Raw genomic sequence first — 57,671 nt, forward strand, 5'->3', positions numbered from 1 at the left:
CAGGTTCGACTCCTGCCGCGCCCACCACATTTGCTGTAAAGCAGAGATAAACCAATCTTCGGATTGGTTTTTTTTCGTCTGAAATAAAGTGATAGTTTATTTAATTTGCTGGAGATCAAGCATACAAGAGCGGCTACGAAACTAACCACTTCCGGTCGCAGGTTCGACTCCTGCCGCGCCCACCACATTTGCTGTAAAGCAGAATTGATACCAAGTCCACCAAGTTATTGCTCATTTGTACTGGTCAAAATCCACCATTACTGCGTTACTCTCAATCCCAATAGCCAGCTATTACTCAATCGAGTGCCTTGTCCTGATTTATTTTTCCTACGTACAAGCTGATCACAAACTTAATGGAAATGGTATGAACCAACTTTGGAGTTGGTTTTTTTTCGTCTGAAATAAATATCATAAAAAGAGCGGCTACGAAACTAACCACTTCTGGTCACAGGTTCGACTCCTGCCGCGTCTACGACATTTGCTTTATAGCAGAACAGGTTTTTTGGCTATTTTAGACATCTGCTGATGAAGGGGCAGTGCTTAATCAATACGTAAATGATTACGTAATAACATCTGGGTAAAAGATGTCTTTAAATAAAAGCCGCGAGGCAGGGTTCGAAAGGGCTGACCGTGTTTATTAAACGCTTGTGTTTTAGCTTGGCTATTTGCTGCTTTTGGGCGAAGTTGTAGCACTTGGCCATGTTTTCCTGAGATATTTTCTACTTCGCCTAATACAATCATATCGGTAAGCTCTTGCCAGTCTAGGGCAAGTAATTGCTCTTCTTCAGGAGACGGAGACCAAATAAAAGGGGTGCCGACTATACGCTCGCCTATTGGTATATGTCGTTCAGAAATTACCGGTACCCATAAAACACGTGCCATTTTGTTGCGAATATGGCTAGTTTTCCAACTAGCCCCCACCAAGCCAGTCAGAGGCGCAACACATACAAATGTTGTCTCTAAAGGTTTGCCTTGCATGCTAATGGGTAATGATTTTAATTCAATACCTAAATGTGGAAAGTCAGGTTCCGGTTTTGAGCCCGCACTAGCGCCAAGGACCTGCTCAAGTAAAAGACCTATCCAACCTTTTTCCCTCGTTAGATTTTTAGGTACCACTACGCCGGCCTGTTCAGCTATTTCGGCTAAATTAAGCCCAGCAAGTGCTTGCGCTCTTGCTAGTAAATCATCTTCGTTAGCAGGGATATTAATTTTAATGAGTAAACTCTTTAGTCATGACTTTTCTTTGCTCAGTATAAAGATTCATAACTTTTGACGCCATGGTCTAGATAAAATAAAAAATTAATTAATTGCCCGCAAGCCCATATTATGGAAGAATCAGGTTATATTTTATGAAAGTTATTGGGAATTCCTTTGATAGATGCCGAAGGCTATCGAGCTAATGTCGGCATAGTCATAATCAATGATAGAGGACAAGTATTTTGGGCTAGGCGTTATGGTCAACACTCGTGGCAATATCCACAAGGGGGAGTTGATGAGGGAGAAACAGCAGAAGAAACCATGTACCGAGAATTACACGAAGAAGTGGGATTAAAACCGGAACATGTCAGTATTGTTGCTTCGACCAAACACTGGTTAAGATACAAATTACCAAAACGTTTAATTAGGCATGAAAGTAAACCTGTTTGTATTGGGCAAAAACAGAAATGGTTTTTACTTAAGCTAACTTCAGAAGAGTCTGCGGTTGATTTACTTCACTCTGATCATCCAGAGTTTGATGATTGGCGTTGGGTTAGTTACTGGTACCCAGTACGTCAGGTAGTGTCTTTTAAACGTGAAGTTTACCGTAAAGTGATGAAAGAATTTGCTCAGGCGTCTATGCCTTCTTATCGTCATCATAACCGTAAACGTCGTAGTTGATTATTATTATGTAGCAGTGGTTTACGATTAAAAACACAAATGTATAATATACCCGTACCACTTTAAGACGCACCTTTATCTTAAAGTGAACGGGCATTTTTATTTAAGGAGCGGTATGTTAACTACCCTACGGAGAATTGTTCTTGAATTTAGCCAAAATGCTGAACTAGACAGTGCATTACATCGTATGGTGGAACAAATAAAAGAAACGATGAATACCGATTGTTGTTCAATTTATCTTGCTGATCACCTCAAACAACATTTTTTACTGGTCGCTTCTGACGGTTTAGCTCAACGTTCATTAGGTCAAACAACTATTGGTTTTACCGAAGGATTAGTTGGCTTGGTTGGTCAACGAGAAGAACCGCTTAACATTGCCAATGCCCAACATCACCCACAATTTATTCATGCACCTGAAGTCGAAGAAGACGAATTAAATGCTTTCTTAGGCACACCCATTATTCATCGACGAAAAGTGCTGGGCATACTGGCTATTCAACAAAAAGAAGCAAGGCATTTCACCGAAAATGAAGAAGCATTTTTAGTCACCTTATCAGCCCAATTAGCAACGTCATTGGCTAATGCTGAAGCTAATGTATTGATTACCGAGCAAGATGCTAATAGTCATTGGACTAAAGCATTACAGGGTGTTGCTGGCTCATCAGGAGTAATAATTGGCGAAATGTTTGTTGTTTATCCAGCGGTAAGCTTAACTACTGTTTCTTTACAGCGCTCTAAAACTCCAGCGTTAGAATTACAACTCTTTGAAGACGCTGTCGCGAAGACACGGTTAGATTTTGATTTGATGAAGAGTAAGTTACAAGGCATTATTGCGGGGAGTGCTTTAGATATTTTCGATATGTACAAGCAATTATTAGACAATGCGAATATCGCTAAAGAAGTTGCCCAGAAAATAACATCAGGCTGGAGCGCTGATAGTGCTTTAAAACAAATTATTGATGGTTATGTTATTCAATTTGAAGCCTTGGATGACCGCTACTTGCGTGAGAGGGCTAGTGATATACGAGACTTAGGCAATCGTTTATTACTGAACTTAAAAAAATTAAATATTAAAGAGCAACAACTTCCGAAAGAATTTATATTAGTCGCTGAAGAAGTAACGGCCGCTATGCTCGCACAATATCAGCACCAAGGCCTGAAAGGTGTCGTTTCTCTTCAGGGCTCCAATAATTCTCATGCAGCTATTTTAGCTAGAGCGTTAGGTGTGCCAGCGGTAATGGGCATTGAAAAAATTCCGCTTAGCCGATTACATCAAAAAAACTGTATTGTCGATGGTTTCAGTGGTGAGCTTTTTGTTCAGCCCAATGAAGCTTTACAACGTGAATATCAACACTTAATTACCCAAGAGATATTACTCGCCGATAAGGTTAAAAAAGTCGCGCAACTTCCTGCTATTACCAAAGATGGTCAAGCCATTGAACTGCAACTTAATGCGGGACTTTCATCGGGATTTGAATATTCAAAAAACTCAGGTGCCGTGGGGATTGGTTTATATCGTACTGAAATTCCTTTTATGAACCGCAGCTGTTTTCCTTCTGAATCAGAGCAAACTGAACTTTATCGTCAAGTATTAAGTGCTTTTCCTGATCAAGCTGTAACTATGCGTACCTTAGATGTCGGGGGTGACAAGTCGTTACCTTATTTTCCGATAAATGAAGACAACCCATTTCTTGGTTGGCGTGGTATCCGTATCACACTTGATCATCCTGAAATTTTTCTCTTACAAGTACGAGCGATGTTGCGCGCTAATGTCGGTCTAAATAATTTAGAAATTATGTTGCCGATGATTTCAAGTATTTTAGAGGTCGACGAAGCGACCCGCTTAATCAATCAAGCTTATTATGAACTGTCGGGCGAACTTGATTTTATCGGTGAAGAAAAACTCACTCGTCCAAAAATTGGTATAATGATCGAAGTACCAGGTATTATTTATCAATTACCTGAATTAGCCAATAAAGTTGATTTCTTTTCAGTGGGCAGTAATGATTTAACTCAATATTTATTAGCCGTTGACCGAAACAATGCCCGTGTTTCAGCGTTATATAACTCATATCATCCAGCTGTTTTAAGAGCGCTGAACCATATTGCTGAACAATCAGCTCGCTCATTGGTCCCCTTGAGTTTATGTGGCGAGTTAGCGAGTGAACCGGCAGGTGCTTTATTATTATTAGCGATGGGATATGACAAATTGAGTATGAACGCGCATAATATCGCAAAAATTAAATGGGTGATCCGCCATGTTGATTTTCACCAAGTAAAAATGATGTTAGTGCATGTGTTAACCCTTTCAACATCCAAACAAGTACACAGTTATTTAAATGAACAACTTGAACAATTTGGTTTAGGTAGTTTTGTACGTGCCGGCAGGTAGTTTTATCCGGCCACTTTAACTTAAAAAGCAGTAAACAATGTTATTGAGTATTTTTATAATTTGCGTATTACTTGGCTCAGTTGTCGGTTTCTCTGCTGGCCTTTTAGGCATAGGTGGCGGGTTAATTATTGTACCGGCTCTAGTATACTTATTACCACAGCTAGGGATTGAGCCAAATTTAGTTATGCCGATGGCGCTTGCTACGTCGTTAGCCACTATTGTTGTTACTTCACTTTCTGCGGCTTTAGCTCATCACCGCAATAGTAATATACCTTGGCCCCTTGCTAAGCAACTTATGATGGCGATTGCATTAGGCTCGTTACTCGGCGCATTTATTGCTGATATGCTTTCTGTTGTTGCACTAAAGAACACTTTTGCTATTGCTGTTTTTTTACTTTCGTCCTATATGTTTATTACTATAAATCGTGCGAAAAAAAATAAATTAATTAATAATAATGACGATGAAAAACTCCCCCAAAATATAATTGTTAAATGTATTGGCTTTTTTACCGGTATTTTAGCCAGTCTTATGGGGATTGCTGGCGGCGCTATTCTAGTACCTATATTAAGTTACTTTAAAGTCCCGTTACGCCAATGTATTGGTGTTGCAACGGTCAGTGGTATGGTTGTCGCCATATTCGGTGTTAGTGGCTATGTGATTGCTGGTTGGGGAGAAGAAAACTTACCCAAATATAGCTTAGGCTATGTTTATCTACCTGCTTTGCTTGGTATCATTATTACCTCTTCTCTTTTTGCCCCTATAGGTGTAAAAGCGGCGAGTAAGTTACCGGTAAGTACGATCAAGAAAGCATTTGCGATATTTTTGATGCTAGTAGCGGTTAAAATGATACTCAGTTAGTGCAATAGCGTTTGTTTACAATTAAAATTTTTAGAGAAGGAAAGACAGTGAAAGAATATTTAGATCTCATGCGACATGTTCGTGATAACGGCGTACAAAAATCAGACCGTACAGGTACAGGCACCAAAAGTATTTTTGGTTATCAAATGCGTTTTGATTTAGCGAAAGGCTTTCCACTGGTCACTACTAAAAAATGTCATTTGAAATCAATTATTCATGAGTTATTGTGGTTCATCAAAGGTGAGTCTAATATTGCTTATTTGAGTGAAAATGGTGTGAAAATTTGGGATGCCTGGGCAACAGAATCGGGTGAGCTTGGCCCTGTATACGGCGTTCAGTGGCGTAATTGGCCATCAGCCAATGGTGAAACAATTGATCAACTTACGCAATTGATTGATGATTTAAAAACTAATCCAGATTCTCGACGTCATATTATCACTGCTTGGAATCCAGCATTATTACCTGATACATCTATAAGCCCTGCAGAGAATGCCGCACAGGGTAAACAAGCCTTACCCCCTTGCCATACGCTTTTTCAATTTTATGTGTTAAATGGCAAGCTGTCGTGTCAACTTTATCAGCGCAGTGCCGATATCTTTTTAGGTGTGCCGTTTAATATTGCCAGCTATGCATTATTTACCATGATGATCGCCCAAGTTTGTGATTTAGAACTAGGTGATTTTGTTCATACTTTTGGTGATGCTCACTTATATTCAAATCATATGGAACAAGTTGATGAGCAACTTAGTCGCAGCCCGCTAGCGCTGCCAACCATGAAGATTAATCCTGAAATAAAAAGTATTTTTGATTTTACTTTTGAAGATTTTGAATTAGTCAATTATCAATGCCATGCCCATATAAAAGCAGCCATATCTGTCTAGAGACAAGATTAATCGACTGAGCAATTAAACGTTATTGTGCTCAGTCGAACTCAGCGGCCTTAACCATGCATAGCGATAAATTTAGCGAGTAACGTTTGCTCATTTTCATTATGCATAGGATCTTTTTTGATACAATCAATAGGGCAAACGCTGATACAAGTTGGCTTGTCATAATGGCCGACACATTCCGTGCATTTATCAGCGTCAATTTCGTAAATCTCGCTACCCAAGGTTATCGCCTCATTGGGACATTCGAGATCACACATATCGCAGTTGATGCATGAATCTTCAATAATTAACGCCATAACCAGTGATTATGTCACGTGATTTTGTTTAAACGGCTGGCGTGTTGTACCACCTTCATTCAGGTAGCGCATAATAATACCAAAAGTTAAATCGTGTTCGGTTACTAACGCAATTGATACTTTATGACCAGACCCTTTCGCGTCAACAATAACTTCACCTTTAACGTTTTCCATATGAGATAAAATAAAAGATTGATTACCTGACGGTGTCATTAACTCTAAGCGGTCACCCACTAAAAATTTATTTTTCACCTCTATTTCCACTAAAGCTGTTTGTTTGTTACGGCCTAATATTTCACCGACAAATTGCTGGGTGTCACTTTTTGAGTAACCGTAATCATAATTTTGTGTGTCGCTATGACGGTGACGTTTTAAAAAACCTTCGGTATAACCTCGGTGAGCAAGATGTTCTAGATCGGTATTCAGATTTTGATTAAAAGGTTTATTACTTAAAGCGTCGGAAATAGCTTGGCCATAAATTTGTGCAGTACGAGCACAGTAATAAAATGATTTAGTTCGGCCTTCAATTTTTAATGAATGTACGCCCATCTTTACTAAACGGTCGACATGTTCTACGGCACGTAAATCCTTAGAATTCATGATATAAGTACCGTGTTCATCTTCGAACGCAGGCATATATTCACCGGGTCGACCTTGCTCTTGAAGTAAAACAATATCATCAATTGGTTGTTGTTCTGGCATAATGATTTTAGCTGAGTCAGGGATGAATATTTCGGGTTTTACAGTAACGTTTGGCTGCACAGCAATTATATCGCCAGTTTCTGTTTCTTTTGCTTGGTGGCTATCATACTTCCAACGACAAGAATTTGTGCATGTCCCTTGATTTGGATCGCGCTTATTAATATAACCAGATAACAAGCAACGACCAGAATATGCCATGCATAATGCACCATGAACAAAAACTTCTAATTCCATTTCAGGGCATTTAAAACGGATTTCTTCAATTTCATCAAGCGATAATTCACGTGACAAAATAACGCGTTCAACACCTTGCTGATGCCAAAACTTTACGGTTGCCCAGTTAACCGCGTTAGCTTGTACAGAGAGATGAATTGGCATGTCAGGGAATTGCTCTCGTACCATCATGATAAGACCGGGATCAGACATGATAAGGGCGTCGGGCCCCATTGCTATAACGGGCGTAATATCTTTAATAAACGTTGTTAACTTACTGTTGTGTGGTGCAATATTATTGACTAAGTAAAATTTCTTACCTAAGCAATGAGCTTCATTAATACCAATTTTAAGGTTTTCTAAATTGAACTCATTATTTCTTACCCGTAAAGAGTATCGAGGTTGCCCAGCGTACACAGCATCAGCTCCGTAAGCAAAAGCATAGCGCATATTTTTTAAGCTTCCGGCCGGCGATAATAATTCAGGTTTTAACATAATCACAAAGTAAATGGTTTAAATTGTGCGCATTATAAAAACATCGTTTCTCTTAGGCAAACAGCTTTTGAGGCGGTTCTTTGATGAAAATCATATTAAGTGAATAAAAGCTCGAATTGTAAATGTTGAGGTATTTGCTTAAGAAATATACAGCATTGAAAGATTTACTAATATTTGACCTGAAATAATAATATAAGCAAAAAAGTGTGCTACTTTTTAATGTAATACAACTGATAAATTATAATAATTAAGGTGAGACTATGGGAACTGAAAATGCCCTTTATACAATTTTAGTAGAAAAAATTAAACAAGATGCGCTTGTACTTCCAACCTTACCAGAAATAGCATTAAAAGTGCGCCAAGCGGCGGATGACCCAGACATTAATTTAAATCAAATGAGTGATATTATTAGCCATGACCCTGCTTTATCTTTAGGGATGTTGAAAGTGGCTAATAGCGCTATTTTAGGACGCTCAGTTAAAGTTGAAACAGTCAATCAGGCTGTTACCCGTATTGGTTTACGTCAAATTAAAAGTATCGCAACAGCGATGGCATTAGAGCAAGTATTCATTTCTAAAAATGAAATAGTTTCAATGTATTTGAAAAAATCTTGGAATAAAACCGTTGACGTAGCCTCGGTTGCAATTAGTTTGATGACTTTTTACATGAAAGATCATAAACATACATCATTAACTTTAGACACCTTAACATTAGCCGCCTTGGTACATAATATTGGTGTTTTACCCATTTTAACTGAAGCCGAAAATCATCCTGATGTTTTCGCAAACCCGACTTTCTTACAACAAGCTATTGCTAAGCTAGCAGCGGATATTGGTGGCGAAGTTACTAAAGCATGGGGTTTCTCTGACGACTTTGTAAATTTGGTCACCGATTGGAGTGATTTAACGGTCTTACCACCCGAAACTCATTATTTGGACTTTATTCGAGCAGGTGCTATTTATCACGGTATTTTCAAAAATGTATCAACACGTGAAGTCTTATTAAAAAGTTATGTTAATAAAGGTATTTTACCTGAGATGAACTTTATGGATAGCGAAGAGTTTCAACAGATGTTTACTGATGTAAAAGCGATGTTTAGTTAATAACAATAAATTATAGATAATAAAAAACCCTGAGAGATCAGGGTTTTTTTATATCTATAATTTGTTATATCAACAACTAAGACTCAAAAAGCAAGTTTAATAAGTTTACTTAACGTCACTTAACCCTTGATTGATATTGATTAAGTCTTGCTCGCTAATTGTACCTGCTGCACGTTTTAATGACAGAATTGACTGCACGTAGTTATAGCGTGTTGATGACAAGTTACGTTTCGCGTTGTATAAATTACGCGTGCTATCTAATACATCGACAATAGTACGAGTACCAACTTCAAAACCGGCTTCGGTAGCTTTTAATGCACTATCAGCACTAACCACAGATTGCTCTAGCGCTTTTATGGCAGAAACAGCTGCAATAACCGTGTTATAAGCATTACGTGTATTACGAACAACATTACGATAAGTTAGTTCTAAATCTTGACTGGCAGCGACATAATTACTTTGTGCTTGGCGAACAGCACTTGAGGTAGCTCCACCTGAATAAATAGGCACGTTTAACGTGATGCCGATAGACTGACTATCTAAGGCTGGGTTTTTAAAGGTGATATTGTTTACTTCGTTATCTTGATCACTACTACCATAGCTGCCTGATAAACTTAATGTCGGGTAATGACCCGATCTGGCAATATTAATATTTTCTTTTGCAACATCAACGGCTATTTTCTGGCTAATTAAGTCTAAATTTTTAGCTTCTGCTGTCTGTTGCCATTCGTTTGCACTGTCGGGTATAGGACGCGAGGTGCTAAAACGTTCGGTATTTAGAACACTTAAGTTTCTTGGATAAACATTGGTAATTACCCGTAAAGCTTCCTCGGCAGTAAAAACACTATTTTCGGCGCGAATTTCTGAGGTAACAGCATTATCATATTGCGATTGTGCTTCATGCACATCAGTTACCGCTTTTAGACCAACAGAGTAACGTTGTTTTGTTTGCTCTAATTGACGCTCAATAGCAGCTTTTTCTGCTTTAGCAAAATCTAAATCGTCTTTAGCACTCAAAACATCAAAGTAAGCGGAAGTTACTCTTACAATCAATTCTTGTTTTGCTGCTTGATAAGAAACATCACTGCGGTGTGCGGCTTTTTTGGCATTATCTAATCTTAACCAAGTACTATGATTGTACAACGGCATACTTAAACTCAGACCATAGCGTAAAGTATCAGATTTATTGGTCAATAATCGATTTGACGATTGTCCATCATCTGATGTCGGAATAAACTCACCTTCACTTTGTGTGTAGCTAGCTGCAGCACTAATTTCTGGTAACAAAACAGCTCTGGCTTGATCTATGCCTTCTTTTGATGCGTTAAATAAAGCTTTTGATCTCAATACGGTAGGATCATTTTTTTGTGCTTGTTGGTAAACGCTCAATAAATCTTCAGCGTTAACTAACGTAGTATTAGTTACACAAACCAAACCAATGATCAGTGCCGTAATTGTTTTCTTCATGAGTGAGCTATTCCTTTGAGTGTGCCATGTACGCTATATTATTATGTTACTATCGTATCTTGATTTTCGAATTAGCTAAATATAATAAGTGTTTGCGGATGCATTCTAGTGTAACAAAATGTTTTATGCTAGTGGTGCTTTTCCTATAATATTTTCATTTGTTTAAAGTAATTAATATAGGAAATAAAAGCCAGTCAATGGATAAAAAAAATACAAATTCATCACAGTTTTCGCATAAAGATGTCACCATTTATCAACAAGAAACGTGCTACCAAGGTGTTTTTAAAATGGATGAATATCAGCTTAGTCATCGCTTATTTGATGGTGGTGAAAGTAAGATACTAAGACGAGAAGTCTTTGAACGAGGTCATGCAGTTGTCGTCATACCTTATGATGCCGCGAATGACCGCGTAGTGTTAATTGAGCAATTTCGAGTTGGCGCTATTGGTCAAGGAGATACCCCATGGCTATTAGAATTTGTCGCTGGTATGTTCGGCGAGGGCGAATCTCCTATTGAGGTTGCTATACGCGAAGCTAAAGAAGAAGCCGACTTAACGTTAAAGCCAAGTCAGCTAGATAAGGTATTAGAATATTTTTCAAGTCCTGGTGGTATGAGCGAAGTTATACACTTGTATGTCGCTAATGTTGATAGTGAAAATGTTTCAGGTGTGCACGGTTTAGAGAGTGAAAGTGAAGATATTTTGTTACATGTTATGCCAAGAGAGCAAGCCATGTCGCTTTTAGAAAACGGAAAAATCACCAATGCAGCAACGATAATTGGGTTACAATGGCTACAAAATAACTTTCATCAACTACAGCAGAAATGGTCTTCGTAAATGATAAAGCAAAGTAAAAAATATCAGCCAAGGTTATCAACCTTAATGAATCTTTGTGAAGTTAACTATATGTTTTTAATTCGCTTACTCGCCAGTCATAACGATGAAGAGGCTGTTGGTGATGAGCGTTGCTTTTTTATTTCTGACTTTTTATCATACAATATAAAAATACTTGAAATTACCCGCTACACCAGCTTAGTGAGTATCTGTCAAGAACTGCCTAAGACAAAACGAGCAACAGCGGTGGAAGAAAATAGCGTAGACAATAACGATAATAAAACAGTATTTGACCACATTTTACGTCCTAAAATGACTATCCGTTTATATCATGATGCTCGAATGGCGGAAGTGATCAGTAATCAGGATATCAAACAAGTTAAACCTCGTTATGATTACCCCAATAGCAAAATGCATTTACCTGATGAAAAAGAACAAATTAATCAGTTCCTTAAAGAATGGCTGCAACTTTGTTTAAAGTTAGGTCAAGTCAACTTATCACTTTTTGAGTAATTCTTTTGTCTTCTACTTTTAAAATTGCTCAAATAAGCGATTGCCATTTATTTTCTAAAACCGATGGTTTGCATCATGGTGCTAATGTGTACCATAATTTAGTTACTGTTTTACACGAGATTGAAAATCAGCATCTAGTCGATGCTATTGTATTCACTGGTGATATTACTCAAGACCATAGTGAAAAGTCATATCAACTTTTTGTTAGAGCTGTGGTTGATAGTGGCATAACTGTGCCTTTTTATTATTTGGCGGGCAACCATGATGAACATGAGTTACTGGATAAATACTTATCTGTCCCGCCTTTTAATGGTAAAAAAGTCCTTAACGAGCAATTTTGGCAAATTGTTTTACTTAACAGTAAAAGTGCGACACCGAAAGGTCACGTAACCTCAAGCGATTTGTGTGCATTTGAGTCAATCGTTGATGGTAAAAAACATCAATTGCTGATGATGCATCATCATCCATTAGATGTTGGCTACTTTATTGATGAACACGGTTTAGAAAATCAAGCCGAGTTTTGGCAAACGATTAATAAGTTCTCGAGTATTAAAGCCATTACTTGTGGCCATGTGCATCAAGCGTTAACCTTGTATTCAGACCATTCATCAGCCATACCATTATTTACCTGTCCGGCTACTTCGATTCAATTTGACACGAATAAAAGCGCTGGTGCTTCAAATGGCCAAGGAGCAGGATATCGTGTTTTTTCGTTATTTACTGATGGAAAAATAAAGTCGGACAGCTATTTTTTAATAAAGGAATAAAATGTCTAAGCAGATTAATATTTTATATCTACATGGTTTTAATTCATCGCCACAATCGATGAAAGCGCAACTGACAAAGCAATACTTTAATGAACATTTTCCCGAAGTCTCATTTTTTAGCCCTCAGTTAGCTTCGTCACCAACGACTGTTATTGAACAGTTAACGACATTAATTGACTCAAAAAGTGATAAAAAAAATATTTGGTGTTTTATTGGTTCATCGCTAGGTGGATATTTTTCAACGTATTTATCAGAAAAATATCAAGGTAAAGCGGTATTAATTAATCCGGCAGTTAAGCCTTTTGAGTTATTAACCGATTATTTAGGTGAACAAACTAATCCTTATACCAAGGACGTTTATTACATTGAAAAACACTTTATCGAGACATTAAAAAACCTTGAACAACAATTTATTTCAAAAAATAATTACTTGGTCATGGTACAAACAGGCGATGAAGTGTTAGATTATCAAAAAGCTGTCGATAAATATCGCGACTGCCAAATAATTGTCCAGCAAGGCGGGGATCACAGCTTTATTGATTACTCGAAAGTGTTACCTAAAATTGCGATGTTTTTTAATCTATACCCACCGAGTCAATAAAGTAGACCGATAGGTATTAAAACATTTTTTAATCATAATCATTATTAGAATAGTTAAATGAGCGAACAATATAATTCAGACTCCATTGAAGTTCTCAGTGGTTTAGACCCAGTACGACATCGTCCAGGTATGTACACAGATACATCTCGCCCCAATCATTTAGGCCAAGAAGTTATTGATAACTCGGTCGATGAGGCTTTGGCCGGACATGCGCAAAATATCACTGTAGTGCTTGATAAAGACCAATCACTCGAAATTATTGATGATGGTCGAGGCATGCCAACCGATATTCATCCAGAAGAAGGCGTTTCAGGTGTTGAGCTTATTTTTTGTAAACTTCATGCCGGCGGTAAGTTTTCCAATAAAAACTATCAATTTTCTGGTGGTTTGCATGGTGTTGGTATTTCTGTTGTTAACGCACTTTCTACGCGCGTTGATGTTTCGGTACGCCGTGACAGTAAAGTCTATGAAATGGCCTTTGAGCATGGTGAAAAAGTTGAAGAATTGCATGAAACGGGGACGGTTGGTCGAAGAAATACCGGTTCACGGGTAAAATTTTGGCCTGATCCTAAATATTTTGACTCAGCAAATTTTTCAGTGCGTCGCTTAGTACATTTATTAAAAGCGAAAGCTGTTTTATGTCCAGGCTTGACCATTAAGTTTCATGACAAAAATGAAGATAAAAAATATCAATGGTATTACGAAGATGGCTTAGTCGACTACCTTAAAGATTCTCTTAAAACCTGTATTTGTTTACCTGAAGACCCTTTTGTCGGTACTTTTTCTTCTTCGCATGAAACAGCAGATTGGGCGGTAACTTGGCTCTCTGAAGGTGGAGAGGGGATTGGAGAGAGTTATGTTAATTTGATCCCAACCATTCAAGGAGGTACTCATGTTAACGGTTTACGCCAAGGTTTATTGGAGTCAATGCGAGAGTTTTGTGAATTTAGAAACCTCATTCCTCGTGGTGTTAAATTAACACCAGATGATATATGGGACAAATGTTCATATATTTTATCGGTTAAAATGCAAGAACCCCAATTTGCTGGACAAACTAAAGAACGTTTATCTTCTCGCCAATGTGCTGCTTTTGTTACTGGCGTGGTAAAAGATTCCTTTAGTTTATGGCTAAATGAACACACCGAGATAGCAGAAAATCTTGCTGAATTTTGTATTTCAAACGCTCAGCGTCGTTTACGTGCTAGTAAAAAAATTATTCGTAAAAAAGTGACTCAAGGGCCTGCTTTACCTGGGAAATTAACCGATTGTGGCAGCCAAGATATCGCTCGTACAGAACTTTTTTTAGTGGAAGGTGACTCGGCGGGAGGTAGTGCTAAACAAGCGAGAGATCGTGAGTTTCAGGCGATCATGCCGCTTAGAGGTAAAATTTTAAATACTTGGGAAGTAGACTCCGGACAAATACTTGCCTCACAAGAGGTCCATGATATTTCGGTGGCATTAGGCATCGATCCCGATAGCGATGATTTGTCAGAATTGCGCTACGGTAAAATTTGTATTCTTGCTGATGCTGACTCTGATGGTCTACATATCGCGACTTTATTGTGTGCTTTATTCATGCAACACTTTTTACCCTTAGTACAGCGCGGTCATGTTTATGTGGCGATGCCGCCACTTTACCGTATCGATGTCGGTAAAGAAGTTTTCTATGCCTTAGATGAAGCCGAAAAAGACGGTGTTCTAGACCGAATAGAAGCTGAGAAAAAACGTGGTAAAGTCAATGTGCAACGTTTTAAAGGCTTGGGTGAAATGAATCCTTTGCAACTACGCGAAACGACTATGGATCCAAATACGCGTCGTTTAGTGCAATTAACGGTAGATGAACACTCTGAAACGATGGAACTTATGGATATGCTGCTGTCAAAAAAACGTAGCCCAGATAGAAAAACATGGCTGCAAAGTAAAGGCGATATGGTAGAGATCTAGTAAGCTTAGTTTTTGAGAATTAAAGCATGAGTTAACTCATGCTTTTTTTTGCTCATTTTTTCTATAACTTAATTTATTTGAACGCTGCATTTGCATATTCTCTCGTTATGAAATAACATATGTTTTTTCATATATATGTAAAGTCATATGTTATTTGTATATTGTTATTTTATGTATGTTTCAAATAAACGTTCGGATAATTACTGTCACCATTTATGAATAATGCTACAGCGGTTCAATTTTTTAAAAATTTAGCGGATGATACTCGGCTAAAAATTATTTTACTCATACAGATGGAAAAGGAACTGTGTGTCTGTGAATTAACGACCGCATTGTCTCTATCCCAACCTAAAATATCACGTCATATTGCCCAACTTAAATTGCATAAACTTCTCTGCGAACGAAAAGTAGGGCGCTGGGTTTTTTATAGTCTCGTTGATGAAATGCCACTTTGGCAAAAAGAAGTCATCGAGTTATCGTGTCTTAACAATCAAGTATATTTAACCGCATGTATAACTAACCTTATTGAAATGGGCAATCGTCCAAGCAGACAGCAAAAATGTTGCGAATAAGATTAATAAATAGGAATAAATCATGACAATCAAAGTAGGTATTAACGGCTTTGGCCGTATCGGACGTTTAGTTTTACGAGCGGCATGGCAATGGCCAGAAATAGAGTTTATTCAAATTAATGATCCCGCCGGTGACGCTAAAACATTAGCACACTTACTGAATTTTGATTCTGTTCACGGTCGTTGGAAGTTTGATGCTCAAGTCGATAATAATCAAATGATGGTCTGTGATGAAGACGGTGAACATACCATTAACATTAGCCATAATTTAACCATAGCTCAAACAGATTGGTCACAATGTGATGTTGTTGTTGAAGCCTCTGGTGTGATGAAAACAACTAAACTATTAAATGCTTATTTAGCACAAGGTGTTAAACGGGTTATGGTTACTGCACCCGTAAAGGAAGAGGGGACTTTAAATATTGTTATGGGCGTTAATCATCACCTCTATAACAAAACAGAGCATAAAATTGTCACTGCCGCTTCTTGTACCACTAATTGTTTAGCGCCAGTGGTAAAAGTTCTCCAAGACAGTGTTGGTATTAAACACGGTAGCATGACCACTATCCATGATATCACTAATACGCAAACTATCCTTGATGCACCCCATAAAGATTTACGTCGAGCGCGAGCTTGTGGTCAAAGTTTAATACCAACCACGACTGGATCTGCAACCGCTATTACCCATATTTTTCCCGAACTTAAGGGTAAATTAAATGGTCATGCTGTGCGAGTTCCGTTAGCGAATGCCTCAATAACTGACTGTGTCTTTGAGCTAAATAGAGCCGTAACAGTTAAAGAAATTAATCAATTAATGGCTACTGCAGCGCAAGGAGAGCTAAAAGATATACTTGGCTATGAAGAACGTCCGCTAGTATCTGTTGATTATAAAACGGATCCACGTTCATGCATTGTTGATGCGTTATCAACTATGGTTGTTAACGATACCCAATTAAAAATGTACTTGTGGTATGACAACGAATGGGGCTATGCCAATCGAGCTGCAGAGTTAATGTTATTAGTTGGACGTTCTGATATTAATAACTAGTACCTAGAATCTTGATAGACTGAAGCTAACGTTTTTAAACGAATAATAACCTTGGCGTCAGTCTACTATGAATACTCTCGATGATTGATCGGCATACGCCAACATCAATTGCAAAATACCATCACTGGTACCTTTATGCTAAACAAAATAATCGCTCTGCCTAGTGCGGTAAAACAGTATTTATTAATTACCACTAACTATTGGTTTTTTACCTTAACCGATGGCGCTTTGCGTATGCTGGTGTTATTGCATTTTCATCATTTAGGTTATTCCCCGCTTGCCATCGCGATGTTATTTTTATTTTATGAAATTTTTGGTGTGATCACCAACTTAGTTGGTGGATGGTTAGGGGCGCGGATTGGTTTAAATAAAACCATGAATATTGGTTTGTTTAGCCAAGTTTTTGCGTTATTAATGCTGACAGTTCCTGAACAATACTTAACCGTTATCTGGGTTATGTTGGCACAAGCGCTGTCGGGTATTGCCAAAGATCTTAATAAAATGAGCGCTAAAAGTAGTATAAAAACGCTGGTGCCAACGACCAATAACAACCAACATCATGCTGTTCTTTTTCGTTGGGTTGCTTATCTGACGGGATCAAAAAACGCTTTAAAGGGCATAGGTTTTTTTCTAGGTGCATGGTTACTAAGTACCGTGGGATTTTCAGCAGCCATGGTGATTATGGCCAGTATTTTAGCGATTGTTTTTGTACTTAGCCTAGTATTATTACAAGGTGACTTAGGTAAGGCAAAGTACAAAGTTAACTTTAAAGAGATATTTTCAACTCACCCATCATTAAATTATTTGGCGGGTGCACGCTTATTTTTATTTGCCGCCAGGGATATTTGGTTTGTTGTCGCATTACCGATATATTTGGTCAGTAATTTAGGTTGGCAACATACTAATGTTGGCATTTTTATGGCGTTATGGATTATTGCTTACGGCATTGTTCAAGGCTCAACACCTAAATTTTTTATTAAAAATAACCAACATAATATCAACGGTCATTTATTATTTACTTGGGGTATTATTTTATCCAGTGTCACCTTGTTGTTAGCACTGTTGATGTTTTATGCGACCAAGCTCAACATCAGTGCTGAAATCATCATTATTGCTGGTTTATTTATTTTTGGGGCTGTTTTTGCTATTAATTCAGCCTTGCATAGCTATGTGATTGTAGCCATGGCGAAAGAAGATGGCGTTTCTATGGATGTTGGCTTTTATTATATGGCCAATGCCCTGGGAAGGTTATTAGGTACCGTGATGTCAGGTGTTATTTATCAATTGACTAACCTGATCACTTGTTTAATTATTTCCGCTTTATTTGCAGGACTGTCAGCTTTATTGATTAAACGTATTACTGTGGTGAACGGATAAAGCGTAAAATAGTGACAAGGTTAACGATAACAGCATGCTGTTAACGTTAACCCTCAATATAGCAATGAAGTTAGTAACGCACTGCTAAATCATTTAATTGAATGTTACCCAGTAACTGCCCTTCAGTGGTCATTGCCTGTGCACTTTGCTGGGATACTTGCGTTATTTTGACTGTGTAAGGACTTACATTAAAGCCGGCATAGGTTTTTCCTGTGTCAGTAATGATATTATTTAAGTGCAATAGAGAAAACTCATCACCAACTTTTACGCCATGTCTTTTGCCTAAATTAATGGTTAATGAATTACCGGCTATTTGCACTACCTTGCCACGAGTAGGCTGACACATCATATTCTCGTCGATATCAATGATCATATCGCCTAAAACTTTTTCAATGGCCATTCCGTATTGGCTTTGCCAAAAGACTTCGCTATGCACATCAACTTGCTGACGTTTGCCAAATTCCCATGGCGCAGAACTACGGTACTGCTTCGTAAAGACAGATTCCCCATTACTCCCGTTGTAAATATATAAGCTGACACTAAACTGGCGGTTAAATACATCTTCTTGCCAAAATTGCCAGCCGTTGGTCGAGGCTTGTGCAAAGCTGATGTCATTAATTTCAGAATACATCACATATTGAGTATCGCTGATATTAGCTAACGACATCGTTAGCTTTTTTATTGCTTCAACTTGCAAGCTGTTATTTAATCTTGAGAACTGAGACTTCTCTTTTAACAACAATCTGGTGTCTAGATAAATACCTTGGTTGTTAATCTTATATGCAAGCTTAGCCATCAATTTATTATCTAGCGCATAAACTTTACCGATACTCGCTTGCTCTCTATGCATTAAGTTACTACGGGTTATTAATAAAGACTTTCGATAATCAGAAGAGAAGCACTGTTTACTTTGTGGGAAGATGTCAGCACGAATGGTTACGGTGACCAAATTGCCCTCATAAGTTTCATCAACCAGCTCAAAAGAATTAACAGTACCGCTGGCGCGAATATTTATTTCATTTTGTGTCAATAATCCGTTAACCGTTTTTTGCACACTCGATACTGAAGCACCAGCAACTAATAAGGCTTTTTTTAATGCATTCTCTATAGCTAATGTTTTTGCTCGTTCGGCATTGCCCTGCATTATGACTGACTTTCCCTGAGCTTCATACCACTGGGCATCAGCAGAATGAGTAATAAAAAATAAAAGTAGAGCTGATATAAATAAGCGCATATGAAGTCCGTCAGTCAAAAGGGTTTAATATCTCTTGTCGAATATGCAGTTTCTATGCCCACTTATTTTAATGCACAGGTAACTTTATAGATTGGCGCGATTTGTGCTTTATTTATATTAGAAACTATTTGATGTCGTTTATCGATATTACTGCCAAACTGATTATTCGCTTGCAAAGCGATTAAGGGGAGCTCAATGAAAAAGTGGCTTATTCCATTATTTATTCCAACGTTGATGTCGTGTTCATCAATGAATATGATGAGTGATGAAGATAATTTTTATAAATCAAAGCAAGAAGTGCGAGGTGAAATTGACAGTTTCAATTTACCTAGACATGCGATAGCAGATGTTGTTAAAGGGCTTACTTATCAGATGCTTGAAAGTAGCTCTTTTGTAAACCCTAAAACACCTATCGCGGTAGCTTCTTTTGTCGAATTAGAAAACCTTGAGTCAACTAATTGGCTGGGTAATCAAATATCAGAGAACTTTGTTCATGAATTACAGCGTCATGGTTTAGTCGTTATTGATTTTAAAACGACAGGGCATATTCGTGTCACTGCCCAAGGTGATTATGTTTTTAGTCGCGATTGGAAAGAACTACCAGAGCGGCAGATTATTGACTATGTTGTAACCGGTACCATGATGGAACAAGAAAATGGTGTGATGATCAATGCTCGGATGATTGGTATGCAATCACGTGTTGTTGTTGCCACGGCACAATCTTTTATTCCAAGTTGGGTAATAGGTGAACAGATTAATCAAGATGAAAGTGTGCGGATAAAAGATGGATTAATCATTCGAAACAGCGTTATGTTGGCAGAAGACGAACGTTCAATTAAAATTGTTAACTAGTTTTTTTACATTGATGTAGGACTAACTTTTGGTATTTATGATGAAAAAAATTATGCTTAATATATTAACCGCGGGTAGTTTGGTTTTGTTACTTGCCAGCTGTGCTAGTGTTTATGACAAACACGTACAATGGCAAAGTGTTAAACCTGAAACTTTCCCAGTATTGCATGCTATTGGTCAAGCACCGATAAGCTTGCAAAACTCTCAACATGAAACGCAGCGCATGTTGATGGCGATTAATGCCTCAAAGCTTGCCGCCTATGCAGAACTTGCAGAACAAGTTTATGGGCAAAAAATAAATGGTGAAATGACTATGTCACAACTGATAATGGGTAAAAATGAAGTGTCAGCGTCAGTTCAAGGTATTATCCGCGCAGCTAAAGTGATTAAAAGCTATCCCGTTGGCGATAGTTATACCACAGAGTTAAGTCTAGATTTTGAAGATGTTTATAATATTTATTTAGCTTCTTCACCCAAACGTGAAATTAAAGCGGTTACCTATTATTAAGTGTGAACAGCATGCTCTTAAAAATCATACTGCAGACTTGCATAAAAATAAGCGCCGTTAAAACCGAAAGGGGCTGAGCGGCGCGAATATTTAAATACACCTGTGCTATCAACAATGATATTACCCTGTTGATCTTCAATCGTGCCACCTCGAGAATTTCCTATGCTATTTTTATCAGGCATAACATTAAATAAATTATGACTACCTACAGTGATAGCAAGGCTTTTTGACACTTGATGGCTAACGCTAATATCAGTTAATAGTTCTGCGCCATAAGTTTGTTTACCCCCATCTGTTATCGTATATTTACCATAGTGATTTAGTAATATATTGACGGTCCAGTGTTGGTTTTTATAGAGAGTATGCAAACTTATTTTATTACGGGGTTGCCACTCTTCAATAATAGAAATATCTTGCTGTGAAAAAATCTCTGTAACCGCAATGGTATGCAGTGTGCTGTGATCAGGGGTGAATAACTTAGTCACTTTGGTATTAGTAAAATTTGCCGCTAAGGTGAAGTTAATATCTCCAGAAAAAGCTTGGGTCTGCCAAGTAGCGACAATATCAGTACCTTGAGTGGCTGTATCGGCTCCATTTAAGAAAAACTGCCCTTTGGTAACGGACTCTTCAGCAAAAGCTTGATCGAGTAATGGTGATATCCCCATGCCTAATTTACTACTGATGACAATACGGTCGTTGATATCAATCTGATAAAAATCAATATTTATATCTATATTTTGGGTTGGGCTGTATATCAAACCTACGCTGAGGTTATCCGATTCTTCCTCTTTGAGTGTTGGCACACCGAGACGTGTGGTTAAGCTGCTATCATTTCTAAAGGTTTCCACTTCTTCACTCAATAATGAGCCACTTTCGTCAACAATAAACTGGGTGCTAATGTTATTGAAATACATTTGTTGCATTGAAGGCGCACGAAAGCCTGTGCTATAGGCTCCACGTAAAATAACTTGGTCACTTACTTGCCAATGTACCGCAACTTTTGTATTACTGCTGTTACCAAATATATCGTAATCATCATAACGAACGGCAGCACTGAGTTCGATAAAGTCGTTTATTTTCGTTACCGACTCCGCAAAAATTGAAACGACATCCCGGCTTTCATTAACGGCAAGTTCAGGTGCAACCCCCGGAAACCCTTGAATACCACCGGCAGCATCATGCTCAAACAATGCTTGATTGCTCTCGGTATCATAATCCTTAAAACTGTAGGGTTTACCAGGTATTATTTGGTATATTTCTTGGCGAAATTCAGAACCTAATACCAGCGAATAATTTTCATAGTCTTGACTAAATAATAAATTAACTGTTTCCAGTGACAATGATAGCCCATAGGCAAAAGCAGACTTTGGTAGTTGTCCACGAAGTTCATCCATTGTTAAGTCACTGGTATTTAATAGATAATTAGCGTAAGAGGCATTGAGTGAGTCGCTGGTGGTATAGTCTATTTGGTTTTTGCCATAGGTATATGAAATATCAATGGCGGTGTCATTATCAAAAGACACTTTATAGCCAAAATTGTATGACATATCTTCTATATCTGAATCTATTTTGGGTAAATAACCTTGAGCAATAGCGGCTTGACCATCTGCTAATAAGGGATTTTCATTGCTATTAGCACTGTGACGAAAAAAAGCGGCAGATTGATTTTCTCGATGTGAATAGGTCAAAAAGCCGTAAAGTTGACCTTGATTAAGTTCAACTGCGCTGTTTGCGGCAAATGAAAGTTGTTGATAAGAAGGGTCGCCAATACGAAAGGTTGCTCGGTTAGCTGATAACTCTCGAGGATCATCGGTTTGCCAATGACCATTATCCAACTGAGTACATTGAGCAAATTGGCAGGCGCCATGTAAACCTGAACGATTAGTGCTTTGGTGGTCGACTAAGCTTAAGGTGGCGTTGATAAAACCATCATCATCTAGCTCTAAACCTTGTGTATAAGATAATTGATAATCTTGACCATCGCCTTGTTGATAAGCGCCTGCTGATGTGACTAAGGTTGCTTGTTCACTACTGTCATTTAGCACGATATTAATAACGCCAGCAATTGCATCTGAGCCATATTGCGCGGCTGCACCATCACGTAAAACTTCAATACGCTTAATGGCTGTCACTGGAATAGCGTTCATATCTGTTCCTGCTGTACCTCGCCCAACAGAGCTATTAATATGAATTAAACTCGCTTGATGACGACGCTTGCCATTGACTAATATCAGGGTCTGATCGGGTCCTAAGCCCCTTAATGTCGCGGGTTGTAATACGTCACTGCCATCACTTATCGCAGAACGAGAAAAATTAAAAGAAGGTACCAGTGCTTGTAATATTTGGCCAAGATTGATCTGGCCACTATTACGTAAAGTGTCAGCAGAAATAATATCAACAGGAACAGGTAACTCTTTTGCGGTTCTGCCATTAATATGACTGCCAACGATGGCTATTTTTTCAATAGCTTTGACTTTCTTTTTGATATTACTTTTTAGTTTTGACTTTCTCTGCGCAGCAATATTATATTTTTGTTTTATCGACCATTGGCCTTTATCGTTTATTTCAGCATGAAGACCTGTGTTTTTAAGGAGTTTCCTTAAAGCCAAAGAAACCGAGTAATAGCCATCTATGGCATTACTGTTAAAACTTCGGGTTAAATCATAAGAAAATATAATGGTCTGATCGGCTTGCTGGGCAAGTTTAATTAATGCTTGATCAACAGATTGAGCGGTGACAGTAAAGTGAATGATGTTGGGGGCAATAGTTTGTGCTTTAGCTTGGGTATTTAAGCTAAAAAATAATGGAGAAATAATAAAGAGTGAGCAAAAAAATTGTGTCACTTTTTTTATTAAAAGAACACGACGTTGCTGTTTTTTTCTTTCCTTAAATAAATAGTTTAGCAAGGTGCCGACTAATGCCGTGATCGTTATCGTTGAATACAGAAAGCTCACCTTCTATTTATAATTTTCATTCATTGTACTTAATTATAGCATCTTTAAGGCGTTGACCATTAAATTATGGGGTCAGTTGCTTTGGTGATAACTACGGTGTTGTGATTTTTATTGGTATATTTTAGGTCAAAGTTATAACTAATTGAATCTAATAAGGCAGCAACATCATCTGACTTGAAATAACCAGATACTTTTATTTGAGCAAGCGCTTTATCTCTAATGATAAATTTAACATCGGTATAGCGACTAATTTCATCAAGTGCGGTGGCCAGAGGTTCGCCATCAAAAATAATTATGCCCTTTTGCCACGCAAGTTCTTGGGATAATGATTGCGGCGACATTTTGTTCTTAGGTAATTGAATTTGATTGATTATAGTCGATTTTTCACCGGCAACAATGATGTTATTCTTTTCAGGGTAATGAACAGTATTGGCTATTTTTTCAGCCAATACTGGTAACGACTCATTCGAGTCAGCGATTAATACCCGTCCTTCGGTAACAATTAACTCTAGATGATTATTATCACTTTTTTGTACATTAAAAATGGTGCCTAAAGCGGTAAATGATTGTTGGCCAGAGGTAACACTAAAGGGCCGTAATTTATCTTTTGCTACATCAAAAAGTGCTTCACCTTTGATCAAATTTAACTGACGATGACCTTCGCTAAAACTAATGGTTAATAAACTGTTGGTGTTAAGGCGAACATGTGAGCCATCGGGTAAGTTAAAACTTGCTTGTTGACCCGTGTTTGTCGAAAACTGTTGGTAGACAATTGCTGAAGACATTGTTTGAAAAAATGAAAATACGGGTTTATTTAAAAAAAACTCACTGGTAAGTATAGCAAAGAAAATAACACTGGCGGCCAAGGATAATTGCGTCAATAATTTTTTAGATTGAGGTGAGTGTCTTTTTTCTAAAGGAAATAGGCCATTAAATTCGGCAAGTAGTTTAGATGTTTTTATCGATGGTGAATATTTATCTAGTGCTAAGTGATGATTGTTGTCTTGATTAACCCAAGCAACAAAAGCTTGTCGCTCTTGTTGCGACAACCCTTGTTCAATGCGAGATAGCCAATATTTGGCCCGCACTTCTATTTCATTACTCTCTTGTCTTTTAGTCATGATAAATATCTTGTCTTCATTCAATTTACACAAAAATCGATATATTTATTCGACCATGCCGTGCATCCTAGCGTAATAGCAAACGGTTATTTTTATTATTAATTAGCTCTTACTTTGCATACTCATCAAAGTGATGTGTTCAGTAGGGCATTCAAAACTAGAAAACCCTACTTATATTTCTACTTTACCTTTATTTCTTTTTATTTGCACGTTTTGCTTGTTTTTTCGCCTTAGCTTTTTTCTGTGATTTGCTAATTTTGATTTTTGGTTTTTTCAACGCAATTTTAGACTCTTTATATTGTGGCTTTAAGCCTTCAATATTGCGACGTGACAAACGTTCATCCATGTAACGTTCAATCTTGGCAATCACGGGCATATCGTGTGCTTCAACTAAAGAGATAGCGGTACCTTTATTACCGGCTCTGCCTGTTCGACCAATACGATGTAAATAAATATCTGCTTTGCGTGGCATATCAAAGTTAATAACATGAGTTATATCGTCAATATCTAAACCACGAGCAGCAACGTCAGTAGCGACCAATACTTTGACCATACCTGAGCGTAAACGGTTAATCGCATGGTTACGTTTGTCTTGTGGCATTTTACCTTCAAGCCAAGCACAAGGGATTTCTTCTGCGTAGAGTTTTCCGGACAAATGCTGGACTGTTTCACGTTTATTGGCAAAAACAACCGTACGTTCAAAGCCTTCTTGTTTTAACAAGTTAATTAATAATTTAAACTTATGCTCTTTGTCATCCGCTAAGTGGAGCCATTGGTGAATTTTGGCTTTTTCTTTACGTGAAGGGTGCGCCTCAAGGAATACTGGCTCGTTAAGCACTTCTTTTGAAAAACGTAAAACACCAGCACCTTCAAGGGTAGCTGAGAAAAGCATAGTTTGTTTACGCCAGCGAGCTTCACCAACAATACGGTTAATGGCATCAGAGAACCCCATATCAAGCATACGGTCTGCTTCATCAAGTACAAGTATTTCAATGTCTCGGGCTTCAAATTGTTCTGACTCAAGATATTCGAGTAACCGACCTGGTGTCGCAACTAAAATGTCGGTGTTCTTTGTTAAAACATCTTTATGGCTGTCGTAACTAACACCACCAGTGATTAACCCTGTCTTAATATCAGTTAATTCAGTTAATTGTGTACATTGCTCGCTGGTTTGAATAGCAAGCTCGCGCGTTGGCGACAAAATAAGTACCCGAGGAAAGCCTGGACTTTTACGCGGGTAATCTAGTAAATGTTGAGCGATAGGTAATATAAAAGCAGCTGTTTTCCCTGTGCCCGTTGGCGCTGAAGCTAAAACATCTTTACCTGTCATGGCGACAGGTAAAACCAACTCTTGAATAGATGTTGGTTTTTTATAACCAGCATTTGTAATGCCGCCTAGTAGTGCTGAATCTAGGTCAAATTGCTCAAACATAAAGTATAATTTCGGTCAGGATAATATTGCCGTGAATTATAAAGCGAAACAGGCTATTTAGCTAAAGCTATTTATTTTTAGTTTTTATTCACTTTCAATAATTTCAGCTATTTCTTCTTGAATTTGCTGGCACCATAGCGCAATTCGCTTATCACTTTGTTCGTATTGATTGTCTTCATCTAATGCCAAACCGACAAATTGACTATTATCTTCGGTGAGCGCTTTAGATGCTTCAAACTCATAACCTTGGTTGGGCCAAAAGCCAATCACAAAACCATCTTGAGCAATGACTTGTTCGTGTAACATGCCCAGCGCATCTTGAAACCATTCGGTATAACCAATTTGGTCGCCCATGCCATAAAGCGCGATAATTTTTCCTGATAAATCTAATGTGGCGATATCATCCCAGTGACCTTCCCAATCTTCTTGGATTTGACCGTAATCCCAAGTAGAAATACCCATAATAACCAGGTCGAAATCGTCAATCTTACTCAGTGGCGTCTCTTTAATATTAAACAATTCAACAATGAGTTTTGTCTTGTTTTTTGATTCGTCTGCAAAATATTGTTGAATTTTTTCTGCCGCCATTTCAGTATAACAAGTGGTAGAACCGTAAAATAAACCAATTTTCATGAGGGAGCCTTTAGCATCTGTTTTTTTGAGCTTAAAAAGTAAAATATTGACCGATTAACATTACAGTCACCATTTTGGCGAGAGTTTAGCAGATAGTTGATATCAAGGCAGTAAAATATCTATATGGGTATAAAACGGCTGTTTACACTTATTAACATAGCGATATGGCTAGGTTTATTGCATTTTATTCCAATTCCCTGTAATTTTAGCGGCAAAGAAACGGTCATGTTATATAGCCCAATTAATCTGGTGTTATCACTTAGATTACGGATTGTTAGTTCTACTCTTAGGAAGTCATTAATGTTTAAGAAAATTTCCCTTGCCCTTGCGGCTGTTTGTATTGGTGTTGCTGGATTAGTGTTCGCTGTAGAGCAACCGACTATTGCTACAAATAGCGTCACAGCCACCACGCCCACCCTTAATAATTCTACCCATTTCGATGCGGCTGAATTAAAAGCAAAACTCAGTTTAATGTTAGGTCTAGAAATTGATGCTGTTAAGCCATCAGCTATGCCTGGTTTAGTTGAACTTATAACTAACCAAGGTTTATTTTATGCCAGTGCCGATGGTCAATTTTTTATTCAAGGTAAACTTTATGGTTTAGGCGGCAAAGTTGTCAATTATTCAGAAGCAAGTTTAGCGCAAGTTCGACTTGATGGTATGGACAAGTTTGCTGATGCGATGATTGTCTATCCAGCAAAAAACGAAAAGCATGTTGTTACCGTTTTTACCGATATCACTTGTGGCTACTGTCGTAAAATGCATGAACAAATGGACGATTATAATGACAAAGGCATCACAGTACGCTATTTAGCTTACCCTCGTTCAGGTGTGAAAGACCGCTCTGGTCAATATTCTCAAGGTTTTAAAGACTTACGTTCAATTTGGTGTCATGAAAATCCAGCAGAGGCATTAACTAAAGCGAAAATGGGATCAAATGTTGCACAACGTACATGTGATAAACCAATTGAAGAGGAGTTTGACTTTGGCCGCCAAGTTGGGGTTAGTGGTACGCCGGCTGTTATTTTAGAAAACGGTATGATGTTACCCGGTTATCAAAAGCCCGACGCTCTTATTACTATCCTCGAACAGATGAAAGCTGCAGGATAAAACAGCCAAACGGTATCGACAATTATTGTTAAATGGCAGGCCTTAGCCTGCCATTTTTTTATGTTACTTTCATTGAATTAATCATCAGAAACTCTCATTATGCAAAAGCAAATAGTACGCCGTGCCAAAGTTGAAGATAACCATCTTCCCAATCACCTTCATCCACTTATTAAGCAAATATACGCCAGTCGCGGCATTGATAGCGCAATTGAACTCGAACTTAATGTCAACCAACTCTGTGCCATTGAAAGTCTGAAAGGGATTGGTCAAGGCTGTCAGGTTTTATATGAAGGCTTAGTCGCAAATAAGAATATTGCAATTATTGGTGATTTTGATGCTGATGGCGCAACCAGTACCGCATTAATGATGGAGGCTTTACGTTTGTTTGGCTGTGATAATTATCAATTTTTAGTGCCTAATCGTTTTATATATGGCTATGGTTTAACACCTGAAATCGTCGAGATTGCCGCTAAGCAAGGCGCCGAGTTATTAATAACGGTTGATAATGGCATCAGCTGTGTTGCCGGTGTCGCTAAAGCCAAGTCATTAGGCCTAGGTGTTATTGTTACCGACCATCACTTACCTGGCATGACATTGCCTGATGCCGATGCGATTATTAATCCAAACCAAGTCGGCTGTGACTTCGCCAGTAAAGCGTTGGCGGGCGTCGGTGTTGCTTTTTATTTTATGATGGCAATGCGTAAATATTTACGTGAAAAAAACTGGTTTGTTGAGAAAGAAGTTGCAGAGCCTAATATCGCTCAACTCCTTGATTTAGTTGCTTTGGGAACCGTAGCGGATGTTGTCTCCCTTGATAATAATAATCGCATTCTGGTCGAACAAGGCTTAAAAAGAATTCGTGCAGGTGTTACGCGACCAGGCATCCAAGCGTTACTGGAAATAGCCGGTAAAGATCAGAAAAAGATAGTGGCTAGTGATTTTGGTTTTGCTTTAGGTCCAAGAATAAATGCTGCTGGGCGTTTAGACGATATGTCGTACGGTATTAATTGTTTACTTGCTAAAGACCTTGCTTCGGCTCGAGTAATGGCCGCTGATCTCGATGATTTAAATAAGTCACGTCGAGAAATAGAGCAGGGCATGCAGCAAGAAGCAGAACAAGTATTGAAAAGCTTAAACTTTTCTGATGATAACTTACCGCACGCTATTTCTTTGTTTCAAAAAGATTGGCATCAAGGGGTTATCGGTATTGTTGCCGGTCGTTTAAAAGAGAAATATCATCGGCCAAGTATTGTTTTTGCTGGCACGAGTGATGATCTTCCTCTTGAGAAAGTAGGCAAAACCAGTGAAATAAAAGGTTCAGCACGCTCTATTCCTGGTTTACATATCAGAGACTTACTCGAACATATTGACACGCAACACCCAAATATTATTATTAAATTTGGTGGCCATGCCATGGCGGCAGGTTTATCAATAGCAGAAGAAAACTTTGAAGAATTTCAGCGCTTATTTAATCAATATGCCGAGCTCTGGTTAAGCAGTGACGACCTCAAAGGGACACTCGCCTCAGATGGTGAATTACCCGCCAATGAGATGACCTTGTCTTTTGCTCAGTTATTACGTGACTCGGGTCCTTGGGGACAAAATTTTATTGAACCCTTATTTGACGATAAATTTAAACTGGTTCAGCAACGTATTGTTGGCCAGAAACATTTGAAACTGGTTGTTGAAAAAGCGGGACAAATTTTTGATGCTATCGCTTTTAATGTTGACTTAAGCCGTTGGCCTGACCATAAAACTCAACAAGTGCATCTCGCCTATCGTCTCGATATTAACGAGTTTCGCGGTAAGCAAAGTGTGCAATTTATTGTTGAGTACCTTGAATAAAAGAGTGACGATTCAGCGCTTTATTTTCAGCCAGTTTAGTCAGTTAAATCGTTTATTTAGCGGTGAAATTACGCTACAATGCGCGATTATTTTATTTTATTCTTTCGGGCGTGCATCTTGACGCCAAATTTGCGACGTAAAATTATAAACTATGATTGAAGCTAACCCGGTATTAAACAAGATTAAAGACATTCGCGAGCGTACAGATATGCTTCGGGGGTATCTTTGACTACGACCAAAGATCAGAGCGTTTGGTTGAAGTGGTGCGTGAATTAGAGTCACCTGAAGTTTGGAATGAACCTGAACGAGCGCAAGCACTTGGTAAAGAACGCTCTTCTCTTGAAGCGATTGTCGAAACCATTGATGAAATGGACCGAGGCTGTGAAGATGTTGAAGGTTTAGTTGAACTTGCTGTTGAAGAAGACGACGAAGAAACCTTTAACGATGCGAGTGATGAAATTCAGGCGCTAGAAAAAAGTTTAGAAAAATTAGAGTTTCGCCGGATGTTTTCTGGTGAGCATGATGAAAATAGCTGTTACTTAGATATTCAATCAGGCTCTGGCGGCACCGAAGCCCAAGACTGGGCTGAAATGCTGATGCGTATGTATTTGCGTTGGGGCGAGGCACACGGTTATAAAACTGAAGCGATTGAAGTGACAGATGGTGATGTTGCAGGTATTAAAGGCTGCACGATTAAATATACCGGTGAATACGCTTATGGCTGGTTACGTACTGAAACAGGCGTTCATCGCTTAGTGAGAAAATCACCTTTTGATTCCAGTGGACGTCGTCATACTTCATTTGCATCGGCATTTATTTATCCTGAAATTGACGATAATATTGAAATCGATATTAACCCTGCTGATTTACGTATCGATACCTTTCGCGCCTCTGGCGCAGGTGGTCAGCATGTTAATAAAACTGACTCAGCTATTCGTATCACCCACGTTCCAACTGGCGCTGTTGTCGCTTGTCAGGCTGACCGTTCTCAACATAAGAACCGTGCAACGGCGATGAAGTTGCTAAAAGCCAAGCTTTTTGAAATGGAAATGCAAAAGAAAAATGAAGGTAAACAAGAATTAGAAGACGGAAAATCTGACATTGGTTGGGGTAGTCAAATACGCTCATACGTTTTAGACGACAGCCGAATTAAAGATTTACGCACCGGCGTTGAAAATCGAAATACCCAAGCAGTTTTAGACGGCGATTTAGACAAATTTTTAGAAGCCAGCCTAAAATCTGGTCTATAAAGTAGAAGAGCCTTGCGTGGCAAGGCTCGACAATCAAAACTTAAAAAGTTAACGAGAAACAAAATGACCGACCAAGCACAAGTAAATCAGCAAGATGAAAATAAATTAATCGCCGAACGTCGCGGTAAATTAGCGAAAATTCGTGAAAACTGTCCGGCTAATGGCCATCCAAACAAGTTTGACCGAAAACACTACGCTGCTGATTTACAAGCTGAGCATGGCGAGAAAGATAAAGAAACTCTCGAAGCTGAGACGGCAACTTATAGCATCGCTGGTCGAGTTATGGCTAAACGTGGACCATTTTTAGTACTACAAGATATGTCTGGTCGCATCCAAGCTTATGCCCACAAAACTGTGCAAAAAGACATTAAAGAACGTTGGGGCACTTTAGATATCGGCGATATTATCGGTGTTACCGGTACTATGCATATGTCGGGTAAAGGCGATTTATATGTCAACATGGACGAGTACCATTTACTGACTAAGTCTTTACGTCCGTTACCTGAAAAGTTTCACGGCTTATCTGATGTTGAAACTAAGTATCGTCAACGCTATGTCGATTTAATCATCAATGAAGAAACGCGTAATACTTTCCTTATTCGTTCAAAAATTGTTGAAGGTATTCGTCAGTTTTTAACGGTTCGTGGTTTTATGGAAGTTGAAACGCCAATGCTACAAACCATTCCTGGTGGCGCAACGGCTAAACCTTTTGAAACGTTTCATAATGCCTTAGACATTCAAATGTATATGCGTATTGCACCTGAGCTTTATTTGAAGCGTTTAGTCGTAGGTGGTTTTGAAAAAGTATTCGAAATTAACCGTAACTTCCGTAACGAAGGCTTATCTTCACGTCATAACCCTGAATTCACTATGATTGAATTTTATCAAGCTTATGCTGACTACATTGATTTAATGAACATTACTGAAGATATGTTACGTACCCTTGCTGAAAACGTTCTGGGTAGCTCGGTTATTCGTAATACGGTTAAGAACAGCTACGGCGAAGTCGTTGAAGAAAAATTCTATGACTTCGGACAATCGTTTACGCGTTTATCTATGGTTGATGCTATTTTATTATACGGTAACGACTTAGACGAAAATATTTTACGTAACCCAGAAGCAAACTTCGACGCACTTAAAGCTATGGCTAAAAAAGTGGGCGTTAAAGAAACTGAAGCATCGAAAGTTTGGGGCCCAGGTAAATACATCTGTGAAATATTTGAAGAAGTTGCTGAGCATATGCTTGACCAACCAACCTTCATTACTGAATACCCTTGGGAAGTTTCACCATTAGCACGTCGTAATGATAACAACCCGTTTATTACCGACCGTTTTGAATTCTTCGTTGGTGGCCGTGAATTAGCCAATGGCTTCTCTGAGCTTAATGACGCAGAAGACCAAGCCGCACGTTTCCGCAATCAAGTTGAAGGTAAAGATGCCGGTGATGATGAAGCGATGCATTATGATGAAGATTATATTCAAGCACTTGAATATGGTTTACCGCCAACCGCGGGTGAAGGCATTGGTATTGACCGTTTAGTGATGTTATTTACTGACTCACCAACGATAAAAGATGTTATTTTGTTTCCTCATATGCGACCTCTAGCTGAGTAACCTTTATAAAGAGCGCTTTTAAAGCGTTCATTTTATTTACAAAAGCCGGATAAGTTAATCACTTATCCGGCTTTTATGTTCAGGATGAACGGTATAGCGTGATGCCATGGATGGCAATGAACGTATATGTTCAGGATGAACGGTATAGCGTGATGCCATGGATGGCAATGAACGTATATGTTCAGGATGAACGGTATAGCGTGATGCCATGGATGGCAATGAACGTATATGTATTATGTTTTATGATGTTAATGACGAGATCCTGAAACCGTCATGCTGAACTTGTTTCAGTATCACGATGACGGAGCAGGTATCAGGATAACAGAGTCGGTTTCAGACGAACAGTGTCTGGTTATCCCTTTGTCGTCATGCTGAATTTATTTCAGTATCGATATCAGGATGACGGAGCACGTATCAGGATAACAGAGTCGGTTTCAGACGAACAGTGTCTGGTTATCCCTTTTGTCGTCATGCTGAATTTATTTCAGTATCTGTTTTTTGCGATGTTAATGACTAGATCCTGAAACAGTCATTTAAATATCTGTTAAGCCCCAAACGAAGGCAATTACCCCTGTGAAGCCAATAAGTATCATATAAGCGGTACCTATCAACGAATATTTAATAAAGGTGAAGAAATAACCTTGTTTATAGACACGCTTTTGCATGATGAATAAATATATAGGGATCCAAGTTAATAAGGCTTTACTGGCAAATTCAATAGCACCAGTAATAACGGGGAGAGCTGTTTCACTATAACCAGCAAATACATCGAGTAACTCTACTAACAAAATGGTAAAGAAAATAAAACTATGGCTGTGCAGAGCAACGGTTAAATGTTCCATATAAAGTCGCTTGGAAAACATAAACATTATTTTTAATAAAACCGCAAAAATCGGCAGTAAAACAAACATCAACTGAGGTAATTTGCCGATAACTTCTTGCACTAATGGCGCGGTATCAGAGTGGAAGGCTTTTTCTGCTTTTTTGATCAGCGACTCTGCAAAAGCATTGAGTTTTTTATTACTATCTTCACTTAAAAAATCAAAAGACAAGCTACCATCGACATTGTTGCCTATGGTGGTAAAAGCTTTATCGACCTTATCGAGTGTCTCGCCATTTTTAAATTTTGTAATGTTTGAGGTTAATAAATCGTAACGTTCTTTTTTATGTCCGCTGAGTGGTTGCTCATCTTTAAATTGTTCTAACTCTAAATCGACTAGTTCTTTGGTCATATCGACTAACGGTCTGTTTATTTCAATACTGTAATCTTTATTAATATCTTTTAAAAATGTCTCAAATTTTGTGATGCTTTTTGTTATTACTAACAAATCAACGGTATTAATTGGTGATGCATCCATGGCTTTAAGTTTGTTTTTTTCAAGTAAAACAAGCTGATCTTTAATTTGCGTTATTGATGTTTGATTGTCGCTTACCGTTAAAATTTTATTACTGTCCGCGAGCACAAAAAATTTTAGGGTAATAAAAAAGACAATACTAACAAATAAGTACAAACGTAATGGTGGTACGTAATGTACGCGTTTACCCGCAATATATTCATTGGTTAAAAAACCAGGACGAGTAACTAATGGAAGTATGGTGCGAACCGCACGTGAATCGAAACTAAAAATATCATCAAGTAGGTGCAATATTACTACCCAAAAATATTTTAATGTTGACTCAGCTTGTTGACCGCACTGAGCACAGAAAGGACCATTAAGTGGCTGATGGCAATTATCACAATGATTATTCGCTGAACTTTTAAAGTTATCAGGCTGTTTAGGTAATGATAATGTGGTGTTCACATCACTATTTTTTTCAACTAACTCGGCATTTTGCATATAAGTTTTAAGGATAATTACAAACAATAGAATAAAATCATAGCATTATGTTTATAAAAGTGTGAATGAAAAGTTATAAATACTTACAAATGAATTGAGTTAATTTCGTGCTGCCTGTATAACTATCTGCTAAGTTTACTCTAACAAGAAAAATAGGGTTGAATGTACTATGTTTATTATTATGCTAATGCGTATATATTAAACAAAGTATAGTAATAGAAAAGCCAAATACAGGAGAATTATAATGGCGTTTGAAGTTAAATTTGAATTAACAGAATCAGACTTAGACCACTTCCGTGATGTAATGCGTAAAGCACAATCAGGAGCTGAAAAGCTTAGCGAAGCACTTATTTTAAGCAATGCTAAAAAAATTAGCCAAGATATCAAAGGAAGTGTTCCAGAATTTGTCAGCGAACGCATTAAAAAGCTAGAAACTTTAGTGGCGATGATAGAAGACTCTGAATGGAAAATTCCAGCAGAAGAGCGCAGTGATGTGCTAAGCGCATTGGCTTATTTTAGTGATCCGGAAGATTTAGTACCCGATCATATCCCTGTATTAGGCTTTTTAGACGACGCAATTATGATTGAATTAGTTGCGGAAGAACTGAAAGACGATATTGAAGCATTTGAGGAATTTTGTGCTTACCGCAGCCGTGAAGAAGGGCGTAGTGGTGATGTAACAGTTACTCGTGAAGAGTGGCTAGATTCAAAACGTCGCGAACTTCATAGCCGTATGAGAAACCGTCGTTCTACTCGTCGTAGTGGTCGCTCATCATTTCGTTCAGTTTTTTAAACCCTACTTTAAAAAGATTGAATTTTAAAAGCTTACTCATTTTTTGAGTAAGCTTTTTTTATGTATTGTGAACACCAGGATTCCTGCAACCGCCATGCTGAACTTGTTTAAGTATCAGGTGACAGATTTGGTATCAAGGTAACTGGCGCCGTCACCCGTGAGTAACGTATATCATTACCACTAAAAATCCAATGAGTACGGTATTTAAAGCAATAATATAAGCAAAACCTTTCACACCTTCTTTTACACTAAAGCCCTTAGCATCTAAATATCGCCACCAAAAAAGGCACATAATAATAGGCAGCAGAAAGAACAATTTGATCATATTAATTCCTCGGTTTTATTTTTTGTGTCGAAAGGGACTTTTTCGCTCCAAGGAGCAACTTTAAATAACATTAGCATTCCTGGGATCGCGAGGAAAGTACAAACAAAGTAGAATGATGTCCAACCTATTTGCTCAACAATAAGCCCCGTAGTGGCATTGGCAAACGTTCGGGGTAAAGCGGTTAGCGCCGTAAAGAGTGCAAATTGCGTTGCAGCAAAAGCGGGGTTGGTTGTTCTGGCTATAAAAGCAGTGAATGCTGCTGTGCCTAAGCCAACGCCCAAGTACTCAAAACCCATTGCAAAGGCTAAAGCATAAGTGTTATGACCTATTTCTGCTAAAGCGGCAAAACCTAAGATACTAATGATCTGTACAAAGCCAAATAACCATAATGCCTTGTTTATACTTAGCTTTATCATTACGATACCGCCAACAGCAAGCCCAATAGTCATGGCAATAAGCGACGCTGTTTTGGCAACAACGCCAATTTCTGTTTTAGTAAAACCTAGGTCTATAAAAAAGGGCGTTTGCAGGGCGGTCGCCATACTGTCGCCTAATTTGTATAAAAATAAAAACATTAGGATTTGTAAGGCACTGCGTAAACCTTTTCGAGAAATAAAATCTCTAAAGGGCAACACAACCGCATCATGTAATGTTTTAGGAGCAAGATGTTCGCTTTTGCTCTCTTTAATGCATAAAGTCAGTAAAATACCTATTAGCATAAACGCTGCAACAATGAGGAAAACTGATTGCCAGCTGATATGATCAGCCAAAATAAAAGCTAATGAGCCTGGCACTAAGCCAGATAAACGATAAGCCTGTACATGGATAGAATTGCCTAAACCCAGTTCGTGTTCGCGCAATAGCTCTCTGCGATAGGCATCGAGCACAATATCTTGACTGGCACTGAAAAAAGCAACAGCAGCGGCGAGGTAAGCGACAGACCAAATATTAATATTAGGGTCTATAAAACCAAAACCAGCAATAGAAAACAGTAATAGAACTTGCGTAGCTAGCATCCAGCTTCGTCGCCGACCTAACATTGGAAATGAATATCTGTCCATTAGTGGCGACCAAATAAACTTCCAAACATAAGGGATGCCAATTAATGAGAATAAACCTATTTCAACTAGACTTACTCCCTCAGATCTTAACCAACCAGGTACTAGTTGGTATAAAATAAATAACGGCAAGCCCGAAGTGAATCCGGTAAAGATACAAATCAACATTCTTTTATTGAGAATAGCTTCTTTGAATGTTTGTCGAGTGGTCATGCATATGCCTACAAAAATCTTAGTAGGCATAGGCTATCAAAATGTCATTGAAAACAGAAGTTTATTCTTGAGTTCTGTGAGTAAGTGTCGGGAATTTTACTAAAGTTTATCTAAGGCAGCGGGCGCCAGCCAATACAGTCAATTGGATAGCTGCCAATACCCGTGAAAAAATCTAAACAAGTCGTTATTTCACTTTTAAAATACAAGTCATGACTCAGTGATTGAGCACCGTGTAAACTCATCTCATGAACTAAGTGCCAGAAAACGCGCTCTTTTGCACTACTGGGGGTCTCATCATTTACCCTAAGTAGTGTCCATTCTTCCATGGTATCCAGGATGAATGTGTCGAGTTCGGTATAATGTAATGACTGGTTAATAACAGCCTTAATATAGTAAGCTATTTGCAGTGTTTTTTCGTTGATAAACGGCTCAATTATCATAGCATCCTCAGTTCACTTTCGTATTTAAATAATGGGAAGTAGGAAAGTAGCTACCGCTTTATTGAAATTGTATGAACAGTTGTTATTGTTTATTTACTACCTTATATATCGTAGATTAAAAACGGTTTGTCAAAGGTGTAGGCAATTTAATTTTGATTTAATTGTAAGAACGTACAAAAAAGTGTGTTTATTATGACATCATTATGGTCAGAGATTTTACCTGCTGACCATAATTTATAGCTAAAATTTTATCGGGAAAATTTATTCTTCTGGCAGTAAGGTCGCTTTAATTAAGGTGATAGGTTCTACGGGCACATCATCCCAGCCCATTGCATCGCTGTACTGTGTTTTCGCTAAATTCATTTCATCAACAACTGCTTGGCCTTCAACAATTGCGCCAAAGACGGTATATCCCCAACGGCGACCAGGATCTAAACTTTTATTGTCTACCGTATTAAAGAAGAATTGACGATTGGCAGTGTGCGGGCGATTTTCTTTTGCCATAGCAATCGTACCACGTTCATTTTTTAAACCATTACCAGATTCATTAACAATATTTCCACTGACTTTTTTAAAATTGAAGTTTTCATCATAGCCGCCGCCTTGTACGATAAAATCTGAAACGATGCGATGAAAAATCGTATTGTTATATTCACCTTTCACCACATACATTAAAAAATTATCAACAGTTAACGGGGCGCGAATACGATCTAATTCAACAATAATCACTCCTTTTGACGTTTCTAATTTCACTTTTGGAAATAAGTTATTCGGATCAATGGCAATATTATTTGCTGATAGAGTGCCAGATAAAAATATAAGTAAAAAAAATAAACCTTTCATTATCATTTCTTCTTTTAAACAGATTGTTAAAAATTACTTTATAAAGCGCTGAATTTCACTGTTAGTAATAACTTGTGATAACAACTGAGTCAGTTGTTGACTAAAATCACGCTCTAATACCGCAATATCTGCACTCAATGGACCTTCACTGGTACCGCGAACTTTAAAGGTGTTGCTCAACGTTTGTGAACCATTATTCACGGTTACACGGATCACGAGTTCATTGTTAACTTGATATTTTATCATTTCTTGTTGCACGCTGCTCAAGCCATTATCAATAATTATTTCAATTACATTTCCTGCTTGAGCGGTAATTTCTAAGCCCTGTTTTTTAAATTCAGCAGTTAACGCCTCCTCAATAATACGGTTTAAAGGTTGCTGGCTTGAATAGACCTCTGCCGCTTCATCTTTTCTTAAAACTTGCACAACATGCTGAGCACTTCGCAAATCAGTGACCGTTAAACTCGCTTGTTTATTTTGATAGGCACCTTGGCTCGATGCACTATTATTTATGCTTAAATCAGGAGCAATAACCACGTAAGTTGGCTTGTTGGCACAAGCTGTCAATACAAGCAGTAAAGTTGTTGCGGCTAATGTTTTAATTTTATTGTTAATGAGTATATTTTTCATGATCTGATTAACTCCATTATTTTATTGATGAAAGCGTGACAAATTTATCATTACTGGCAATCAGTTTTTCATTACCAAAAAGTCTTTTAAGTTTAATATGGTAACCGAGTTGTCGATTACCAATAATGCGTAACTCACCGCCATTCTTTAATGCTCGATGGCTATCACGAAACATCTGCCAAGCGATATGGTCAGTGGTTGCGTTTTGCTGGTGGAAAGGAGGGTTACACAAAATCAAATCAACACTATTGGGCTCCACGTCGGCTAAGCAGTCATTTATCATGAACTGACATTGCTCGAGTTGCTCAGGTAAATTTTTACCGATATTAGTCTTGGCAGAGTCAACAGCCATATAAGATTCATCAACAAAAGTAACTAATGCCTCAGGTTGCTCAGCTAACACTGCTAAGCCAATCACACCATTACCGCAGCCTAAGTCAATAACACGACTGCCTGCTTTGACTTCAGGAAGATGCTTAATAAAGTGGCGGGCACCAATATCAAGTTTTTCACGCGCATAAACCCCTGAATGATTACTGATAATAAAAGGGCTATCTTCTAACGGCCAAATTATCGGAAAAGGCGAAGAGAATACTTGCTTGTTATCAAGTTGAGAGAATACTAAGCGTGCTTTCTTTACCGCTAAAGACGTTTTTGTTGTCCCTAAATATTTTTCAAATAATTTTAATGTTGAACTATGAATATCTTTCGCTTTATCGCTAGCAATAAAAATAAGTTTTTGATCATATTTAGCTTTAATAGATAAAAGTTGATCAATCATTAATGATTTACTTTTAGGTATCTTATACAGCACCACGGTAATATTATCGGGTAGTTCATCCAAACTCGTTATTTGGCTAATATTGTCAAGCGACAAACCGTTTTGCTCAATATTATATTGTAACCCCTGATGGCTTATCCAAGAGTCGGAAACCGAAGTCACATGTGACTGGGTAAAGTTAGCCGTAATAGCGCCAAAACTATCATTGAAAATTAATAAGTTGTGCTGGCTATCCGCTAAATTTTGCTCATTAACATAATTAATTAAATATTCGTCGGCTGAATCCCAAGCAACCAGTGCTCGGTTAACTTGACCTACGGGGTAGCGATCTAAAAAAAGGTTCTTGTCGTAAACGCCATCTGCGTTAACAATAAAAGGGCTGATCATAATGAAGAGGTTCGATTTTCACCTAGAAGAATATCAGCTATTGTGACAAAATATAGGGAATTGAGCCAGTGATAGTTGCTTTAAGCGCTTAAAAACTATTTTAGAAATAAATGAAAGTTTTTTTGTCAATAAAGCCAACTGTTTACTCGCCATTAATACCAGTAAAACTAAAATAGCCATCCAGACTGATGGCATATTGTGTGTAACAAACTAAAATTATTCTACTATAGAAGAAACACATCAGGGATATAATAATGACCATTGAAGCCGTAATAGAACAAAAACTTCTTTCTGCATTTTCTCCAATACATCTCGATGTAATTAATGAAAGCCATCAACATAATGTTGCGCCGGGCAGTGAGTCTCATTTTAAAGTGATTATTGTTACGGACGACTTTATCGGAGAGCGTTTGATCAAACGCCACCGTGCCATTAATTCATTGCTTTCAACAGAGCTTGCTGAAAAAATACATGCGTTAGCGCTTCATACTTACACTAAAGACGAGTGGGATAAGTATTATGCTGATAATACCCCTCTGTCGCCCAAATGCTTAGGTGGCGGAAAAAAATCGTCATAATATTATTCAATGGACGATCTAAAAACGCTAATTAACAATTATTAGCGTTTTTCCCCTTTATCTAATCCCATCTTCATTATTATATTCACTTCTCGTTAAATACCTGTTATTTATTCTAACTGATAAAATAAATAAACGAATAATATTGGAAACAGGTATGTTACTCAATTGGTTAGCTCATCTAACGGACTTTATCGACAGAGTCACTGATAACACCGGAAAAATAATTTCATGGCTAACATTACTGATGGTTTTGCTCACTTTTTTTATTGTTGTGTTGCGGTATGGCTTTAATATTGGTTGGATTGCGATGCAAGAATCTGTTTTGTACTTTCATGGTACAGTATTTATGCTGGGTGCCGCTTACACGCTAAAAGCTGATGGTCACGTTCGGGTCGATATTTTCTATCAAAATTTTTCAATAAAAGTAAAGGCGTTAGTTAATCTTTTTGGTGCTTTATTGCTGTTACTTCCTGTTTGTATTTTTATTTTTTATATTAGTTTTGATTATGTTGCCAGCGCATGGCGAATTATGGAGAGATCTCCTGAAGCTGGCGGTTTACCATTTGTTTATCTGAGTAAAAGTTTGTTGCTGATTATGGCTATAACAATGTCACTGCAAGGAATCGCTGAAATCTGCCGGAATTTACAAATACTTTTATCAAAAAGTAAGCCTTTGCAATTAGAAAAAGAAGTCACTAAATAATGGAATATTTAGCATTAGTAATGTTTGCTGTGGTTTGTATGGTTTTATTACTGGGCTACCCGGTGGCGTTATCGTTAGCTGGAACAGCGTTATTGTTTGCTGGGCTCGGCACTAGTCTTGAGGTATTTGACCCCGCTTTTTTAGGCGCATTACCCAGCCGTTTATATGGTGTCATTAATAATCAAACATTACTGGCGGTACCGTTATTTGTCTTTATGGGCTCAATGTTAGAACGCTCAAAAATCGCTGAAAATCTCCTAGATGCTATGACAATGCTATTTGGCAAGTATCGGGGCGGCTTAGGTATCTCTGTTATTTTAGTGGGCATGTTACTGGCGGCGAGTACAGGTATTGTCGGTGCTACAGTAGTAACTATGGGGTTATTATCACTACCGACCATGTTAAAGCGTGGTTATGACGTGAAATTTTCTACTGGAATTATTTGCGCTACCGGAACACTTGGGCAAATTATTCCTCCATCGATTGCTTTAGTTTTATTGGGCGATGTCTTATCGAGTGCCTACCAAAAAGCACAACTCGACATGGGGATTTTTAGCCCTGAAACAGTCTCTGTTGGCGACTTGTTTGCCGGTGCAGTTATTCCCGGGTTTATCTTAGTTTTGCTCTATATGGCTTATTGTATCGGTCTTGCTGTTTTTAAACCGCAGTTGGTGCCCAGTATAAAAGTGGCTGACGTAATAAGTCTTGCTCAAGGGAAAACAAGGCTTCAGGTGGTTTTTAGTGCGTTAATTCCTCCTTTATTACTGATGTTTGCTGTTTTAGGTTCTATTCTTTTTGGTTTTGCAACACCGACAGAAGCTGCGGGCGTTGGGGCTATGGGAGCTACAATGTTGGCACTATGGCAAAAACAGCTGACCTTAACTAATTTAACCGCAGTGATGCAAAATACCTTGAAAATCACTTCAATGGTCTTTTTAATTCTCATTGGTGCGTCATTGTTCTCTTTAGTCTTTAGAGGATTTGGCGGTGAAGAGTTGATTCAGGGGTTCTTTGTACAAATGCCGGGTGGGCTTGTTGGGGCAACACTGATTGTCATGCTGGTTATCTTTTTACTGGGCTTTATTTTAGATTTTATTGAAATTACCTTTGTTGTGGTTCCTATCGTGGCGCCTATATTACTAGCCATGGGGCTTGATCCAATTTGGTTAGGCATCATGATCGCGATTAATTTACAAACGTCGTTCTTAACGCCACCTTTCGGTTTTGCCCTGTTTTATTTACGTGGTGTCGCCGATAAAGCCATCCGAACGGCTGACATTTATCGCGGTGTTATTCCGTTTATCGTGATACAACTATTTTTGTTATTAATCTTGGCGTTATGGCCTGAATTAATAACATGGTTACCTGATGTTATTTATGGATAGAAAAGGAAGTAGTGAAAATGAATATAAAAAATAGCTTTAAAAAGCTGACCTTAATAATTGTATCGAGCATATTTTTATTGAATGCCTGTGGTGAAGAAAAAAATTCATCATCAGTTAACGTGGCCGAGGTCGCTGCAAAAAACTATCAGTGGAAAATGGTTACCTCATGGCCTAAAAACTTTCCGGGTTTAGGCATGGGGCCTGAGCGATTCTCACAATACGTTGATGAAATGAGTAATGGTCGATTAACCATCAAGGTTTATGGTGCGGGCGAATTAGTACCAGGATTTGAAGTCTTTGATGCCGTATCACAAGGTACCGTACAGATGGGGCATAGTGGTGCATATTACTGGAAAGGGAAAATACCTGCATCACCTATTTTTGGTGCTATTCCATTTGGTATGACAGCAACTGAGTTCAATGCTTGGTTACATTACGGTGGTGGTTTAGCTTTGTGGCAAGAGCTTTATCAACCTTTTGGTATTGTTCCTATGGCTGGCGGTAATTCAGGTGCTCAGTTTGCAGGTTGGTTTAAAAAAGAAATCAACTCAATGGAAGACTTAAAAGGTTTGAAAATGCGTATTCCAGGACTTGGTGGTGAAGTACTTAAGCGCGCTGGCGGGGTACCTGTTACCCTTACCGGAGGCGAAATATTTTCATCATTACAAAGCGGTGCTATTGATGCGTCTGAGTGGGTAGGGCCTTATAATGATTTAGCGTTTGGTTTTCATCAGGCTGCTGAATACTATTACAGTTCAGTTTGGCATGAAACCGGTACGAATTTAGAATTTTTAGTTAATGCTAAAGCGCTCGCTGAATTACCTAGCGATCTACAGAAGATTGTTGAAGTAGCGGCTCGTGCCGTTAATCAAGATATGCTTGATGAATACAATGCGCGTAATAATATTGCGTTAAAAACGTTAGTCGAAGAGCATCAGGTTAAATTACGTGAATTTCCACCTGAGATTATGAAAGCGCTAAAAGGTTTCACCGAAGAAGTTTTGGCCGAGCAAGTGGCTAATGATGCTGGTTTTGCAAAAGTATGGCAGTCGTATAGTGCGTTTTTAGCCTCGATGCGAGAGTATAATGATTTAACCTTAAAAGCTTATTATCAAAATAGATAACTGCTTTGGTCATTGATTTAGAGATAAATATACACTGGTCATACCTCGTATTCTTTTTAGTAGCGTAAACTATGCGACAATTTTTAAATTTATGTCGCAATAAATATTGAATAATGACTAAATTGCCAAGTTGTTTGGCGATAAAAATAGTATTAATTAAAAGGTCTTCTTATGGTTATCAAACCTAAAATTCGTGGTTTTATTTGTACAAATGCACACCCAACGGGCTGTGAAGCTCATGTCAATGAGCAGATTTCTTATGTTAAATCTCATCAACAGGCTAACGCTAAGCCAAAAAATGTTTTGGTTATAGGTTCATCTACTGGCTATGGTTTATCTTCACGTATAACAGCTGCATTTGGTAATAATGCTAAAACATTAGGTATTTTCTTTGAAAAACCACCCACTGAAAAGAAAACAGCCAGTGCGGGTTGGTACAATACTTCAGCGTTTCAAAAAGCAGCTGAGCAAGCCGGCCTTTGGTCTAAAAATATTAATGGTGATGCGTTTTCGCACGAAATTAAAGCAAAAGCTATTGAAACGATTAAAGCTGAATTAGGCGAAATTGACTTAATTGTCTACTCACTTGCTTCTCCTCGTCGCACCGATCCTGATACTGGTGAAGTTTATTCTTCAACGCTTAAACCTATTGGCCAAAGCGTAACCACTAAAAATCTAAATACCTCAAAGCGTGTTATCGATGAAATTTCTGTTGAAGCAGCAAATGAAGCCGAAATACAAGGCACCATTGATGTAATGGGCGGCGCTGACTGGGAACTATGGATTAAAGCATTGAATGATGCTGGCGTTCTTTCAAAGGGATTTAAATCAGTTGCTTACACTTATATCGGTAAAGAATTAACTTGGCCAATATACGGCAAAGCGACTATTGGTAAAGCGAAAGAAGACTTAGACCGTGCTGCATCGGCAATTAATCATGCGACCGCTAACCTCAAGGGGGAAGCGCATGTTACTTCATTAAATGCGGTTGTTACTCAGGCCAGTTCAGCGATACCTATTATGCCACTTTATATTTCAGCAATGTTTAAAGTGATGAAAGCAGATGGTACTTACGAAGGTTGTATTGAACAAATTCAGAACCTATTTGTCGACAATATCTACAGCGAAACACCGCGTTTAGATGATCAAAATCGTTACCGTCAAAATCATAAAGAGCTTGAAGACAGCGTTCAAAAACGCGTGACAGATATTTGGAATACAGTCGATTCTGATAATATTGATGAGTTAACTGATTATGTTGGTTATCATCAAGAATTTTTGAAGTTATTTGGCTTTAGTGTTGCTGGTGTTGATTACGAAGCTGATGTTAATACAATGACAGAGATTAAACATCTGCTATAGCGGTTAACTTTTATTGTTATCTAATGAGCTTCAATAATAAAAGCCGACATAACATGTCGGTTTTTTTAGGTCTTATAAATTTTTTGGCTGATAAATGAGCGAAATCAATGATATTCAACTAAATTGTAATTTAAAGTAACTGAGAGCCTAGATAGCCTGAGAGTTTTTGTGTTAAAATCGCGCCAGAAATTTTAACTTAGAGCCAGTGGGTCTTTTTTATTCTTAAGCAACTGCCCTTGTTGCCAAGAAAGAAGTACTTACTGAAATACACTGAAATCGATAATTTGCTTAACCTAAATAATATTCATTACGAGTTATCGTAAAATAGTTTGCTTAGGTAAGTAGATAATTGGTTTTGATACTCCCATCAAAAGTAGTGCATGTGTTTATGATTACAATAAAAAAAGGTCTGGATGTTCCTGTCGTTGGTTCTCCCCAGCAGGTAATCCATGATGGCAACGCCATCAAAACCGTTGCAACATTAGGTGAAGAGTTTGTGGGTATGCGACCAACCATGTTTGTTAAAGTGGATGATCGTGTTAAAAAAGGTCAGATTCTTTTTGAAGATAAAAAGAACCCTGGCGTTAAATTCACAGCTCATGCTGCCGGTGTTGTTAAAGAAATCAACCGTGGTGAAAAACGTGTTTTGCAATCAGTCGTTATTAAAATTGACGGCGATGAACAAATTACATTTCCTTCATACACAGCGAATGAACTTAGCTCAATAAAACGTCAAGATGTTGTTGATAACCTTGTTAATTCAGGTTTGTGGACAGCATTGCGTACACGTCCATTTAGTAAAGTTCCTGCCGTTGATTCAACGCCAGCCGCGATTTTTGTTAGTGCAATGGATACAAATCCACTAGCCGCTGACCCTGAAGTGATTATTAATGAACAAAGTGAAGCCTTCAAGAATGGCTTGACGATTCTTACTCGTTTAACGAGTGGTGAAGTATTTGTTAGTAAAGCGCCGGGTGCTAATATTCCCGTTGAAGCTAATGTGCAAGTTAACGAATTTGCAGGGAAACATCCTGCTGGTTTAGTTGGCACACACATGCACTTTTTAAAACCGGTCAGTGCAGATAAGTTTGCATGGAGCTTAGGCTATCAAGATGTTATTGCTTTCGGACAGTTATTTATTACCGGTGAGTTAAATAACACCCGTATTATTTCACTTGCTGGTCCTGCTGCGAAGAACCCACGGTTAGTGCGTACTATTTTAGGCGCAAATACCGACGAATTAATTGCTGGCGAATGCGCTGACGGTGAATTACGTGTTGTATCGGGCTCTTTACTTTCAGGTGCAAGCTCGAAAGGTGTTCACGCCTACTTAGGTCGTTACCATGTCCAAATTTCGTTGATTTTAGAAGGTCGCGAAAAAGAATTTATCGGTTATATGTATCCTGGACCTAATAAATTCTCGGTAACACGTGCATATATGTCTCATTTCTTTCCAAAGAAATTATTCAATATGACCACTACAACTAACGGTAGTCCTCGTGCCATGGTGCCAATTGGCAACTTTGAACGTGTTATGCCATTAGATATTCTCCCAACAATGTTATTGCGTGATTTATGTGCCGGTGATACCGACAGCGCGCAGCAACTTGGTGCTTTAGAGCTTGATGAAGAAGACTTAGCCTTATGTACATTTGTTTGCCCTGGCAAAACAGATTACGGCGTTATTCTTCGTGAATGCCTAACCACAATAGAGAAGGAAGGTTAGTCATGGGCTTGAAAAAGTTTATTGAAGATATTGAACCGCAATTTGAAAAAGGCGGTAAGCTAGAAACGTGGTACGCTTTGTATGAAGCTGTAGCCACTGGTTTATTTACTCCTGGTCAAGTGAACAAGGGTGCTACCCATGTTCGTGATAGTATTGACTTAAAACGTATCATGATCACGGTATGGTTAGCTGTTTTTCCTGCTATGTTTTTTGGTATGTACAACATTGGTTTTCAAGCAGCTGATGCTTTAGCTGCCGGTTATGCCTTACCAGATACTTGGCAAGTAGGCTTGTTCGAATTCCTTGGAGGTAGCTTATCTGCTGACTCTGGTGTCTTTGGCATGATGCTTTATGGGGCAATGTTCTTCTTACCTATTTATGCGACTACCTTTATTGTTGGTGGCTTTTGGGAAGTTTTATTTGCGTCAGTGCGTAAGCATGAAGTTAACGAAGGTTTCTTTGTTAGCTCAATTTTGTTTGCCTTGATACTCCCGGCAACAATTCCATTATGGCAAGTTGCTATCGGTATTACTTTCGGTATTGTTATTGCTAAAGAAATATTTGGTGGTACAGGTAAAAACTTCTTGAACCCTGCGCTAGCTGGTCGAGCATTTCTATTTTTTGCTTATCCAGGCGAACTTTCAGGTGATGCTGTTTGGGTTGCCATTGATGGTTACTCAGGTGCAACACCATTAAGTGCAGCAGCAGCAGCAATTCCAGGTTCGGTTGATTTTGCAATCAATACTAACTGGTGGAATGCATTCTTGGGCTTTATCCCAGGTTCTATGGGTGAAGTGTCAACGGCTGCTATTTTCCTAGGTGGTGCATACATTCTCTATAAAGGTATTGCTTCGTGGCGTATTGTTTTAAGTGTTTTCGCTGGTATGGTGTTTACCTCATTACTGTTTAACAGTATTGGTAGCGATACTAACGCAATGTTTGCTATGCCATGGTACTGGCATTTAGTTACCGGCGGTTTTGCTTTTGGTATGATGTTTATGGCTACTGACCCTGTCACTATGTCTTTTACTAATACCGGTAAATACTGGTTTGGTGCATTAGTTGGCGTAATGGTTGTGCTGATACGTGTAGTTAACCCGGCATACCCTGAAGGAATTATGTTAGCTATTTTATTCGCTAATTTATTCGCCCCTCTTTTCGACTATTTTGTTGTTCAAGGGAATATCAAACGGAGGCTCGCTCGTAATGTCTAGTAATAAAGAAACTCCAATTAAAACAATCGGCTTTGTATTTTTAGTTTGTCTGGTTTGTGCTGCGCTAGTCTCTGTTGCTGCGATTAGCTTAAAACCACTACAACAAGCTAATAAACTACTTGATAAGCAAACTAAAATTCTTGAAGCTTCTGGCTTATTAGAAAAGGCAGGTACTGATATTGTTGGTACTTACAACAAATATGTTGTTGCTAAAATGATTGACCTAGATTCAGGGAAAATCATTGAAGGTAACACTGATATATTTGACGAACGTGCAGACGCTCGTAATGCCGCTAAAAGCTCAAAGCTTACTAACGATACCGCAGGTATTAACCGACGTGCTAATAACGCTGTTGTCTATTTAGTTAATAATGAGCAAGGCCAGTTAAATACTTTGGTTTTACCTATTGTTGGTTCAGGGTTATGGGATTTAATGTACGGTTATGTTGGTTTAGCGCCAGATTTAAATACTGTTCGTAGTCTTATTTATTCTGACTTAAAGGAAACTCCTGGTTTAGGTGCAGAAGTACTTAACCCTAAGTGGAAAGCTTTATGGCCAGGTAAGAAAATGTACAACGATAGCGGTGAAGTGGTTATTAAAGTGATTAAAGGTGGTGCTAAAGCCGGTGATATTCACGGCGTTGATGCATTGTCAGGTGCTACATTAACCAGTAATGGCGTGCAAAACACCTTACATTTTTGGTTAGGCGAGCAAGGTTATGGACCTTTTATTACTAAATTCCGTAGTGTTGCTAGCAAAGGAGGGTTGAACTAATGTCTTCAGATACTAAAAAAGTACTATTTGGACCTATTGTAGATAACAACCCTATCGCCTTACAAGTACTGGGTGTTTGTTCTGCTTTAGCGGTAACAAGCTCAATGGCAAACGCTTTGGTTATGACCATAGCGGTAATGCTAGTGACTGGTTTTTCTAACTTCTTTATCTCACTTGTGCGTAATCATATACCATCAAGTGTGCGTATTATTGTGCAAATGGCGATTATAGCGTCATTGGTAATTGTCGTTGACCAAGTGTTAAAAGCCTTCTCTTATCAGTTGTCAAAAGAGTTGTCAGTTTTCATTGGCTTGATCATTACTAACTGTATTGTAATGGGCCGTGCAGAAGCTTTTGCCATGAAAGAAAAGCCGGGTGTTAGCTTTTTAGATGGTATTGGTAACGGTTTAGGTTACGGTGCGGTCTTGATGATTGTTGCTTTTTTCCGTGAATTATTTGGTTTTGGTGAAATCTTTGGTATTGAAGTATTTAAATTAGTTCAAAACGATGGTTGGTACCAAGGTAATGGCTTATTAGTCTTACCATTTAGTTCATTCTTCATTATTGGTTTAATTATCTGGGCTGTACGCCAGTGGAAACCAGAACAAGTAGAGAAGGATTAGCCTCATGGAACATTATTTAAGTATTTTTATTAAAACCATATTTATTGAAAATATGGCGTTAAGCTTCTTCTTGGGTATGTGTACTTTCTTAGCTGTGTCTAAGAAAGTAAGCACAGCCATTGGTCTTGGTGTTGCGGTTGTTGTGGTATTAGGTCTAGCGGTTCCAGCTAACCAAATTATCTATCAAGCTATATTAGCGCCAGGTGCTTTAGATAGCATGATGGGTGTTACCGAGCAGAAAGATTCAATTGATTTAAGCTTTTTATCATTTATTACCTTTATTGGTGTTATTGCCGCTTTAGTACAAATTTTGGAAATGATTTTAGATAAATATTTTCCAGCTTTGTATCAAGCCTTAGGCATATTTTTACCTTTAATCACGGTTAACTGTGCGATTTTTGGTGCGGTATCTTTCATGGTAGCGAAAAACTTAACCTTAGGTGAAAGTGTTGTTTACGGCATTGGATCTGGTGTCGGTTGGATGCTAGCTATTGTGTTGTTGGCTGCTATACGTGAGAAGATGAAATATTCTGACGTGCCAGACGGTTTGAAAGGTTTAGGTATCACATTTATCTCCGCTGGATTGATGGCTTTTGGCTTTCTTTCTTTTGGTGGTATTTCACTTTAGGCAAATATCGGTCTAAGTGACTTATTACCATAAGTAATTTGAGCTTAGGCCCTAGATAATTTAAGGAAAAGTCGATGGAAATCATTCTCGGCATATCGATGTTTACCGCGATTGTTCTAGCGTTAGTTTTAGTGATTTTATTTGCTAAATCTAAGTTAGTCTCTTCAGGTGACGTAACGATTAGTATTAATGGCGACCCGAAAAAATCAGTAGTAACCGCTGCTGGTGGCAAGCTTCTTGGCGCTTTAGCAGATCAAGGGATTTTTATTCCTTCGGCTTGTGGTGGTGGTGGTACCTGTGGTCAATGTCGTGTTGATGTGCATTCAGGTGGTGGTGATATTTTACCAACTGAAACCGGTCATATCACCAAGCGTGAAGCTAAAACAGGTTGTCGTTTAGCCTGTCAGGTTGCTGTTAAGCAAGACATGGTCATTGAAGTAGAAGATGAAATCTTTGGTGTTCAACAATGGGAATGTGAAGTTATCTCTAATGATAACCAAGCAACTTTCATTAAAGAACTTAAACTTCAAATACCCAACGGTGAATCTGTACCGTTTAAAGCCGGTGGTTATATTCAAATAGAAGCCCCAGCTCATCACGTTAAATACAGTGAATTTGATATTGATGACCAGTACAAAGGCGATTGGAACCATTTTGGCTTTTTTGATGTTGAATCAAAAGTTAATGAACCAACGTTACGTGCATACTCAATGGCTAACTATCCTGAAGAAGAAGGCATTATTATGCTTAACGTGCGTATTGCTACGCCGCCTCCAGGACGTTTACATTTACCAGCAGGTAAAATGTCATCATATATCTTCAGTCTTAAGCCTGGTGATAAAGTGACTATCTCTGGTCCATTTGGTGAGTTTTTTGCGAAAGAAACTGATAACGAAATGGTATTTATCGGTGGTGGTGCAGGTATGGCACCAATGCGTTCACACATCTTTGATCAACTTAAACGTTTACAATCTAAACGTAAAATGTCGTTCTGGTATGGCGCTCGCTCTAAACGCGAAATGTTCTATGAAGACGATTATAATGGCTTAGCGGCTGATAATGATAACTTCAAATGGCATGTTGCGTTATCTGACCCACAAGCAGAAGATAACTGGGAAGGCATGACAGGTTTTATTCATAATGTACTTTATGAAAACTACTTAAAAGATCATGAAGCACCGGAAGATTGTGAGTACTACATGTGTGGTCCTCCAATGATGAATGCTGCCGTTATTCATATGCTTAAAGATCTTGGCGTAGAAGACGAGAACATCATGTTAGATGACTTCGGCGGATAGTATTCGCCACGTTTAGTTCTTAGCTATTTCACTTAATAGCGGTAGATAAGGTGCTTGTTGACAATGGTCAACACCGCGCCATCTCATTGTTTTAAAGTGAACTCGTTTTGAGTTAAAAGTCACTTGATAATAGTGCATGGTAAAAGACGGCTTTGGTCGTCTTTTATTATTTATATAAGGCGTTTTTTATAGACGCTTTACCTAAATAATAAATTTATGGGTATCAAAATGATTAAACTGAAAGTAGTCATTATCGGCTTTATGCTGATATTTTTAGCAGGGTGCTTCCCAAGTAGTGATTTAAGTAAGCAAGAAATGTTACTGCAGGGTAGCACCATGGGTACCACTTATAACATTAAAGTGGTGATTGAAAATAACACGGTTGACACGAAAAAAATACATTTAGGTATCGATGCTTTATTGGTGCAATTAAATCAGGAAATGTCGACTTATATTGCCGACTCTGAATTATCACGCTTTAATAAATCAACATCACTAGCACCTATTAAAATATCAGTAGGGTTACAACGTGTCATTAAAGAAGCGATTCGTTTAGGTGATTTAAGTGAAGGTACGCTCGATGTTACTGTCGGTCCATTAGTTAACCTGTGGGGCTTTGGTCCAGAATATCAACCTGATATCGTGCCAAGCGATGAAGCCTTACTGTTGGCACGTCAACGAATAGGTTTATCAAAGCTAGTGTTAATCGGGAATAAATTATCTAAAAAAACACCTAGTCTTTATGTCGATTTATCAACCATAGCCAAAGGTTATGGCGTTGATTTAGTCGCAGAATATTTAGAAGAAAAGGGCATTAACAACTACCTGATAGAAATTGGTGGAGAAATGCGTCTGAAAGGTTTCAAACATACTGGCGAGCTTTGGCATGTCGCTATTGAAAAACCTATCCAAGACGCAAGTGGTGAGCAGCGCTCTGTCTATCAAGTGATAATACCTAAGAATAATGCGGTGGCGACGTCAGGTGATTACCGCAATTATCATGAAGCTAATGGCAAACGCTTTTCACATATTATTGATCCAGAGTCAGGTAAACCGATTAATCATAAGTTAGTCTCAGTAACGGTTATTCATTCTTCATCGATGACTGCCGACGGTCTGTCAACGGCTATGATGGTTATGGGCGAAGCAAAAGCAATTGCCTTTGCCGAGAAAAATGGCATAGCTGCGTACATTATTGCTAAAACAGAACATGGCTTTGTTGAGCAAAGCACGGTAAAATTCATGCAATATTTAAAGTAACTGGCTAAGGCGAGTTACCGTTTGTTCATCTTAATAAATAAGAAAATTAGTAGGTTAGTTTTATGATGATATTTATGATCACGTTAGGTTTTTTTCTTGTCGTTGTAGTTGCCATGTCGGTTGGCTATATTTTTCAACAAAAATCATTAGCAGGTAGTTGTGGCGGTTTAGCGACAGTGGGAATAGATAAGTCGTGTAATTGTGATAACCCTTGTGAGAAACGCCAAGAGCGCGAACGTATTGCTGCGGCTAAAGAACAGATGATTGATATAAAAATCATCTAATTAAGTAAACCGTAGTTTTTCCTCTATCAATATAATAAGTACCTATTTAGCGGTAGGTATTTTTTGCTGTCACCCGTGCAAAATATTTGTTAATGCTTTATTTACTGCAATAACTTATCCGGCTGCATTTTATTCTTTCACACGAATACCTGCCATAGCGCTAATTTCACCAGATTTTTTAAAGCACCATTTGACTCTTTAAACCCTGCTTAGTCGCTGCATTGATACATGGTTCTGATAGGGTACTAGACATTCATCCCCGATAAGCCAAACTCAGCAAAGACAACGAATGCTTTTGGTCGTGTTCGATTATAAAGCTTGAATGAAGGCTAAAATCCAGATTAACGCTAAGTCAATAAGGCGAATAGTGTCAAAAGTTTGTATTGTTAACGCTCTCCAACTCGCTGTGACAACAATATGGGATAAATTAGCACGACTCTCCGAATTTTAAAATTAGCGTTAATTTTGTAGGCTTGAGGGCATTATAAGGACTTAATCACCGTGCGCACTTAGTTGTAAAATCACTAAAGAGATATCTTGGTTGAGCTTTAACGATTATTTACCATTTTGGGCATAATTATTGCTTTATTATTTGTAATATACGCTAGTATCTAGATAACATCTTAGTTTTAATGATTATTATGATTTTTGTTGCTGATGTTATTTCATTACAAATTAATTTATAGTAGATTTACTTAATAGAAGGTAAATAATTATTACTTTCAACTCCTTGCATATCACAAGTGTTACTACAAAGAACTAAAGCAGAAATGACTACAGACTTTTTAAAGTACCAAAAGATAATTGAACAGTTTCGTGGAAATGTTTTAAAAAACGATTTTGAAACAAATTTCTCTGCGATGACTCAACATATCCTAAAAACCGATCGCTTTTTGCTGAAAATGGAGCTTAAGCGTTTAGCGGTTGCTTGTACGCGTTTAATTGATTTGCGCGGACATGTTGATGGTGAATGTCGATCTTTTGAACATGATGGACGCGTTCACTATCTTGATGATATTGCGATGAAAGTTTATCAAGAAAATATCGGCTTTTATCAAGGATATACTTTTGGTGTTTATGAGGCGGTAATGAATACCGAAAATAACTTTCGGGTTATTTATCAAAAAGAAAAAAGTAATATGGGTAAACCGGTACCGGCTGAAACGACTAAAGTTACTAAGGTTTTTGAAAAAACTCAATATCCGGCAACTTTGTTCACGTTTGGTCCGTATCATAATCGTAATGAAGAGCGAATGAACTTCGCTATTACTTTAGAAATACAGCTTGAAAATGATAAAAAAGAATACGAATGTACTAGCTCAGATATTAGTGTTGAGGGCTGTAAATTTCGTTTTAATTTTTCAAATATCATCACGATTGGACAACTTATAAGTATTCGTTTTCGCGGTCTCGAAGACGAGTTTCAATTTGGCCAAGAAAAAAGCTTTGATTTTGAAGTTAAAAATATTCAAAAAGTTGAAAAAACTCAGTTACTTGGATGTAAGAGGGTTTACTCGAAAGATAAGCGCGTTGACGGTTTTCAAGCCTTTCTTCAGGGCTTTATCCAAGGTAATAAACGCCGTTATAAAGTTAACTTAGATAATACGATTAATGCTATTCAATCTCGTAGCTTTGAGCAATTTTCTTTACCAAAATTGAATGAATTACCGATATTTATAGAAGATAAAAAAGGCGAGGTTTTACCGAGATACGCACTTACTTGTCATAATAACCAAGCAACCTTTCAGTATTGGCAAGATGAAAACCGCCACTCTACCTTGTACTGTCTAATAACAGCAGAACGTCTACTGAGCATGAGAAAAGCCCAAGCTTTAGGCAAATCATTATTAGTTTATAGTTTCGTCCACAAAAGCCAAGGGAAACACTTTTTTTATACGGCAGATGTACAGCAATTAAATGATGATATTGAATTCAAAAAACAATTTCTAGGTTTTGCTGCGTCAAAGCCAAGTTTTGCTATTACCCAACTATCGATTATGGACGTTGATATAGATAAAGCACATTCTCCATTAACGTTATCTAATACGCTGACAAAAAAGAACGAATATTTAAATCTGCCTATTCCTGATGATGCAATAGAAACGCTTCATAACCTGCAAAGTATTGTGGTCGCTAATGATGTAACCAATAATGTGTCAACTAAGCAGTACCAACAACTTTCATTTAAAAATATTGAAACTACCCGTTTAAAAAACTTTGGTCATAAACGCTTAACATCACCACTAATGATGGATGAAGTAGGTATTAACTATAAAAATCAAAGACAAGAGGCAAGGTTTAAATATGTAACACCGGTTGAACTTGAAATTGAAGGTGTTCGCTGTTCGGGCAAGTCACATGATTTTTCAGTGTTAGGTTTAAAATTGGAACTCGATAAAGCTTCGGTGTTAAACAAGGGTGATGTCGTCTATTTAACTTTTCCTGGCTTACAAAAAATCACTTCAGCCTTCGATTTAAAAGGCTTGCCTTATGAAGTTATGCGGGTTAATAAAAATAAAACTATACTGAACTTACGCGTCTATGTTGAAAAGCATCAGCATATGGGGAGAGCGTTTTTTAAGGCGTTAATTACTAAAAATCGTGATAAGTTAACCCCCGATGAATATGCCTTGATGATACCTGGCCTTGCCAAGGCATTAAGAAATATTTACAGCAGAAGTCTAACTATTCCCTCATTAATGGTACAAAGCAGTGGTAGTCGTTATAAACTCGAAGCTATCGTTTGTGGTACGGTAAAAGATAAGTTACTGCCGGTGATGAAGCAGTTAAGTGATTCGCCATTACAGTTTAACTTATACCCTTTGCTCAATAACTTACAAGCAACTAGTACCTTAACGTTACCATTGAAAAAAATGCAAACCGATGATGTTCCGGTCGTTGAGACACTATATATTGCTGTAAATTTAGACAATAAAGTAATTGATCAAGCAGTCACAACCAAAACATTAAACGAATTAGAGTCGCCGATGTTGCAGCGGATGTTTATAACTCGGGCATTAAGTCGTGGTTTATTCTTTTGTGTCCAGGTTAAGCTCTCTCGAACTGATGATCCTGATATGGATTATTTAAATCCAGAATTAAGTTACATCAGTTCCTATGCTATTCACCGCGGCAAACAAATAGAGCAAGACATTTGGAGCGTTGCTGGCATTATTCAGTTTCTTGATATTACTCAAGAAACCTTAGTTCGTCATGAACTGCTAACAGACGTTCTTTAAAGCGCTACGCTAACCAATGCAAAAGACAATCAAGACCATCAGCATTAATGGCACTGTCTGCTTTTGCTAAAACCAGCGGCTTAGCATGAAATGCCACACCTAAATGTGCAGCAGCCATCATCACTAAATCGTTGGCACCATCACCCATAGCAACGGTTTGCTCTTTAGGCAAATTAAATTCTTTTTGTAAAGCGACTAAACAATCTGCTTTTGCTTGTGCGTCCACCACATTACCTAAAACCTTACCGGTTAATTTACCGTCAATAATTTCTAAGATATTTGCGTGAGCGGCATCAAGTGCCAACAAGTTTTTTAAATGATCAGCAAAATAAGTAAAACCACCAGAGGCAATAGCAATTTTCCAGCCATGCGCTTTTAATGCCTTAACAAGTACCTCTAAACCAGCCATTAACGGGATATTATTGGCGACCTCAGCAAGTATATTTTCTGATGAACCTTTCAGGGTAGCGACTCGTTGGTGCAAGCTTTGTGCAAAATCAAGTTCACCAAGCATGGCCAGTTCGGTAACTGCTGCCACTTGTTCACCAACACCCGCAAGTACGGCTATTTCATCGATGCACTCAATTTCTATGGTGGTTGAATCCATATCCATAACCAAAATTCCTGGCTTAGATAATGTAGGCGCGTTTTCAATAAGTGCCGCTTCTATTTTATTGTCGAGGGTAAAGTTGACTAAGTTTTCTCTTGCGGCTTTTAAGTTCGTACAAGTGACCATAAAGCGATAGCTGGTAAGATTATTTCTAACATTAATAGCATTTACCGCCAAAATTGATAGTTGGCATTGCATAATTAAGTTACTAAGCAAATTAAGATTAATTTCACTGAAAACGACAAGTTCCAGGGATGTTGCCGGGTGTTTATTTTCATCTAAACACTCTTTGCTGCCCTGTTGTTGGGTAAAATGTTGATCAACTCGCCAGTAATTATCTTCAAAAGTGGCAAAGCAAGGTAAACATTTTTCTGATTTTATCGAAGAAATAAACTCAGCTAAGCTAAGTTGTTGAATATGTTCAAGAGGAAAACGTTGAATAGCAATTGACACGGTACCGCCTTTTTAGGTGTATGATAGTTTTAGCGATTATTTTCAATGAATAATGCTATAGTATAAAAATGAACGTAAAGTTGAAATTAATACATTTGTAGTGCTTATGACACAAATAGAACAGCCTTTATACCCTAAATTATCATCCATTTATAATAAAATTATGCAATTAGCTATAGCGATTGTCTTTATTGTCGTGTTAATGAATTTATGGATATATAGCCAAACGCAAAATAAGCAAAGTATTGAACAAAATTTCTATGATGTTGGTCAGCAGTATCTGCAACAAGTCTCGGCAGGCTTATCGGTATTAACCAGCGAAGTTAAAACGAAAGAAAGCCGACAATTATTACAAACCTATGTAGATGAATTACAGCATTCAGAGGTGATAAAAGAAATCCATCTCTATGATTTATCAGGGCAATTAATTATTAGTAGTCAAAACGCAAAAAGTGTAAGAGCTCTTTTTGGTTTGTCTGAACATAAATTAAATAAGAGTGAATTCTCAGTGCCCTTCGTTAGTGAAATCCGTAAAGAAAAGTTAATGGGATATGTGCGTTTAACCTTAGACAAAAACTACTTAACCACTAAGTTA

The 57,671-nt window shown here is 38.1% G+C and carries 53 protein-coding genes (1 of these 53 running past the window's edge); 35 read left to right on the forward strand and 18 right to left on the reverse strand.

Annotated elements, in window-relative coordinates:
* Nucleotides 1–540 precede the first annotated feature (540 nt).
* Nucleotides 541–1,209 (reverse strand): DNA mismatch repair endonuclease MutH, encoded by a 669-nt coding sequence (gene mutH / locus ESZ26_RS13450; RefSeq protein WP_211361232.1) that lies wholly within the window; start codon nucleotides 1,207–1,209, stop codon nucleotides 541–543.
* A 162-nt stretch (nucleotides 1,210–1,371) separates the two neighbouring features.
* On the opposite strand from mutH, the gene rppH reads away from it, so the two are divergent.
* From rppH to ESZ26_RS13470, 4 genes are all read left to right on the forward strand, one after another.
* A complete protein-coding gene (gene rppH, locus ESZ26_RS13455) occupies nucleotides 1,372–1,878 on the forward strand; it encodes an RNA pyrophosphohydrolase (RefSeq protein ID WP_146799994.1) in 507 nt (168 codons plus the stop codon).
* A gap of 115 nt (nucleotides 1,879–1,993) precedes the next feature.
* Nucleotides 1,994–4,270: a phosphoenolpyruvate--protein phosphotransferase gene (gene ptsP, locus ESZ26_RS13460; protein WP_146799995.1), complete on the forward strand. Its 2,277-nt coding sequence runs from the start codon at nucleotides 1,994–1,996 to the stop codon at nucleotides 4,268–4,270.
* 37 nt (nucleotides 4,271–4,307) lie between these two features.
* Nucleotides 4,308–5,129 carry a sulfite exporter TauE/SafE family protein gene (locus ESZ26_RS13465; RefSeq protein WP_146799996.1) on the forward strand — a complete coding sequence of 274 codons (822 nt, stop codon included), beginning with the start codon at nucleotides 4,308–4,310 and terminating at the stop codon, nucleotides 5,127–5,129.
* A 47-nt stretch (nucleotides 5,130–5,176) separates the two neighbouring features.
* The gene (locus ESZ26_RS13470) at nucleotides 5,177–6,010 is read left to right on the forward strand and encodes a thymidylate synthase (RefSeq protein ID WP_146799997.1); all 834 of its coding nucleotides are present in this window, start codon (nucleotides 5,177–5,179) and stop codon (nucleotides 6,008–6,010) included.
* A gap of 59 nt (nucleotides 6,011–6,069) precedes the next feature.
* On the opposite strand, the gene ESZ26_RS13475 is transcribed toward ESZ26_RS13470, so the two are convergent.
* Together ESZ26_RS13475 and trhP are read right to left on the reverse strand one after the other, a co-directional pair.
* Nucleotides 6,070–6,315, reverse strand: a complete 246-nt coding sequence (locus tag ESZ26_RS13475; protein WP_146799998.1) for a YfhL family 4Fe-4S dicluster ferredoxin — start codon at nucleotides 6,313–6,315, stop codon at nucleotides 6,070–6,072.
* A gap of 9 nt (nucleotides 6,316–6,324) precedes the next feature.
* Complete coding sequence (gene trhP / locus ESZ26_RS13480; protein ID WP_146799999.1) at nucleotides 6,325–7,725, reverse strand: prephenate-dependent tRNA uridine(34) hydroxylase TrhP; 1,401 nt, start codon at nucleotides 7,723–7,725, stop codon at nucleotides 6,325–6,327.
* Between the two features lie 260 nt (nucleotides 7,726–7,985).
* Here trhP and ESZ26_RS13485 point away from each other — a divergent pair, with 260 nt between their 5' ends.
* Nucleotides 7,986–8,828, forward strand: coding sequence for an HDOD domain-containing protein (locus ESZ26_RS13485; protein WP_146800000.1), 843 nt, complete (start codon nucleotides 7,986–7,988; stop codon nucleotides 8,826–8,828).
* Between the two features lie 105 nt (nucleotides 8,829–8,933).
* On the opposite strand, the gene tolC is transcribed toward ESZ26_RS13485, so the two are convergent.
* Complete coding sequence (gene tolC, locus ESZ26_RS13490) at nucleotides 8,934–10,295, reverse strand: outer membrane channel protein TolC (protein WP_146800001.1); 1,362 nt, start codon at nucleotides 10,293–10,295, stop codon at nucleotides 8,934–8,936.
* Between the two features lie 197 nt (nucleotides 10,296–10,492).
* On the opposite strand from tolC, the gene nudF reads away from it, so the two are divergent.
* The 8 genes from nudF (at nucleotide 10,493) to arsJ (ending at nucleotide 17,950) form a co-directional block, all read left to right on the forward strand.
* Nucleotides 10,493–11,131 (forward strand): ADP-ribose diphosphatase, encoded by a 639-nt coding sequence (nudF, locus tag ESZ26_RS13495; protein ID WP_146800002.1) that lies wholly within the window; start codon nucleotides 10,493–10,495, stop codon nucleotides 11,129–11,131.
* Nucleotides 11,132–11,641: a DUF1249 domain-containing protein gene (locus tag ESZ26_RS13500; RefSeq protein WP_146800003.1), complete on the forward strand. Its 510-nt coding sequence runs from the start codon at nucleotides 11,132–11,134 to the stop codon at nucleotides 11,639–11,641.
* Nucleotides 11,642–11,646: 5 nt separating this feature from the next.
* Nucleotides 11,647–12,408 carry a metallophosphoesterase gene (locus tag ESZ26_RS13505; protein ID WP_223271639.1) on the forward strand — a complete coding sequence of 254 codons (762 nt, stop codon included), beginning with the start codon at nucleotides 11,647–11,649 and terminating at the stop codon, nucleotides 12,406–12,408.
* Nucleotide 12,409: 1 nt separating this feature from the next.
* The gene (locus ESZ26_RS13510) at nucleotides 12,410–13,009 is read left to right on the forward strand and encodes a YqiA/YcfP family alpha/beta fold hydrolase (protein ID WP_146800005.1); all 600 of its coding nucleotides are present in this window, start codon (nucleotides 12,410–12,412) and stop codon (nucleotides 13,007–13,009) included.
* 57 nt (nucleotides 13,010–13,066) lie between these two features.
* Nucleotides 13,067–14,953, forward strand: a complete 1,887-nt coding sequence (gene parE / locus ESZ26_RS13515; RefSeq protein ID WP_146800006.1) for a DNA topoisomerase IV subunit B — start codon at nucleotides 13,067–13,069, stop codon at nucleotides 14,951–14,953.
* Nucleotides 14,954–15,168: 215 nt separating this feature from the next.
* Nucleotides 15,169–15,525, forward strand: coding sequence for a metalloregulator ArsR/SmtB family transcription factor (locus ESZ26_RS13520; RefSeq protein WP_146800007.1), 357 nt, complete (start codon nucleotides 15,169–15,171; stop codon nucleotides 15,523–15,525).
* A 22-nt stretch (nucleotides 15,526–15,547) separates the two neighbouring features.
* Nucleotides 15,548–16,573: an ArsJ-associated glyceraldehyde-3-phosphate dehydrogenase gene (locus ESZ26_RS13525; RefSeq protein WP_146800008.1), complete on the forward strand. Its 1,026-nt coding sequence runs from the start codon at nucleotides 15,548–15,550 to the stop codon at nucleotides 16,571–16,573.
* 135 nt (nucleotides 16,574–16,708) lie between these two features.
* Complete coding sequence (gene arsJ / locus ESZ26_RS13530; RefSeq protein ID WP_146800009.1) at nucleotides 16,709–17,950, forward strand: organoarsenical effux MFS transporter ArsJ; 1,242 nt, start codon at nucleotides 16,709–16,711, stop codon at nucleotides 17,948–17,950.
* 70 nt (nucleotides 17,951–18,020) lie between these two features.
* On the opposite strand, the gene ESZ26_RS13535 is transcribed toward arsJ, so the two are convergent.
* Complete coding sequence (locus ESZ26_RS13535) at nucleotides 18,021–19,184, reverse strand: flagella assembly protein FlgT (protein ID WP_146800010.1); 1,164 nt, start codon at nucleotides 19,182–19,184, stop codon at nucleotides 18,021–18,023.
* 195 nt (nucleotides 19,185–19,379) lie between these two features.
* Between ESZ26_RS13535 and ESZ26_RS13540 the strand changes: the two genes are divergently transcribed.
* Nucleotides 19,380–20,036, forward strand: a complete 657-nt coding sequence (locus ESZ26_RS13540; RefSeq protein ID WP_070375998.1) for a FlgO family outer membrane protein — start codon at nucleotides 19,380–19,382, stop codon at nucleotides 20,034–20,036.
* A gap of 37 nt (nucleotides 20,037–20,073) precedes the next feature.
* Nucleotides 20,074–20,544: an LPP20 family lipoprotein gene (locus ESZ26_RS13545; RefSeq protein WP_223271640.1), complete on the forward strand. Its 471-nt coding sequence runs from the start codon at nucleotides 20,074–20,076 to the stop codon at nucleotides 20,542–20,544.
* 17 nt (nucleotides 20,545–20,561) lie between these two features.
* On the opposite strand, the gene ESZ26_RS13550 is transcribed toward ESZ26_RS13545, so the two are convergent.
* The 4 genes from ESZ26_RS13550 to fldB form a co-directional block, all read right to left on the reverse strand.
* A complete protein-coding gene (locus ESZ26_RS13550) occupies nucleotides 20,562–23,387 on the reverse strand; it encodes a TonB-dependent receptor (protein ID WP_223271641.1) in 2,826 nt (941 codons plus the stop codon).
* Nucleotides 23,388–23,557: 170 nt separating this feature from the next.
* Complete coding sequence (locus tag ESZ26_RS13555; RefSeq protein WP_146800012.1) at nucleotides 23,558–24,619, reverse strand: FecR family protein; 1,062 nt, start codon at nucleotides 24,617–24,619, stop codon at nucleotides 23,558–23,560.
* Nucleotides 24,620–24,809: 190 nt separating this feature from the next.
* Complete coding sequence (gene srmB, locus ESZ26_RS13560) at nucleotides 24,810–26,051, reverse strand: ATP-dependent RNA helicase SrmB (RefSeq protein ID WP_146800013.1); 1,242 nt, start codon at nucleotides 26,049–26,051, stop codon at nucleotides 24,810–24,812.
* Nucleotides 26,052–26,135: 84 nt separating this feature from the next.
* Entirely contained in the window at nucleotides 26,136–26,684 is a 549-nt protein-coding gene (fldB, locus tag ESZ26_RS13565) for a flavodoxin FldB (protein WP_146800014.1), read from the reverse strand.
* A 300-nt stretch (nucleotides 26,685–26,984) separates the two neighbouring features.
* Here fldB and dsbC point away from each other — a divergent pair, with 300 nt between their 5' ends.
* From dsbC to lysS, 4 genes are all read left to right on the forward strand, one after another.
* Complete coding sequence (gene dsbC, locus ESZ26_RS13570) at nucleotides 26,985–27,794, forward strand: bifunctional protein-disulfide isomerase/oxidoreductase DsbC (RefSeq protein ID WP_146800015.1); 810 nt, start codon at nucleotides 26,985–26,987, stop codon at nucleotides 27,792–27,794.
* A gap of 99 nt (nucleotides 27,795–27,893) precedes the next feature.
* Nucleotides 27,894–29,639, forward strand: a complete 1,746-nt coding sequence (gene recJ, locus ESZ26_RS13575; RefSeq protein ID WP_146800016.1) for a single-stranded-DNA-specific exonuclease RecJ — start codon at nucleotides 27,894–27,896, stop codon at nucleotides 29,637–29,639.
* 151 nt (nucleotides 29,640–29,790) lie between these two features.
* Nucleotides 29,791–30,889, forward strand: a protein-coding gene (prfB, locus tag ESZ26_RS13580; RefSeq protein WP_170246382.1) for a peptide chain release factor 2 whose coding sequence is annotated in 2 segments (ribosomal slippage) — nucleotides 29,791–29,865 and nucleotides 29,867–30,889 — 1,098 coding nt in all. Because the reading frame shifts where the segments join, the coding sequence is not laid out codon by codon here.
* Nucleotides 30,890–30,952: 63 nt separating this feature from the next.
* Entirely contained in the window at nucleotides 30,953–32,503 is a 1,551-nt protein-coding gene (lysS, locus tag ESZ26_RS13585) for a lysine--tRNA ligase (RefSeq protein WP_146800018.1), read from the forward strand.
* Between the two features lie 54 nt (nucleotides 32,504–32,557).
* Here lysS and ESZ26_RS19260 read toward each other — a convergent pair whose 3' ends face one another.
* Entirely contained in the window at nucleotides 32,558–32,713 is a 156-nt protein-coding gene (locus tag ESZ26_RS19260) for a hypothetical protein (protein WP_170246383.1), read from the reverse strand.
* 323 nt (nucleotides 32,714–33,036) lie between these two features.
* Entirely contained in the window at nucleotides 33,037–34,341 is a 1,305-nt protein-coding gene (locus ESZ26_RS13590) for a DUF3667 domain-containing protein (RefSeq protein ID WP_146800019.1), read from the reverse strand.
* 244 nt (nucleotides 34,342–34,585) lie between these two features.
* Here ESZ26_RS13590 and ESZ26_RS13595 point away from each other — a divergent pair, with 244 nt between their 5' ends.
* Nucleotides 34,586–35,134, forward strand: a complete 549-nt coding sequence (locus ESZ26_RS13595) for a YkvA family protein (RefSeq protein WP_146800020.1) — start codon at nucleotides 34,586–34,588, stop codon at nucleotides 35,132–35,134.
* Between the two features lie 151 nt (nucleotides 35,135–35,285).
* Here ESZ26_RS13595 and ESZ26_RS19265 read toward each other — a convergent pair whose 3' ends face one another.
* The 6 genes from ESZ26_RS19265 to ESZ26_RS13620 all read right to left on the reverse strand — a co-directional run bounded on the left by ESZ26_RS19265 (nucleotide 35,286) and on the right by ESZ26_RS13620 (nucleotide 39,811).
* On the reverse strand, nucleotides 35,286–35,459 hold the full coding sequence (locus ESZ26_RS19265; protein ID WP_170246384.1) for a hypothetical protein: 174 nt from the start codon (nucleotides 35,457–35,459) through the stop codon (nucleotides 35,286–35,288).
* Nucleotides 35,456–36,730, reverse strand: a complete 1,275-nt coding sequence (locus ESZ26_RS13600) for an AmpG family muropeptide MFS transporter (RefSeq protein WP_146800021.1) — start codon at nucleotides 36,728–36,730, stop codon at nucleotides 35,456–35,458. Before ESZ26_RS13600 ends, ESZ26_RS19265 begins: the two co-directional genes overlap by 4 nt.
* Before the next feature lie 110 nt (nucleotides 36,731–36,840).
* Nucleotides 36,841–37,170 carry a hypothetical protein gene (locus ESZ26_RS13605; protein WP_146800022.1) on the reverse strand — a complete coding sequence of 110 codons (330 nt, stop codon included), beginning with the start codon at nucleotides 37,168–37,170 and terminating at the stop codon, nucleotides 36,841–36,843.
* Nucleotides 37,171–37,431: 261 nt separating this feature from the next.
* Nucleotides 37,432–38,013 carry a peptidylprolyl isomerase gene (locus ESZ26_RS13610; RefSeq protein WP_146800023.1) on the reverse strand — a complete coding sequence of 194 codons (582 nt, stop codon included), beginning with the start codon at nucleotides 38,011–38,013 and terminating at the stop codon, nucleotides 37,432–37,434.
* A 33-nt stretch (nucleotides 38,014–38,046) separates the two neighbouring features.
* Complete coding sequence (locus tag ESZ26_RS13615) at nucleotides 38,047–38,643, reverse strand: YajG family lipoprotein (RefSeq protein WP_146800024.1); 597 nt, start codon at nucleotides 38,641–38,643, stop codon at nucleotides 38,047–38,049.
* Nucleotides 38,644–38,659: 16 nt separating this feature from the next.
* Nucleotides 38,660–39,811 (reverse strand): methyltransferase, encoded by a 1,152-nt coding sequence (locus ESZ26_RS13620; protein ID WP_146800025.1) that lies wholly within the window; start codon nucleotides 39,809–39,811, stop codon nucleotides 38,660–38,662.
* 254 nt (nucleotides 39,812–40,065) lie between these two features.
* Here ESZ26_RS13620 and ESZ26_RS13625 point away from each other — a divergent pair, with 254 nt between their 5' ends.
* From ESZ26_RS13625 to ESZ26_RS13690, 14 genes are all read left to right on the forward strand, one after another.
* Nucleotides 40,066–40,389 (forward strand): BolA/IbaG family iron-sulfur metabolism protein, encoded by a 324-nt coding sequence (locus tag ESZ26_RS13625; protein WP_146800026.1) that lies wholly within the window; start codon nucleotides 40,066–40,068, stop codon nucleotides 40,387–40,389.
* 157 nt (nucleotides 40,390–40,546) lie between these two features.
* A complete protein-coding gene (locus ESZ26_RS13630) occupies nucleotides 40,547–41,095 on the forward strand; it encodes a TRAP transporter small permease subunit (protein ID WP_146800027.1) in 549 nt (182 codons plus the stop codon).
* A complete protein-coding gene (locus ESZ26_RS13635; RefSeq protein ID WP_146800028.1) occupies nucleotides 41,095–42,480 on the forward strand; it encodes a TRAP transporter large permease in 1,386 nt (461 codons plus the stop codon). Before ESZ26_RS13630 ends, ESZ26_RS13635 begins: the two co-directional genes overlap by 1 nt.
* A gap of 17 nt (nucleotides 42,481–42,497) precedes the next feature.
* The gene (locus ESZ26_RS13640) at nucleotides 42,498–43,604 is read left to right on the forward strand and encodes a TRAP transporter substrate-binding protein (RefSeq protein ID WP_146800029.1); all 1,107 of its coding nucleotides are present in this window, start codon (nucleotides 42,498–42,500) and stop codon (nucleotides 43,602–43,604) included.
* A 171-nt stretch (nucleotides 43,605–43,775) separates the two neighbouring features.
* Entirely contained in the window at nucleotides 43,776–44,966 is a 1,191-nt protein-coding gene (gene fabV, locus ESZ26_RS13645; protein ID WP_146800030.1) for an enoyl-ACP reductase FabV, read from the forward strand.
* A gap of 388 nt (nucleotides 44,967–45,354) precedes the next feature.
* Entirely contained in the window at nucleotides 45,355–46,692 is a 1,338-nt protein-coding gene (locus ESZ26_RS13650) for a Na(+)-translocating NADH-quinone reductase subunit A (protein ID WP_146800031.1), read from the forward strand.
* A 2-nt stretch (nucleotides 46,693–46,694) separates the two neighbouring features.
* Nucleotides 46,695–47,906, forward strand: a complete 1,212-nt coding sequence (locus tag ESZ26_RS13655) for an NADH:ubiquinone reductase (Na(+)-transporting) subunit B (RefSeq protein ID WP_146800032.1) — start codon at nucleotides 46,695–46,697, stop codon at nucleotides 47,904–47,906.
* Nucleotides 47,899–48,681, forward strand: a complete 783-nt coding sequence (locus ESZ26_RS13660) for a Na(+)-translocating NADH-quinone reductase subunit C (RefSeq protein ID WP_146800033.1) — start codon at nucleotides 47,899–47,901, stop codon at nucleotides 48,679–48,681. Before ESZ26_RS13655 ends, ESZ26_RS13660 begins: the two co-directional genes overlap by 8 nt.
* Nucleotides 48,681–49,304: an NADH:ubiquinone reductase (Na(+)-transporting) subunit D gene (locus tag ESZ26_RS13665; protein WP_146800034.1), complete on the forward strand. Its 624-nt coding sequence runs from the start codon at nucleotides 48,681–48,683 to the stop codon at nucleotides 49,302–49,304. The genes ESZ26_RS13660 and ESZ26_RS13665 overlap by 1 nt, the downstream gene beginning before the upstream one ends.
* Before the next feature lie 4 nt (nucleotides 49,305–49,308).
* Complete coding sequence (nqrE, locus tag ESZ26_RS13670) at nucleotides 49,309–49,932, forward strand: NADH:ubiquinone reductase (Na(+)-transporting) subunit E (protein ID WP_146800035.1); 624 nt, start codon at nucleotides 49,309–49,311, stop codon at nucleotides 49,930–49,932.
* Between the two features lie 74 nt (nucleotides 49,933–50,006).
* Nucleotides 50,007–51,230, forward strand: coding sequence for an NADH:ubiquinone reductase (Na(+)-transporting) subunit F (gene nqrF, locus ESZ26_RS13675; RefSeq protein WP_146800036.1), 1,224 nt, complete (start codon nucleotides 50,007–50,009; stop codon nucleotides 51,228–51,230).
* A 228-nt stretch (nucleotides 51,231–51,458) separates the two neighbouring features.
* Nucleotides 51,459–52,490 (forward strand): FAD:protein FMN transferase, encoded by a 1,032-nt coding sequence (locus tag ESZ26_RS13680; protein WP_146800037.1) that lies wholly within the window; start codon nucleotides 51,459–51,461, stop codon nucleotides 52,488–52,490.
* 62 nt (nucleotides 52,491–52,552) lie between these two features.
* Nucleotides 52,553–52,774 (forward strand): (Na+)-NQR maturation NqrM, encoded by a 222-nt coding sequence (gene nqrM / locus ESZ26_RS13685; protein ID WP_070376020.1) that lies wholly within the window; start codon nucleotides 52,553–52,555, stop codon nucleotides 52,772–52,774.
* A gap of 770 nt (nucleotides 52,775–53,544) precedes the next feature.
* Entirely contained in the window at nucleotides 53,545–56,013 is a 2,469-nt protein-coding gene (locus tag ESZ26_RS13690; RefSeq protein ID WP_146800038.1) for a PilZ domain-containing protein, read from the forward strand.
* Nucleotides 56,014–56,017: 4 nt separating this feature from the next.
* Here the strand turns inward: ESZ26_RS13690 and serB are convergent, their stop codons facing one another.
* A complete protein-coding gene (gene serB / locus ESZ26_RS13695; RefSeq protein ID WP_223271642.1) occupies nucleotides 56,018–57,076 on the reverse strand; it encodes a phosphoserine phosphatase SerB in 1,059 nt (352 codons plus the stop codon).
* A 106-nt stretch (nucleotides 57,077–57,182) separates the two neighbouring features.
* On the opposite strand from serB, the gene ESZ26_RS13700 reads away from it, so the two are divergent.
* Nucleotides 57,183–57,671: the 5' portion of an AhpA/YtjB family protein gene (locus ESZ26_RS13700; RefSeq protein WP_146800039.1), read on the forward strand. Its footprint extends 144 nt past the window's final position; 489 of the gene's 633 nt are visible here — the first part of the coding sequence; the start codon lies at nucleotides 57,183–57,185; its stop codon lies beyond the right edge, outside the window.

The organism is Colwellia hornerae (genome assembly GCF_007954355.1).
GTDB classification, from domain to species: Bacteria; Pseudomonadota; Gammaproteobacteria; order Enterobacterales; family Alteromonadaceae; genus Colwellia_A; species Colwellia_A hornerae.

What these genes read in the sequence shown, in the direction of transcription:
- ptsP (WP_146799995.1), top strand. Translation starts at nt 1,994, where the DNA reads ATGTTAACTACCCTACGGAGAATTGTTCTTGAATTTAGCCAAAATGCT.
- ESZ26_RS13465 (WP_146799996.1), top strand. Translation starts at nt 4,308, where the DNA reads ATGTTATTGAGTATTTTTATAATTTGCGTATTACTTGGCTCAGTTGTC.
- ESZ26_RS13475 (WP_146799998.1), bottom strand. Translation starts at nt 6,315, where the DNA reads ATGGCGTTAATTATTGAAGATTCATGCATCAACTGCGATATGTGTGAT.
- trhP (WP_146799999.1), bottom strand. Translation starts at nt 7,725, where the DNA reads ATGTTAAAACCTGAATTATTATCGCCGGCCGGAAGCTTAAAAAATATG.
- ESZ26_RS13485 (WP_146800000.1), top strand. Translation starts at nt 7,986, where the DNA reads ATGGGAACTGAAAATGCCCTTTATACAATTTTAGTAGAAAAAATTAAA.
- tolC (WP_146800001.1), bottom strand. Translation starts at nt 10,295, where the DNA reads ATGAAGAAAACAATTACGGCACTGATCATTGGTTTGGTTTGTGTAACT.
- nudF (WP_146800002.1), top strand. Translation starts at nt 10,493, where the DNA reads ATGGATAAAAAAAATACAAATTCATCACAGTTTTCGCATAAAGATGTC.
- ESZ26_RS13500 (WP_146800003.1), top strand. Translation starts at nt 11,132, where the DNA reads ATGATAAAGCAAAGTAAAAAATATCAGCCAAGGTTATCAACCTTAATG.
- ESZ26_RS13510 (WP_146800005.1), top strand. Translation starts at nt 12,410, where the DNA reads ATGTCTAAGCAGATTAATATTTTATATCTACATGGTTTTAATTCATCG.
- parE (WP_146800006.1), top strand. Translation starts at nt 13,067, where the DNA reads ATGAGCGAACAATATAATTCAGACTCCATTGAAGTTCTCAGTGGTTTA.
- ESZ26_RS13520 (WP_146800007.1), top strand. Translation starts at nt 15,169, where the DNA reads ATGAATAATGCTACAGCGGTTCAATTTTTTAAAAATTTAGCGGATGAT.
- ESZ26_RS13525 (WP_146800008.1), top strand. Translation starts at nt 15,548, where the DNA reads ATGACAATCAAAGTAGGTATTAACGGCTTTGGCCGTATCGGACGTTTA.
- arsJ (WP_146800009.1), top strand. Translation starts at nt 16,709, where the DNA reads ATGCTAAACAAAATAATCGCTCTGCCTAGTGCGGTAAAACAGTATTTA.
- ESZ26_RS13535 (WP_146800010.1), bottom strand. Translation starts at nt 19,184, where the DNA reads ATGCGCTTATTTATATCAGCTCTACTTTTATTTTTTATTACTCATTCT.
- ESZ26_RS13540 (WP_070375998.1), top strand. Translation starts at nt 19,380, where the DNA reads ATGAAAAAGTGGCTTATTCCATTATTTATTCCAACGTTGATGTCGTGT.
- ESZ26_RS13545 (WP_223271640.1), top strand. Translation starts at nt 20,074, where the DNA reads ATGATGAAAAAAATTATGCTTAATATATTAACCGCGGGTAGTTTGGTT.
- ESZ26_RS13555 (WP_146800012.1), bottom strand. Translation starts at nt 24,619, where the DNA reads ATGACTAAAAGACAAGAGAGTAATGAAATAGAAGTGCGGGCCAAATAT.
- srmB (WP_146800013.1), bottom strand. Translation starts at nt 26,051, where the DNA reads ATGTTTGAGCAATTTGACCTAGATTCAGCACTACTAGGCGGCATTACA.
- fldB (WP_146800014.1), bottom strand. Translation starts at nt 26,684, where the DNA reads ATGAAAATTGGTTTATTTTACGGTTCTACCACTTGTTATACTGAAATG.
- dsbC (WP_146800015.1), top strand. Translation starts at nt 26,985, where the DNA reads ATGTTTAAGAAAATTTCCCTTGCCCTTGCGGCTGTTTGTATTGGTGTT.
- recJ (WP_146800016.1), top strand. Translation starts at nt 27,894, where the DNA reads ATGCAAAAGCAAATAGTACGCCGTGCCAAAGTTGAAGATAACCATCTT.
- lysS (WP_146800018.1), top strand. Translation starts at nt 30,953, where the DNA reads ATGACCGACCAAGCACAAGTAAATCAGCAAGATGAAAATAAATTAATC.
- ESZ26_RS19260 (WP_170246383.1), bottom strand. Translation starts at nt 32,713, where the DNA reads ATGGCATCACGCTATACCGTTCATCCTGAACATATACGTTCATTGCCA.
- ESZ26_RS13590 (WP_146800019.1), bottom strand. Translation starts at nt 34,341, where the DNA reads ATGCAAAATGCCGAGTTAGTTGAAAAAAATAGTGATGTGAACACCACA.
- ESZ26_RS13595 (WP_146800020.1), top strand. Translation starts at nt 34,586, where the DNA reads ATGGCGTTTGAAGTTAAATTTGAATTAACAGAATCAGACTTAGACCAC.
- ESZ26_RS19265 (WP_170246384.1), bottom strand. Translation starts at nt 35,459, where the DNA reads ATGATCAAATTGTTCTTTCTGCTGCCTATTATTATGTGCCTTTTTTGG.
- ESZ26_RS13600 (WP_146800021.1), bottom strand. Translation starts at nt 36,730, where the DNA reads ATGACCACTCGACAAACATTCAAAGAAGCTATTCTCAATAAAAGAATG.
- ESZ26_RS13605 (WP_146800022.1), bottom strand. Translation starts at nt 37,170, where the DNA reads ATGATAATTGAGCCGTTTATCAACGAAAAAACACTGCAAATAGCTTAC.
- ESZ26_RS13610 (WP_146800023.1), bottom strand. Translation starts at nt 38,013, where the DNA reads ATGAAAGGTTTATTTTTTTTACTTATATTTTTATCTGGCACTCTATCA.
- ESZ26_RS13615 (WP_146800024.1), bottom strand. Translation starts at nt 38,643, where the DNA reads ATGAAAAATATACTCATTAACAATAAAATTAAAACATTAGCCGCAACA.
- ESZ26_RS13620 (WP_146800025.1), bottom strand. Translation starts at nt 39,811, where the DNA reads ATGATCAGCCCTTTTATTGTTAACGCAGATGGCGTTTACGACAAGAAC.
- ESZ26_RS13625 (WP_146800026.1), top strand. Translation starts at nt 40,066, where the DNA reads ATGACCATTGAAGCCGTAATAGAACAAAAACTTCTTTCTGCATTTTCT.
- ESZ26_RS13630 (WP_146800027.1), top strand. Translation starts at nt 40,547, where the DNA reads ATGTTACTCAATTGGTTAGCTCATCTAACGGACTTTATCGACAGAGTC.
- ESZ26_RS13635 (WP_146800028.1), top strand. Translation starts at nt 41,095, where the DNA reads ATGGAATATTTAGCATTAGTAATGTTTGCTGTGGTTTGTATGGTTTTA.
- ESZ26_RS13640 (WP_146800029.1), top strand. Translation starts at nt 42,498, where the DNA reads ATGAATATAAAAAATAGCTTTAAAAAGCTGACCTTAATAATTGTATCG.
- fabV (WP_146800030.1), top strand. Translation starts at nt 43,776, where the DNA reads ATGGTTATCAAACCTAAAATTCGTGGTTTTATTTGTACAAATGCACAC.
- ESZ26_RS13650 (WP_146800031.1), top strand. Translation starts at nt 45,355, where the DNA reads ATGATTACAATAAAAAAAGGTCTGGATGTTCCTGTCGTTGGTTCTCCC.
- ESZ26_RS13655 (WP_146800032.1), top strand. Translation starts at nt 46,695, where the DNA reads ATGGGCTTGAAAAAGTTTATTGAAGATATTGAACCGCAATTTGAAAAA.
- ESZ26_RS13660 (WP_146800033.1), top strand. Translation starts at nt 47,899, where the DNA reads ATGTCTAGTAATAAAGAAACTCCAATTAAAACAATCGGCTTTGTATTT.
- ESZ26_RS13665 (WP_146800034.1), top strand. Translation starts at nt 48,681, where the DNA reads ATGTCTTCAGATACTAAAAAAGTACTATTTGGACCTATTGTAGATAAC.
- nqrE (WP_146800035.1), top strand. Translation starts at nt 49,309, where the DNA reads ATGGAACATTATTTAAGTATTTTTATTAAAACCATATTTATTGAAAAT.
- nqrF (WP_146800036.1), top strand. Translation starts at nt 50,007, where the DNA reads ATGGAAATCATTCTCGGCATATCGATGTTTACCGCGATTGTTCTAGCG.
- ESZ26_RS13680 (WP_146800037.1), top strand. Translation starts at nt 51,459, where the DNA reads ATGATTAAACTGAAAGTAGTCATTATCGGCTTTATGCTGATATTTTTA.
- nqrM (WP_070376020.1), top strand. Translation starts at nt 52,553, where the DNA reads ATGATGATATTTATGATCACGTTAGGTTTTTTTCTTGTCGTTGTAGTT.
- ESZ26_RS13690 (WP_146800038.1), top strand. Translation starts at nt 53,545, where the DNA reads ATGACTACAGACTTTTTAAAGTACCAAAAGATAATTGAACAGTTTCGT.